Raw genomic sequence first — 57,671 nt, 5'->3', positions numbered from 1 at the left:
CGCGAAACCGGCACGCAGAACAGCGTCTATGCCATGTTCCGGCTGGAACTGCCCGAAGGCGGCGGCCTGCCTCGGGCCGACATTCTGTCGGTCGATCATCTGACAAAGCCCGCCGACCTGCCGCAATTCGGCCTGTCTGACACCGGCTCGCGTGTCCGTCGGATGCGTTATCTGAATGACACAATCATCGCGGTCGAGGAAATCTGGCTGGACGCATCCGCCGGAAAAATCGATCAAACCCAGCTTTCGGATTCGCTTTACCGCTATTACCAGCACCAGTTGGGGTTCTGGATCGCGCGGGCCGAAGACAGGGTCTCAATCGGGTCGCTGCCCGACTGGACGCCAAAATCTTTCACGAAACCTGCCGGGGAAACGGTGGGATATATCGAACGGTTCAGCTGGTCGGAAAAGGCCGAACCCGTCGAGTTTTCAAAAACATGGTTCGACCCGGATCGGGCCACCTATGTCCAACGTCTGAAGTAAAAGGAAACGCGCATGACCCGGACCATCCACTACGGGCTGATCGGATGCGGCATGATGGGGCAGGAGCACCTGCATAACATAGCTTTGTTGGACGGCACGCGAGTTTCTGCGATCTTTGAGCCTGACGCCGTTATGGCAAAAGAAGCACAGGCCATTGCGCCAGATGCAGTCATGGCAAGCTCGGTGCAAGAGCTGTTGGATGTCGAAGAACTGGATTGCATAGTTATCGCCAGCCCCAACCATCTGCATGTCGCCCAGCTCTGCGAGATCGCAGAGAAGCGGCCACTGCCGTTGCTGGTGGAAAAGCCTCTGTTTACGGATCCGAATGACGTTACCCGGCTAGAGCAGTTACAGCGCGATTACCCTCACCCAATCTGGGTTGCGATGGAATACCGCTATATGCCACCCATCGCGACCTTGATCGACAAGGTTGGCGACACGGGTGGGATCAAGATGCTGTCGATCCGGGAACACCGCTTCCCGTTTTTGGAGAAAGTCGGCAATTGGAACCGGTTCAACCGAAATACAGGTGGCACTTTTGTCGAGAAATGCTGTCACTTCTTCGATCTGATGCGACTTATCCTGCATTCTGATCCGGTGCGTATCACGGCCAGCGGTGGGCAGGCCCTGAACCATCTGGACGAACGCTATGATGGCGAAACCCCGGACATATTGGATCACGGTTACGTGCTGGTCGATTTCGCCAACGGCGCGCGGGCGATGCTGGAGCTGTGCATGTTTGCCGAAGGCGCGCGCTATCAGGAGGAAATCTCGGCCGTCGGTCCGAAGGCCAAGATCGAGGCGCTTGTGCCGGGGCCGGGGCGGTTCTGGCCAGCGCATCTGGGCGAGCCACCGGTGCCGCAAGTCATTGTCAGCCCGCGCAACCCCAAAGGACCAGTTTCGCAGGACATCCCTGTTGATCCGCGCCTGCTGGCTGCGGGCGATCACAACGGTTCGACCTACTATCAGCACCAGGGTTTTCTGGACCTGCTGCGGGGGAACAGGGCCGCACCGGATGTGTCACTGCAAGACGGCTTATGGGCTGTTCGAATGGGATTGGCTGCGCAACAGGCACTCGAAACCGGCGAAACTGTGCGCCTGTAGTCTTTTCCAGAGAAGCTCTATCAGGTTCAGGTTTAAGACTTATTGGCTTGCAGCAACAATTTTGTCGCTTGCAGGCCAACGTGTCGTAAAATCGCTAGCCGCTTTGCTCGCGGTAAATGAAAAAACCTTATGAACTGTCTGTGTATTCCCAATCGTCTCGACCGCCGTGCAACCGGCTGTGATCTGGTGCCGCCGCGCGGATAATCGCCCTGTAGGGCGTTCTGCCTGCCTGCATTCAGACGATAACGGAATACCAAATGACAACTGCTCTGCGCCTTGCCATCGATATCGGTGGCACATTTACCGATACAGTTCTGGTCTCGGGTGATGAGACGATACTGGCATCGACCAAAACCCTGACCACGCATCAGAACCCCGCCGAAGGTGCCATGGAAGGCGCGCAGCGCGTCATGGCGCAATCCGGGCGGACACTGAAAGAAGTGACCGGCTTTATCCACGGCACCACGCTGGCGACCAACGCGCTGATCGAACGGCGCGGGGCGGTTGTGACCACGATCTGTACCGAAGGGTTTCGGGACATCCTCGATATCGGGTATGAGCGGCGGTATTCCCAATACGACATCAACCTCGAAAAACCGGACCTGCTGGTGCCGCGCGAACGCTCTTTGACCATACGCGAGCGCATGTCGGCAGAAGGCGAGGTACTGATTGAACTGGACGAAACGCAGATCGACCGGCTGCTGGCCGAGATCGAGGCCAGCGGAGCCAAAGCGGTGGCGATCTGTCTGATGCATTCCTATGCCAACCCGGCCCACGAACGACGCTTGCGTGATCTTCTGGCTCAACGCCGTCCGGATCTGACCATCTCGATCTCGTCCGATGTCAGCCCCGAAGCGCGTGAGTTTGACCGGCTTTGCACTACAGTGGCCAACGCCTATATCCAGCCGTTGATGGAAAGCTATCTGGCCCGGTTCGTGGAGCAATTCGCAGCCGAGGGCGTCACCTGTCCGATCCTGATGATGACGGCGGGGGGTGGTATGTGCACGGTTGAAACCGCCTCGCGATTCCCCATTCGTCTGGTCGAATCCGGCCCGGCGGGCGGGGCCATTCTGGCCGCGCGCATTGCGGCGCGCGCCGGGTTGGATCAGGTCCTGTCCTTCGATGTGGGAGGAACGACCGCCAAGCTCTGCCTGATCGACAAGGCGCGTCCTCAGACGTCCCGCTCTTTCGAAATCGCCCGCGCGGCGCGGTTCATCAAAGGGTCTGGCATGCCGGTGCGTATCCCGGTGATCGAGATGATTGAGATCGGCGCAGGTGGCGGCTCAATTGCAGGCGTTGATCGTCTCGGGCGTCTGACCGTGGGCCCCAAATCCGCAGGATCGGAACCCGGGCCGGTTGCCTTCATGCGCGGCGGAACCGATCCCACGGTCACGGACAGCGACATCTCATTGGGCTATATCGTCCCGGACACCTTTGCCGAGGGGCATATCAAGCTTGATCCCGACGGGTCCAAGGCCGCCCTGACGCGCGTGATAGGTGAAAATCTGGGACTTGATGCGATAGGCGCGGCAGACGGCGTCAGCCGCATCGTGGATGAAAGCATGGCCAGCGCCGGGCGTATGCACGCGGTTGAAAGCGGCAAAGACCTTGGTCCTAGGACCATGATTGCCTTCGGCGGCAATGGCCCTCTGCACGCCAGCCGCGTCGCGCGGTCAGCAGGGGTGTCGCGTATCGTTATTCCACCCAACCCCGGCGTCGGCTCAGCGGTTGGGTTTCTGTTCGCGCCGGTCTCGTTCGAGATCGTCCGCTCGCGTTATTCCCTGCTCGACAGCATGGATATGGATGGGGTGAATGCCCTGTTTGACGCGATGATAGCCGAGGCAAAAGAGGTTGTCGCCCAAGGGGCAGGGGATGCCCCAACCGAAATCCTGCGTACCGCTTTCATGCGCTATAACGGGCAGGGGCATGAGATCGAAATTACCCTGCCGGATCGTGCTCTGACACGCGAAGATATCGCGCCACTCACAGCCGCTTTTGAAGAGGAATATCGCAAACAATTCTCACGCCCGGTTCCGGGGATGGAGATTGAGATTCTCAACTGGGCCGTTCGGGTCGCTACGCCGGACAGCGCTGTGCCTGCGGTGCCCCCGACTCCAGACCGAAAAACCTTCAATACTTCCGAGACGCGGCCGATCACCTGTGATGTGGATGGTACAACGAAAGAGGCCGCCTTCGTCGCCCGTGCGGACTTGACCCACGGCGACTATGTGCCGGGGCCTGCGCTAATCCATGAGCCGCAGACCACCACGCTCGTTTCTGCCGATTTCTCAGCCCAAATGGATGCCATCGGCAACCTCGTCTTGATCCAGGATCAGAAAGGAGGCGCAAAATGACTGCTGATCTGTCCCCCGCCCGCCTGCAAGTGATGTGGAACCGTCTGCTGGCCGTGGTTGAAGAACAGGGCCAGACCCTGATCCGTGCCGCCTTTTCGCCGATCGTGCGTGAGTGCGGCGACATTTCCGCCGGGATTTTCGATGTAAATGGCCGGATGCTGGCGCAGGCCGTGACCGGAACGCCGGGCCATATCAACACGATGGCCGAAGCCGTCCTGCACTTGCGCGGCCGTTTTGCGCTGCAGGACATGAAACCCGGTGACATCTACATGACCAATGACCCGTGGCTGGCATCGGGGCATTTGAACGACTTCCTGTTGATGATGCCCGCATTCAAGGATGGCAAGGTGGTGGGCTTTACCTCATGCACCTCGCATCTGGTGGATCTTGGGGGGCTTGGTATGGGCCCCGAGGGATCGGATATCTATGACGAAGGCTTGCTGATCCCGCCCTGCAAGCTGGTCGAGGCCGGTACACCCAACGCTCTGCTGATGGACATCATCCGCGCGAACTCGCGCGAGCCTGTGGCGAACGAAGGCGACATTTACGCCCTGATTGCCTGTTGCGAGGCAGGTGTGAACCGTCTTGTCGCAATGATGGACGAGTTCGGGATCGACGATCTGGACACGCTGGGCAGCTATATCATCGACACCTCGCGCAAAGGCGCGCTGGAGGCGATCGCAGACGTTCCCGAAGGCGTTTACAAAAACGTGCTGCGCATGGACGGGTATGAGAACGAGCTTGAGTTGCACGCCACGCTGACCGTCACCAAAGACGGCATGCATGTCGATTTCACCGGCACGTCGGGTTGTTCGAAAAAGGGCATCAACGTGCCGCTGAACTATGCCACGGCCTACACCGTGTTTGCTCTGCGCTGCATCGTTGGGCCGGACATCCCGAACAACGCAGGCTCGCTGGAACCCTTCACGGTGGACGGCCCAAAAGGCTGCATCCTGAACGCGCAGCATCCGGTTCCCGTGGCCATGCGGCATACGCTGGGGCAGGTGACACCTGATCTGGTGCTGGGCTGCCTGCATCTAGCCTTGCCTGATCAGGTGCCCGCCGAAGGGGCCTCCTGCATGTTTGACCTGCCAATGCGCCACGCGCCCGAAGTCGCAGCGAACGGCGGGCGCGAGTTCGCAATCGAACCGGTTCACAACGGTGGCACCGGCGCGCGACCTCATGCGGATGGCCTTTCGGCCACGGCATACCCTTCAGGCGTCTTCGGATCGCAGGTCGAGATCACCGAAAGCGTGGCCCCCGTGGTCATGTGGCGGCGCGAGTTGCTGCCGGATTCCGGCGGTGCAGGCAAGTATCGCGGTGGATTGGGGCAAAGGATCGAGATGACGTCCTCCAACGATGCGCCGTTCATCGTGTTCTTGTCGGTCGAGCGCCTCAAGTTTCCCGCCCTTGGCCGGATGGGCGGCCAACCCGGTGCGCCTGGACGCATCCGGTTCCGTGACGGCGACGGCGATATTCCGGGCAAAGGGGAGTTGCTTGTGGAAGGCGGTGATTACCTGATCTTCGACACACCTGGCGGCGGCGGCTTTGGTGATCCGGTCGAACGTGATCCGGAAGCGTTGAATTTGGACCTGAAGCGTGGCTTGATCACCGAAGAGGGCGCCAAAGCTTACAGAGGTGCATCATGATCCAAGCTATTGAACACGTCCACGCCATGGCCGCCTATGCGCTGGCCGATCTTGGTGGGTCGGATACAATTTCTCTGGCCCAGAATGAAAGTGCTTTTCCGGCCAGCCCTGCAGCCATCGCGGCAGGAAGGGCGGCATTGGATCAGATGCCGCTTTATCCCGATCCCGACTGGCCGGACCTGCGCGCGGCCATCGCGCAAACACACGGGGTGCCATCCGCGCAGATCCTGTGCGGTGCCGGTTCGATGGAACTGATCGGTTGTCTGATCCGAGCTTTTGCTGGGGCGGGCGACCGCGTATTGGGCACCGATTATGGCTATGCCTACGTGGCCTCGGCAGCGGCTCAGGTGCAGGCGGACTACGTAAAAGCGCACGAGGTCGATCTTACGGTCTCGGTGGATGATATTCTGGCTGCAGTTACCTTCGAAACCCGGATTGTCTTTGTTTGCAATCCGGGCAACCCGACCGGGACATTGATCCCGAATGCCGAGTTGATCCGTCTGCGGGATGCCTTGCCAGGCGGTGTGTTGCTGGTGATCGATCAGGCTTATGCGGAATTTGCGGATCAGGATAATGACCCGGCAGAGATCTTCGCGCTGGTAGAGCACGGCGACACCGTGATCATGCGGACCTTTTCCAAGGCCTACGGGCTGGCCGGTGCGCGCGTGGGCTGGGGCCTGTTCCCGCCCGAGATCGCTGCTGAGTTGCGCAAGCTGTTGAACCCCAACAATGTGTCGATCCCTTCGCAAGCCATGGCAACGGCCGCGATGCTGGATCAGGCACATATGCGCGACGCGGTGGCCAAAACCACTGCCATCCGGGATCGTTTTGCTGACGAGTGCCGGGCGTTGGGATTGCTGGTGCCGCCCAGCCATACCAACTTTGTCCTGATCCGTTTTTCTGACGCCGAAGCAGCCCAAAAAGCGGATGCCGCCCTGCGGTCGCAAGAGCTTCTGATGCGGGGTATGGGGGGCTATGGTCTGCACGATTGCCTGCGCGCCACGATCTGCTCGGAAGACATCATGAACCGCTGTCTGGCCGTTCTGAAAGAGGTGACGTCATGACCTTTGAAACCCGCACAAAGGCGAAGATCGGCGTCTTGGTGCCCTTCACCAACACCAACCTCGAAGCCGACATGATGTTGATGCGATGCCCCGATACGACGGTGCATTTTCAACGTATGGGCGGCTATGATGTGGATGAAGTTCCCGGTTCGGATCAGATGGCGGGACTGGGCGCCTCGGACATAAGTCATGATCTGAAGATGATCTCGGGTGTACGGCCTGACGTTGTGCTCTATGGCTGCACATCAGCCACGCTGACCCACGGTCCGTCATTCGATGAACAACTGGCGCAGGATATCAAGGCTGGATCCGGCGCGCTGTCCTTTACCGCGGCCGGGGCTCTTGTGGGCGCGATCAAAACACTGGGCGTGACCAAGGTCGGGTTTTCTTCGCCCTATCTGGGTGAGATCAACACGCAGGCGATGGAGTTTCTGGCTGAAAACCGGATCACAACCGTCAAATGCGCCGATATCGGGCGCGAACTGGGCAACTACGGACAAGGGGAACTGACCCCGGACGAGGTGTTTGACCTTGCCTGTCAGGCCGACCACCCTGAGGCCGAGGCCATCGTTCTCAGTTGCACCGACATGCGCGCGGTTGAGGCGGTGGAACGGATCGAAGCCGCGCTCGACAAACCGGTGGTCACATCCAATCAGGCGATGATGTTCGCCCTGATGCGCGCGCTTGGCCTTCCAAGGCACGGGGCCGTTCCGGGTCGTTTGTTCGATCTGTTGTAAGCAAAGGCCGGGTTGAGAACCCGGCCTTGTCTTCAAGGCTCGTCTGAACCGATCTCTTCCTTGCGTTTGTCGATATAGGCGTCCAGCTCTTCGCGGATCGCCGGGTCCATGACGGGTTCTTCGTATTCGCGCAGCGCCTGCTGCCAGATCTCGGTCGCGCGGTTCAACGCGGTCTTTGACCCCGCAGCCTCCCACGCACCGTGGTTTTGCCAATCGGACAGCATCGGCGCATAGAACGCGGTTTCATACCGCTCCATCGTGTGTTCGGTGCCAAAGAAATGCCCGCCGGTCGGGACGTCCTTGATGGCCTCGAACCCCAATTCGCTTTCGTCGAATTTCAGCGGCTTTAGGAACTCCATCATGTTCTGGAGGATTTCCACGTCCATAACCAGTTTCTCGTAAGACACGGTCAGCCCGCCTTCCAGCCATCCGGCGGCGTGATAGACCAGATTGGCCCCACCCAGCACTGCGCCCCAAGTGGCCATCATCGTCTCGTACGCCGCCTGCAAATCAACCACGTTCGAGGCGTTGGCGTTGGACGTACGATAGGGAATGCCATAGCGGCGGGTCAGCTGACCGCTGATCATATTGGCCTTGGTGTTTTCCGGAGTGCCAAAAGCCGGAGCGCCCGAGCGCATATCCACATTCGAGGTGAAGGCCCCGTACATCACCGGCGTGCCGGGATTGACCAGTTGGGTCAGGGTCACGCCAAACAGCGCCTCGGCATTTTGCTGCGCCAGAGCGGCAGGCAGCGTGACCGGGGTCATCGCCCCCATCAGGGTGAAAGGCGTGATCGTAACCGGCTGGCCATGCTCGGCCATGGCGATCAGCCCGTCCCCCATCGCGTCATCGAACAGGCGCGGCGAGTTCACGGAAATGATGGTGATCACCCCGGGATCCGCGCGCATCTGGTCCAGCGTCATGCCGCGCGCGATGGCCATCATGTTGATACCGTCCATGGCCCGGCCCCGGCCAATCGCGGTGGCGTGGAAACTGAGGTCGCTATAGGTCAGGTTGGCGTTGTAAGTGTCCAGATGCCGGTTGTTGGCGGGCATTTCCTGCGGTGCCGTCACCTGATTGCCGATCAGGTGGATCGCATTGAAATGATGGGCCAGTTTGATGAAGTTGCAATAGTCTTCATAGTTGCCCGGTCGTCGCCCGTTGACACAGTCATGCACATTTGGCGGTCCGGCAACGAGGCCGAAATTGACATGGTCACCACCCAGCGTGATCCGCTTTTCCGGGTTGCGCCCGGTCAGTGTGAATGTCTTCGGGACTGTCTTCAGGGCTTCATTGACGATGCTTTCGTCGATGCGGATTGTCTTGGTGTCGCGATCCACCAGCGCTCCGGCCTGTTCGAACAGGTCCATCACATTGTCGCCCATGACGCGAATGCCTGCCTCGGACAGGATACGCATCGAGGTTGCATGTAGCTGATCCAGTTGCGCGTCGTTCAGCAATTCGATCTTGGGCGACGCATTGACGATGGATTGCCAGGGCAGCTGCTGAATCTCTGCACTTGCCCGTGCGCTTTTCCCGCGTCGGCCACCGCTTCGGGATGTGCTGCGTCTGTCTCGTGGCATTTCAATATCCTCGTTCGGGATTGACGATGTTTGTCAGCGCTTCGCCCTTGCGGTAGCGCCAAAGGTTGTCCGCGAACATCTCGACCGATTTGAGATCCCATCCCTCATAAACGGACGAGCAATGCGGCGTGACGATCACGTTATCGAAGCCCCAGAGCACATGGTTCTCGGGCAGCGGTTCGATTGAAAAGACATCCAGTGCCGCGCCGCGCAACGCGCCGGAGTCCAACGCATGAACAAGCGGGGCTTCGTCGATCACGCCCCCTCGGGAAACATCGACGATCACCGCACCCGGTTTCATCGCCGCAAACGCCCGCGCGTTCACCAATCCCTTGGTGCTGTCCAGAAGCGGCACACAGACAACGATGAAATCCGCACGCGGCCAGAGGTCGGGCAGGGCGTCCATGCCGTGAACCTCATCCACATTCGGTGTGTCCTTGGGACGGGCCCGGACGCCGATGGTCGTCAGGCCCATTGCCTTTGACCGGGCCGCGACGGCCATACCGGTCTGTCCCAGACCGAGGATCAGCACCGTCTTGCCGTCAATCGGTTCAACCTTGCCGGAAACCCACTCCCGCCGTGTTTGCGCGGCCCTGAACCCGGGCAGATCCAGCGTGAAGTGAAACATCGCACCCAGCGCGTATTGCGCCATCATATCCGCAGCGACCCCGGCAGCATTTGTCACGGTAAACGTGCCCGAATCCCACGGGGTCATGTGATCCGTACCCGATCCGCCGACCGAGACCCATTTGACGCTGGGCGCATCGATCAGAGCCTGTCGCGGAAAACCGGGCGTGCCAGCGAAGCGAACCGAATAAACAACCTCGGCCTGCGTGTCTTCGATCATACCCGGCAGCGCATCATAGCTGTCGCAAGTGTGTATCTCGAGGTCAGGATGTCGCTGCGCGAGCACCTGTTTCGAGGCGTCGGGATTGTTGGTGTGCAAAATGGTGACGGGGGATTTCACGAAGTGACCTCTTTGTTGAATTCCTGGCCTGCGGTCATGATCGCATGGGCGAAAGTTGCGGTAGAGGACACTTCGCAGAATGCACGTAAGCAGGCCTAAATTTCAGCAGCTTAGATGGCATTCCTAAAGTCCTGCCTATACATTGCCCGGCGCGTCATAAAGCAGGGCTCCAAGGTCTGAAAATTTGGACCCCGGCTCGCAGAGCCCCAAAACCGCGTCGCGAATGGCCCCGGCCCGGGCGACGCCCAGAGACGGCGTGGCAAATTCCATGAACTTCTCTTCTACTTCTGCGTCATCCATCGGCGCTTCGGGCCCGCCCCGCGCATGAACATCACCTGATTCCAGAACCTGCCCGTCTTTCAGCGTCATGACGACATCCGCAAAGCGGCTTTCGGGGAACCGGCTGGAGTGCCGTTCGGTCTCGGAAACGGAAATGCGGTCCACAATCGACGCCACCAGAGGGTCCGACAGCCCCGACCCGGAAATGTGCTCAACCCCGATCCGCCCATATGCAGCCATCGTGGCGACTGCAAAGGGCAGGGAATACTGCGCCTTGGACGTGTCGTCGGGCATTCCCTGAAACAGGCAGGCGCTTTCACGGAAGGTGTTGACGTGTATCGCCGCGATCTCCTGATGCATCAGATCATGATCGCGCATCAAAGCCCGAGTGGCGTCGATGGCGGCATGGGCCCAACGGCAGATCGGATAGGGTTTCACATATTGATGCTCCATCTGCCAGAACTGACCCAGATCCTGCCAGTAGGGCGCGACCTCATCAGCCTCGATGGTAATAGCAGGGGCACCGGTAAAGCCTTTTTCGGCCAGCAGGGCCGAAGACATGCCCACCAGCGCGCCCCAGCCCGATCCGTCATGCAGCATTGTTGGATTGGCAATCTCGCGCATCATCTGGCTGCGGGGGCCGTGATATTCGGCAATGCCCATGGCCTGTCGCATCTGATCAGCTGTTAAGCCGCGCAACCGGGCAGCCACGGCAACAACGCCCAACGCGTTCCATGCGCCTGAGGTGTGATAGTCGCTGACCGTATTGTGCAGCGAAATACCTGCTCGCCCGGCAACCTCGTACCCGATGGTCACGGCCGCCAGCGCCTCGGGCCCCGAGAAATCGTCGACCGTTTCAGCCAATGCGGCAAGCGCAGGAACAACTGCCACGCCGATATGGCCCTTGGTCGGATTGTACCCGTCATGCCCATCCAGATTGTCGGTCTGGGTTGCTGCCGCATAGGCCGCGCCTGCTGCACTGACCCGGCGGCCGTCAAACAGCATACGCGCTGCAAAAGCCTCATCGCCCGCGCCATAAAGCGCCAGTGTACTTTCCCGCGCGATCAGCCCGGCGGCCATGGGGCCTGAACCGATCGTGATGCCCAGCGTATCCAGCAGCATCCGTGCCGCGGCCTTCAGCGTAGTTTCGGGAAAGTCCGCAGCCGTGCTGCCAAGGGTGAAATCCGCAACCTTTTGAAATGTTCCTGCCATGGCCTGCCTGCGCGTGATGAGAGTTCGAATACCGGTGTTTGCGGAAAAGGTAGGTGCTTTTACCGAAGGCGGCACGAAAACAATCCTTGGGCAATGGCACCGGATATTTTGTGGCTGTCTGGTTCCGGGTGTCGCAAACGTGACATTGTTGATGTCGCAAACGTACAAGAGGCCGGGGCTGGGGCACCATACTCGAAGTATAAGCCGCACCGGATAAACAAAAATGATGAACCTGCCGCACCTTTCCTTTCTTCGTTCTTTCGAGGCCGCGGCCCGCCACCTGAGCTTTACCAGCGCCGCGGAAGAGCTGAACTGCACGCAATCTGCGGTCAGCAACCATGTGCGCTCGCTGGAGGAATTCATCAAACGTCCGCTTTTTGTGCGGCACCCCCGTTCCCTGTCGCTGACGGATGTGGGCAAAGCCTATCTGCCGTCCGTGCGCCACGCGCTGCAGGAAATCGACGTGGCCACGCAATCAGTTGTTCTGCGACCGCATACCAAAACAGTGGCCGTGTCCTGCCCGTTCAGCCTGGCCGAGAACTGGCTCCCCGATGTCATTCAGGGTTTTTCCGAGGATCACCCCGGCATTTCCGTGACGGTTCACGGCACAATCTGGGAGGATGTCGAGCCGAACGTTTCGGACATTTCCATCACGATCAATCATGTTGACGACGTGGCCGAGGGCCTGACGCAATTGTGGGTCGACAAGCTGACAGTGGTCTGCGCCCCTGATTTCTCGGTCCACAATCATCTCCTGACCGATCCACAGCAATTGCACGACGCGCCACTGATCCACATCCTGGGTCGGCCCGCCTATTGGGAAAAGGTGACCGCGCATTTCGGGCTGGAGGACCTGAACCAGAAAGAGGGGCCGCGCACCAATGCCTCGAACCTCGCGCTTGAACTGGCGGCGAAATCTCTGGGGTGTTTGGCGCTGCCAAAGTCGTTGGCGCGCCCCTATTTGGATCAGGGCCTGTTGATCGAGCCATTCGATCTGAATCTGGACAGCCCCTGGGGCTACTACGCCAAATTACGGGACAATTCCGTAACACCGGCCGTCAGGCTGTTTCAGAACTGGCTCTTGAAAGCCGCCGCTGACACGGATGCCTGGTACCGGTGATGGGCAAGTCTGGCGAGATGGAGTGTATTCCGACGGCCATACCAATCCAAGCAACACGCGACTTGCGCAGAATTTTCGACCGCTTTGCCACGGTTTTTTTTGCATGTCTTGTGAAGGCAACCATCCTAGGTTCGGCAAAACAATCCTTCGCCGACACAACACAAAAGCGCCACCTGCCATGAGCCAAATCTCAGAAAGCCTGCTGGAACACATCCGAGGCCGTTTTGCCCAGATCGATCATTGCCCCGAACAAGGCGAACGGATCTTTTTCGAAAATGCCGGAGGGGCGCTGACCCTGAACTCGGTGCTGGATAGCTCGACCCGCTATGCGGCGATCCCCGACAATCAGGGGCGCGACAATCCGGGATCTCACGCGCTGGTTGCCACGATCAACACGGCCAAGGCGGATATGCGGGATTTCATGAACGCAACCGGCGGGCAGTTTTTTGTGGGCGAAAGCGGCACTGAGCTGTTGTTCCGACTGATCATGAACGCTTGTCTGGGAAGTGGTGCGGGCGTTGTGTTGGGATCCACATTGGAACATCCGGCCACGCGGTCGGCCTGTGATCGTTGGGCCCGCATCGCCGGTCAGACCCACGTGTTGATACCGCATGACGATGCCACCGGTACCGTCACCGCCGAAGGTTATGCCGCAGCCGTGACGCCAGATACCAAAGTGGCGACGATCCTGCACACCTCACCCGTGACAGGCATGGGCGTCGATGTGGCGGCCGTTTCACAAGCCATCCGCGCCGTTGCTCCGGACTGTTTCATCATCGTTGATGGCATCCAGCACGCAGCGCATGGCCGGATTGATCTGACAGCCTATGACGTCGATGGGTATGTCATCTCACCCTACAAAGTGTTTTCGCGCCATGGCTACGGCGTGGCGTGGATCTCCGACAGGTTGACCGCGTTGGAACACAATGCCCTTCTGGATGGTCCTGCGGACAACTGGGAAATGGGCACGCGCGACACCGGGGCTTACGCCACGATGTCCGACGTCGTGTCCTATTTCGAATGGCTGGGCAGCCAGGTCAGCGATGCCACCGACCGGCGCGGCAAGTTTCTGGCGGCGGGGGATGCGATCCATGCGCAGGAAAAGGCGCTGACCGATGCCATGATCCACGGCACCGGCAATCTGAGCGGTCTGGCCGAAATGGAGAACGTTACCGTTCTTGGCGGCATCGACAACCCGGCGCGCGAAGGTCTGGTTTCGCTGCGCGTCGAAGGCGTGGCCTCGTCCGACGTCGTCAAACGGCTGAACGAACAAGGTATCCGCACGCATCTTCGCAAGGCGGATCACTATTCGGGCAATATCCTGACACCGCTGGGCTATGACGCCTGTGTACGGGTCTCGATGTGCCACTACAACTCGATTGGCGAAGTCGCCAAATTCCTTGCCGTCATGAAAGAAATCGCCGCCTGAGCCGCGCCATATCGAAGGACACTCATTCATGAAAACCCACGCACAAGCTGTTGTCATCGGTGGCGGTCTTGCCGGTACGTCGATCCTGTATCACCTCGCCAAACTCGGCTGGACGGATTCGATCCTGTTGGAGCGCGACGAACTGACCAGCGGCTCGACCTGGCACGCGGCAGCCAATATCCACGGCCTGCATGACAACAACAACATCACCCGCATCCAGCACTATACAATGAACCTGTATAAGGAGCTGGAGAAGGAAACCGGCCAAAGTTGCGGCGTGTTCCAGCCCGGCTCGCTCTATCTCGCGCAAACCGAAGAGCGCGAACATCAGCTGCGCCTGCAAGAGGCGAAAGCGCGGTTCTACGGTCTGAACTTCCACGAGGTCAGCCGCGAAGAGGCCAAGGAACTGCACCCGCTGGCGCAGTTCTATGACATCCGCTGCATTATGTACGAACCCGATGGCGGCAATGTGGACCCGTCCGGCGTGCCTCATGCTTACGCCGCCGGTGCCCGTGCCATGGGTGCCACCATCGAACGGTTCTGCCCGGTCATCGGGACGGAACAACAGCCCGACGGCAGCTGGATCGTGCACACATCCAAGGGCGACATTCACACGCAATGGGTGGTCAATGCCGCCGGTCTCTGGGGCCGTGAGGTGGCGGCGCTGGCGGGTCTGACGCTGCCGCTGCAACCGACCGAACACCAGTATTTCGTGACCGAAACCATTGATGAAGTGGCAAATCTGGGCCGTCGACTGCCCTCGATCGCCGACCGCGATGGCGAGTATTATTTCCGGCAGGAAGGCAACGGTCTGCTGATCGGGGCTTATGAAAAAGACATGAAGTTCTGGGCGGAAGAGGGCACGCCCCTGGACTTTGCCCATGACCTGTTCCCCGATGATCTGGACCGGATCATGGAAAACGTGATCCGCGCCACCGAACGCGTTCCGGTCGCGGCCACCGCCGGGGTGAAACGGGTGATCAACGGGCCGATGATCTGGTCGCCCGACGCCAACATGCTGTGGGGGCCGGTGCCCGAGCTGAAGAACTACTTCCTCTGCGGCGGTCTGATCCCCGGCTTCTCGCAATCGGGCGGGCTGGGCCTGCTGGCGGCGCAATGGATGATCGAAGGTGAGCCGCAATATGACATGTTCGCCTGGGATCTCGCCCGCTTTGGCGATTGGGCCGACAAGAAGTTCACCAAAGCGCGGGTCGAGGATGCCTATACCCATCGCTTCAAGATTCACTTCCCCAATGAAGAACGCAGCGCAGGCCGTCCGGCCCGTGTGCGCCCCGCCTACGAGATGCAGAAACAGATGGGCTGCGTCTTTGGCCTCAACTGTGGCTGGGAACATCCGCTGTGGTTTGCTGATGAGTCCGGAACCGAAGAGACCATCGGCTATACCCGCCTGAACTGGTTTGACCCGGTCGGGCGCGAGGTGCAGATGCTGCGCGACAGTGTGGGTGTGATCGATATATCGAACTTCGCCAATTACGTGATCAAGGGGCCGGGCGCGTATGACTGGCTGGATCGTCTGGTTGCAAATCGTGTTCCCACCGAGGTGGGGCGCAGCTGCCTGACGCCGCTGATCTCGGTCCGTGGTGGTGTGGCCGGGGATTTCACCATCACCAAGCTGGCCGAAGAGGAATACATGATGATCGGTTCGGGCATGGCCGAGCGCTATCATCAACGTTTCTTCAACATGGTCGAGATGCCCGAGGGCACAACGCTTGAGGTCGCCACCGATCGTATCGCCGGGTACAACATTGCAGGCCCCAAAGCGCGCGAGGCGCTGGCGCGCCTGACCAATGCCGATCTGTCAAACGAAGCGTTCCGCTTCATGCGGTCGCAGAAAATCACCGTTGCGGGCGTAGATTGCGTGGCCATCCGTGTCAGCTTTACCGGTGATCTGGGTTGGGAATTGCACTGCGCCGAGGGGGATCAGGTTGCGCTTTACACCGCGCTGCTCGAGGCCGCCAAAGAGTGCGGCGGTGGCCCCGTCGGTGGGCGCGCGCTGGGATCGTTGCGCATCGAAAAGGGGTATGGTTCCTGGGGACGGGAGTATTCTCAGGAATACTGGCCGCAAGAGGTTGGATTGACCGGCCTTATCAAGCTGGACAAGGATTTCCTGCACAAAGACGCCTATCTGGCCGTCAAGGACAATGCCCCGCGCGAGGTGCTTTCAATCTTTGAGCTGGACGTGACCGAAGATGCTGACGCCACCGGCAGTGAGCCGATCTTTACCCCCGACGGCACGCCCGTGGGCCGGGTCACATCGGGGGCTTTTGGCTATTCGGTCGGAAAATCTCTGGCACTGGGTTTCCGCAACCCCGAGGTGGCGCAGCCCGGAGACGAGGTCGTGATCCAGGTGATCGGCAAGCCGCACAAAGCGCGGGTGCTGGCAGAGGCACCGTTCGATCCTCAGGGCAGCAGGCTGCGTTGCTGAATGATGGTCGCAAACTGACTGCGCCTGATGACGGATAAAACCCATAGCCGCAGATCCCCATCCGGGATTTGTGGCTATGTGATGTGAAATCCGCTGTCCGGCAGTTCACACCATTCCGATAGCAATTGTGCAATCTGAAAGATCGGGTCACCGTCCTCTACATCCTCGGTTCTGAGAACGGCGTGCCAGGGGACCGAAATACCGTCTTTGGTCACACCCGCGCCAACGATCCGGCCCTCCTTCAGCGCAGAGCGAACGGCCCAGTTCGACAAAACACTGGTGCCAAGGTCCGAGGCGACCAGTTCCACGATCGCTTCAGGCAGTTCGACTGTGGCGGCCCATTTCGGATAGCTGTCGGTGGGGCGGAACAGCAGCGCGAATTCGCGATCCGGCTCAGGTATCTTGGTGTAGGTGATGAACGGCTCGCCAACGATATCGCTGCCTTCAACATATTCACGCCCCGCCAACCTGTGCGACGGCGGCATGATGTAAAGCAACGGGTCTTCGAACAGTTTCATGCTGCTCAGCCCGGCTTGCGATACGTTGCCCGAGGTGATCGCGATATCCAGATGCCGGTTCAGCAGCCCGGTCAAGGGATCACTGCGCGCACCGGCCATGATCTGAATGTCGATCCCGTCGGTGCGCGACTTCATGAACTTGATGAAAGACGGCAACCAACGATAGTTGCTGTAGGCTTCAACCGACAGGCGCACGACATGTTGCACATTGGCGTTCATGCGGCGCACATCCTCTTCGGCGCGGTGAAGATCGGTCAGGATACGCTCAGCCACAACCGCCATGTAATCCGCCGCTGGTGTCTTGCGCAGCTTCTTGTGCATGCGGGTGAACAGGGGCACATCCAGCCTGCGCTCCGCCTCGCGCAGGCGGTGGGACAAGGCCGAAGGCGTTACCCCGAGCTTCTTGGCCGCGTCGGTGATCCGACCGGTTTCGTTGATCGCCTGAATCAGTTGCAGGTGGCGCAGGTCCAGCAGAGGTTTCATGGGTTTTTAGCCTGAAAGAAATTCACGAAATCGAAAAAACTTCGAAATTGAAATTCAGTCAATATAAATGTGAAATCGCCCCAACCTTTCAGTTGGAGCACCCTTTATGAACGTTGACGCCAAACGCGCCACCGAGCAGGACAAGGCACATCACGTGCATCCTCAGTCGAATTTACGCCAGCATTCCGAGAGTGGTCCAACCATGATCACCCACGGCAACGGGGTGTTTATCTATGACAGTGAAGGGCGCGAGATTATTGACGGGTTTTCCGGTCTGGGCTGTGTCTCGCTGGGCTATCACAACGAACGTCTGTCGAATGCAGCGAAGCGCCAGATGGACGTGCTGCCTTTTGCGCCCACCTTCTACAACCGCTCGCATCCGCGCGTGGCGGAACTGGGCGAGCGGCTGATCGGGATGGCACCCGAAGAGATGAACCGGGTGATGTTCCAGTGTTCGGGGTCCGAGGCCAACGACACTGCGATCAAGCTGCTGTGGTACACCAACACCGCGCGGGGTGAGCCGAACCGGCGCAAGATCATCGGCCGGGTGCGCGGCTATCACGGCAATACGGTTGCGACGGTGTCGTTGTCAGGTCAGCCTCATATGCATGCCAAGTTCGGCCTACCGCTGCCCGAGTTCAAACACACCGAACTGCCGAACTATTATCGCTTTCACATTGATGGAGAAAGCGAGGAGGAGTTCTCGGCCCGAATGGCGGCGAAGTTCGAAGAACTGATCCTCGCCGAAGGCCCCGAGACGGTGGCCGCATTCTTTGCCGAACCCGCGATCTCGGGTGGCGGCGCGCTGATGCCGCCGGAAGGCTACTGGCGCGAGATGCAGGCTGTCCTGCGCAAGTATGACATCAAGTTCCTGGCCGATGAGGTCGTCTGCGGCTTTGGCCGCACCGGCAATATGTGGGGATCGCAGACATGGGGTCTGGAGCCCGATATGATCTCGTGCGCCAAGGCGCTGTCGGCGGCGTTCTTCCCGATCTCGGCGCTGATGTTCAAGGATGAGATGTATGCCGACATGATGAAGAACTCGGACGAGGTCGGTACCTTTGGCCACGGCTATACCTATGCAGGCCACCCGGTCGGGGCCGCCGTGGGGCTGGAAGCGCTGGACATCTATGACGAGATCGATCTGGTTGGTCATGTCCGCAAGGTCTCGGCCCGGTTCCTCGAGAAATGCCATTCCATGGCCGATCATCCGCTGGTGGCCGAGGTGCGCGGTGTCGGCCTGTTCTGCGGGTTCGAGCTGATGCAAGACGCCAAGGGCCGCGAACCGTTTGATCCCTCTTGGAAAGTGGGCGAACTTGTGCAGAACTTTGCCCATGACCGAGGTCTGTACCTGCGGGCAATCGGCGACCGGATGAGTTTCATGCCACCGCTGATTATCAATGAGGATGAGATCGACATCGCCACGGAACGGTTCAAAGGCGCGCTGGATGACGCCTGGGCCGTTGTCCGCGACAAGATCTGATTACCTTTCCGGGGTCGGGCAAGCTTTGCTCCGATCCCAGCGCCGCCGACTGTCCCCCTCGGACGGCGCGGCATATTTCTGGGATGCCCTCAGCCTGCCAAGGAGAACAGGGATGACGACACATCTGGAACCAAAACTGCCCCAAGAGGGCCTGGCCGGAAGTTATATCGACGGCGCCTGGCACTGGCCCGAAGGGCGTCTGGTGGTCGAGAACCCCTCGCGCCGCACTCCGATCTGCGAGGTCGGTCGCGGCACGTCGACCGAAGTTGATTTGGCAGTCGACGCCGCCCGTGCCGCGCTGCCGACGTGGCGCGCTTTGGCAGCAGCCGAGCGTGGCAAGCTGCTGACAGAACTTGGGCGTCGGCTTGAAGACGACGCCGAAGAGGTCGCCCGCGTGCTGGCCGCCGAAAGTGGCAATGCCATCAAGACCCAGTCGCGGGGCGAGGCGATGGGCGCCGCCGGGGTGCTGAAGTATTACGGCGGCGTGGCGGTCGAGCAGAAAGGCGAAACCCTGCCGCTGGGCCCCGGTCTGTTCAGCTATTCCACCCGAGAGCCGCATGGCGTTGTGGGGTCGATCATCCCCTGGAATTCCCCGCTTCAGCTGGGCGCGGTCAAGATTTCCATGGCACTGGCAACCGGCAATTGTCTGGTGCTGAAACCGGCCGAGGACGCGCCACTGGCGATCCTGAAACTGGCGGAACTGGCCGATGGATTGTTCCCGCCAGGTGTGTTCAACGTCGTCACTGGGCTCGGCGAAGAGGCGGGCGCGGCGCTGGCATCGCATCCCGGCATCGACAAGGTGTCCTTCACCGGGTCAAGCGAGGTGGGCAAGCTGATCGGCAAGGCCACTGCGGATCGCATTGCCAAACTGACGCTGGAACTGGGCGGTAAATCCCCCACCATTGTCTTCCCCGACGCCATCGCGGATGGCCGGTTGGACAGCACGGCGCAACAGGTGGCCAACGCCATGCGTTTTGCGCGTCAGGGTCAAAGCTGCACCGCCGGATCGCGCTTGTTTGTACATAAGGATATTTGGGATGAACTGATGCCCAAGGTGGCCGAGAAATCGGCGGCGCTGAAGGTGGGCGACGCGCTGGATCCGGATGTGGATATGGGCGCGGTGGTCAACGCCGAGCGTTATGGCGAAATCCGTGCCTATGTGGCCGAGGCCGAAGCCAAGGGCGCGCAGTTCCTGATCGGGGAAACCCCGGCCGAAGACCCGGCGGGCTTCTGCCCCAACCCGACCATCATCACCGGCGTCGACAACAACTGGCGCATCGCCCGCGAAGAGGTGTTCGGCCCGGTCATGGTCGCCATCCCCTTCGAGACCGAGGAAGAGGTCATCGCTATGGCCAACGACACCCATTACGGGCTGGCGGCCTTCCTGTTCACCCACGATATCAGCCGGATAACCCGTCTCACCCGCGCCATTGATGCAGGCTGGATTCAGGTCAACCAGGGCGGTGGGCAGATACCGGGCATGTCCTATGGCGGCACCAAGCAATCCGGCATGGGCAGCGAGTATTCCATCGAAGGCGCGCTCGAGGCGTATACCTACCGCAAATGCGTCACCATCAACATAGAGGGCGGCGCGTGAGCACAGACCGCTTCGGCAACGCCATTGATCCGGGCGTGGGTTACGCCCGGGGTAAGCTACTAAAAGGATCGGCGGATGAGGTGCGCAGACTGGCTGAGGCGGGCCGGGTTGCCGCTGATTTCGTGGCCCGTGAAGGCATCGACAAAATCGCCATCTGCACGGGCAACCTGCGGTTCTACCCGGCCACACCGGACGATCTGGACCTGCTGTGCGAGGAGTGGATCGGCCCGGGCCTGTTTGGCGAGGAGCTGCGTCAGGCGGCCATAGCGCATCTCGGTGGGCAGGGGCACGAGGCCGCTGCGGTGGTCAATCGCACCAGCGCCGGGATCGTGGCGACCGTTTTGGCCCACTCTGCGGGCAAGCCGGTGTTGTCTCTGGTGGCTGAAAGCGACCGCAGCCATGCCTCGGTTCTGCGCGGGGCGCGGTTGGCTGGTGTGCCGGTGCACGAGGTGCATGGTCTGGATGCTGTGAGCCAAGCATTGGCCGAGGATAAACCGGCATTGTTTGTGATCACCCCAGTGACGTCGGAACTGTCGATGCTCAGCGATGCACTGATCCGCGACGCCGTTGCGATGGGGAAAGAGGCGGGTTGCGTGACCTTCCTCGACGATGCCTACGGCGCGCGGTTCCGGCCGGTATTGCACGGCGGCGGCGCATCGCTGTCTTTCGGGGCCGATCTGGTTGTTACCAATGCGGACAAGGCTGGTCTCTCCGGTCCGCGTGCCGGCGTGCTCTGTGGCGACCCGGCGGCGCTGATTCCGGTGCAGGCCCGTGCCAGCGAACTAGGGATTGAAGCCCGCGCGCCCGTGGCCGTCGGCGCGATGCGCAGCCTGCAGGGTTTTACGCCCGATCTGCTGTTGCAAGAGGCGCAGGACGGTCAGGATCTGGCCGACGCGCTGGAGGCCGCGCTGGGGGCAGGGCGCGTGACCCGTTCGGCACTGGGGCCGAAGATCGACGAACAGGACGCGATGGAGATTGTTCTGGATATGGCGGGCACCGACAAAATCGATCTGGTCCCCGCCGAAGTGACCGCCGCCATCGGCATACTGATGTTGCGGGACAAGGGGATCGTGACGGTGAATACCCATGGGCAGCCCGGCGGGCGCGTTTCGATCCGCCTGAAACCGACCTCGGGCGCGGTCGCCCGAGCGGGTGGTGCAATGGCGGTGGCTGACTGTCTGATGTCGGCGATGCATGAGACAGCCGCCCACCTGGGCGACCAGTCTTGGTTTGCCGTAACGCTGTTTGGAGACGATTGAATGACCGATACGGCTCTGATCACCCGATTGGATAACCGGTTGGATCAACTGGTGAATATCGACATGGGCGAACGCGGGGTCGAACCTCTGTTCGAGGCCGCCCGTGTCTTGCAGGGCGGATCGCTGGTCGGTGCCGCTGCGGATGCTCTGATGGCGGTGCCCGAGGGCGGTACGGTGGCGCTGACCACCGGCTCGGTCTCGCGCGCGTGGATCACCCCGGAACTGGGCGAAAACGACGGCCCTTCGGGCGCGGCAGCGATTGCGTGGGCGCTGGTTCTGGCGCGCAATATCACCTGCGTGATGCTGTGCGAGGAGACATTGCTGCCCGCGATCCGCAACACCTGTCAGGCTGCCGGGCTGTTTCCGGTTTCGTTGGAACAGGCGGCGATTGCGAAGGCCGACAAAAGCCTCGCCACGATTGTCATGCTGCCCTACGCCACGGACGACGCAGGCGGGCAGGCGCAGGCCGAACAGCTTCTGGCCGACCTGGCCCCCGACCTGCTGTTTTCGACCGAGCGGGTCGGGCGCAACGAGTTTGGCGTCTATCACTCGATGCGCGGCATTGACTATGGCATGGGTCGCGCGCGGGTCGATTTCCTGTTCGACCTGGCGCTGGAACGCGGCATTCCGGTTGTGGCCGTCGGTGACGGCGGCAATGAAATCGGAATGGGCAAGGTCGCGGATCATGTGAAAGCGCATGTGCCCTATGGCGACACGTGCCAATGCGGTTGCGGTAGTGGGATTGGTGCTGTCACGGGCTGCGATGTGCTGGTGACAGCGGCCTGTTCCAACTGGGGCTGCACCGCAATTGCCGCCGCCATGGCCGCCCGCGCGGGCAACGCCAAACTGCTGCATACACCGGACCGCGAGGCCCTGTTGCTGGACACGATGGTGGCCAACGGTCTGATCAATTCCACGCACGGAATCGTCGATGACAGCGTTGACGGTTTCCCCCGCCAAAGCCATATCGCAGTGGCCGAGCTGTGCCGCACGATTGTGAGCCGCGCACTCTGACAACCTACAGGACGTTTCCATGATCCAAGACAATCCCGCCCTCATCAACGCTATCCGCGACCGGTTCGCCCATGTCGACAGCTGCCCGTTTCAGGGCGAGCGCATCTTTTTCGAAAACGCCGGTGGCGCGCTGTCGTTGAAGTCGGTGGCCGAAACCTCGGCCTTTTATGCCGCGATCCCGGATAACCCGGGGCGGATCAACCCGGCGGGGCAGGGCACGCAGAACGTCATCAACAAGGCCAAGAGCGATCTGGCGGTGTTCATGAACGCCTCATCCGGGCAGTTCTTTGCCGGGGAAAGCGGCACCGAGTTGCTGTTCCGGATGATCCGCACCGCCTGTCTGGCCGCGCCCAAAGGCGGCAAGGTAATCGGGTCGTCCATCGAGCATCCCGCCACCCGCAGCGCCGCGCGCCGCTGGGCCGGGATCGCCGGGCTGGACTATGTGAACGTGCCCCATGACAACGAGATCGGACTGGTGACGGCCGAGGATTATGCCGCGCTGATAACACCGGATGTGGCGGTGGCAACGATCTTGCACGCCTCGCCGGTGACGGGGATGGGCATGGATGTGGCGGCGATCTCTGCCGCGATCCGGGCTGTGGCGGCGGATTGCATGATCATCGTCGACGGAATTCAGCACGCGGCCCACGGTCAGATGGACCTGGACGCCTACAATATTGATGGCTATGCGATCTCGCCCTACAAGGTGTTTTCGCGCCACGGCTATGGCATCGCCTGGATCTCTGACCGGCTGAGCGCCACGCCACATGACATGCTGATCGATGCCCCCGCAACCGGCTGGGAATTCGGCACCCGTGACACCGGGTCCTACGCGACCGTCTCTGATGTTGTGTCCTATTTCGACTGGCTGGGCAGTGAAGTGTCGGACGAGACCGACCCGCGCAAAAGGATCGAGGCTGCGGGACGTGCCATCCACGCCTATGAGACCCACCTGACCAATACCGCGATCAACGGAACGGGCAACCTGCCGGGTCTGCGCGACATGGATCACGTCACCATTCTGGCCGGGGCTGACAACCCGGCGCGCGAAGGGCTTGTGTCCATCGTGGTTGACGGCAAAGCCTCGGAAGATGTGGTAGAGATCCTGAACCAACAGGGCATCCGTACCCACACCCGCAAGGCCGATCATTATTCCGGTAACGTGCTCACGCCGCTGGGCTTGTCCGACTGCATCCGCATCTCGTTCTGCCACTACAACACCGAACAGGAAATCGCCCGTCTGTTGGGGGCGATCAAGGTTCTGGGTGACGGCTGATCTTAGCGGACGAAAGCATAGGACGCGCGGCGCTCAGCCGCGCATCCGGGAATTGTCAGGATTATATAGCGGGCGCAGGCTGGCCTGCGCTTCGACAGGCTGACCAGCCACCATCACCTGATAAGTCCGATCCGCCAGAGCTTTCATCGCCATACCCTCGGGGAGGGTGACATAGCCCATGCCAATGGCCCCGCCCACAGTCCAGCCATAGCTGGCCGAGGTCAGGCGGCCGACGATCTGGCCTTCACATAGAATGGGTTCCTTTCCGAAAACCAACGCATCCGGATCATCGAGCCGGAAAGACAACAAACGGCTTGTTGCGCCTGCGGACTTGCGAGTTTCGATTGCAGATTTTCCCGTGAAGTTCGTTGAGAAATCGCAAGCGAAGGTCAGGCCGCTCTCCACCGGGCTGTCGAAGGGGCCAATATCATGGCCCCAATGCCGAAACCCTTTCTCGATCCGGCAGGACTCCACCGCCATACCACCGCACAGGCGTGGCGCATTCGGTGCCGCCACGATCGTCTCGAACACCTGCTGGGCGAACTCGGAAGGGACGTGCAGTTCCCATCCTAACTCGCCAACATAGGTGATCCGCTGGGCCCGCACCGGTGCGTGGCCAACATGCAATGCCTGCCACGAGCCGAACGGGAAGGCTTCGTTCGACAGATCGGCATCTGTGAGGCCGGTAAGGAAATCCCGCGCGCGCGGCCCCATCAGCGCCAGAGTGGCCTCGGACGAGGTGACATTGATCACCGACACGCCCGCGCCCGCCAGCAGCGTCTTCAACCAGAACTCGGTCTGTGGCTCCGCCCCGGCGGAGGCCATGATCATGTAGCGCGTGCCGCTCAAACGGGCCACGGTCACATCCGCCTCGATCCCGCCTTGCGGGTTGAACATATGAGTATAGACCAACGCACCGGGCGCGACTGCCATATTGGCCCCGCAGAGCCGCTGCATCTGCGTCTCGGCCTCCTGCCCGTCAACAATGAAACGGCCAAAGGTCAGATCGATCAGGCCCAGATCGCCGCGTAGCGCCAGATGCTCGGCCTTCCAGTCGTCGAACCACGGTTCGCGCCCGAACCCGTCGGTCATCTCGCGCCCGTAATACAGTGGCCGTTCCCAACCATTGGCGCTGCCGAATTGTGCCTGCGCGTCGCGCAGATGGGTGTAATAGGGGGTTCGCCGCAGACCGCGTGCTTCGGTTTTGCGCAGATAGGGCCAGTGCATCGCATAGGCATGCCCAAGTGTTTCGGCGGCCTTGGTGGCCGTATAACTGCGCGCGTTCAGGCCGGGCACGATGCGGCGGCTGTCCACATCGGTTAGGTCCATGGTCATATGGCCGTCCATGATCCACTCGGCCAGCGCCTTGCCCGCGCCGGGGCCGTTCTGGATACCGGTCGAGTTGAACCCGGCCACAACCCAATAGCCCGTCACATCCGGGACAGGGCCCAGATAGTGCTTGGCATCCGGGGTAAAGCATTCCGGCCCGTTGAAGAACTTGCGGATGCCCGAATTGGCCAGCGCCGGAACCCGCGCCATTGCTGCCTCGAGGATGGGATAAAGGTGCTCTTCGTCACAGGGCAGTTCGTCGAATTCAAAGATCTCGGGCAGGCCCTCCTCGGGCAGCCAAGGGGTGGCGTTGGGCTCGGAACAACCGATCAGAAGCTTGCCCGCGTCTTCCTTGTAATAGGCGTATTCATCCATCACCCGCAGGACGGGCAGGTCGCCCGTCACGCCTGCGATTGGGTCGGTCACCACGTAGTAGTGGTTGGTGTAATGCAGCGGAATCTGCACCCCATGGGTCAGGCCGAACTCGCGCGCCCACATGCCGGTGGCGTTGACCACATGTTCGGCACGCACCAGCCCTTCGGCCGTTTCCGCGCCGATGGCTCGGCCACCCTCGATCACAACGCGGGTGATTTTGGTGTCCTCGAAAATCTGCGCGCCGTGCATCCGCGCACCCTTGGTCAGCGCCATCGTGGTATCGATCGGGTTTGTGTAACCGTCACCCGGAAACCAGAACGCCCCCTTGGCACCTTCGGTCGACAGCAGCGGCCATCGGTCCAGCGCCTCGGTCAGGCTGATTTCTTCGGCGCGCAAACCGCAGCCATGGGCATAGTCGACCTTGCGGCGCAGCTCCTCCATACGGGCATCAGACAGCGCCACGGTCATCGAGCCGTTGCGCTTTAACCCGGTGTTCTGGCCGGTCTCGTCCTCAAGGCTCTCCATCAGGTCCAGCCCGTATTTCGCCAGCGCCGACATGACCGGTACGCCTTGCGTTTCGCTAACCAACCCGGCAGCGTGCCATGTTGTTCCGCTTGTCAGTTTCTTGCGTTCGAACAATGCGACCGACCAGCCCGCCTTGGCGAGGTGATAGGCGGTTGCGCAGCCGACAATGCCGCCGCCGATGATGGCGACCTGCACGTCGGTCGGAAGAGGTTTTACCATGGTTCTTATCCCCGCAACCGGTCGTTTTCGGGGTCATAAAACGGCACCGTGAACACGGTCGCATTGACCGGAACACCCAGCACTTCGATCTGATAGACGTCGCCGGGCTGCGCCGCCTCGGTCAGATACCCCAGAGCAATCCGCTTGCCGATACGAAACCCGGTGCCGCCCGAGCTGACATAACCCACCGGTTTGCCGTCGCGGCAGATCGGATCGGAAGACAGCGCATCCGCGCCGTGACCTTCCAACACGAAAGCGGTAAAGTGATAATCCTTCGGCTGCTCGGCCTGCGCCAGAAACGCATCGCGCCCGACAAAGCTGTCTTTCTTCTTGCTGACGAAGCGATCCAGACCGGTGTCAAAAGCGGTGTACTCGATGCCGAAATCCGCGCCCCATCCGTGATAACCTTTTTCAAGGCGCATGGCGTTCAACCCGTAAGAGCCGAATTCGACGATGCCGTGATCCGCACCTTGTTCCATGATCGCGTTGTAAACACGGACCAGATCGGCGCTGCGCAGATGCAGTTCCCACCCCAACTCGCCAACATAGGACACGCGCAGCGCAATCACCGAGGCTCCGGCGATGGTGATCTCGCGTACCGACATCCAAGGCGCTGCCTCTTTGGACAGATCATCCTCGGTCAGTGGGTGCAGCACCTCGCGGGATTTCGGCCCCATGACCATCAGAGCCGCGTCAAGCTCGGACCCCCGGGTCAGGGTCACGCCTTCGTCGGGCAGGAACCGGGACATCCAGTCATGGTCGCGCTGATCGGCCAGCGTAGGACCGCAGAGCAGGTACTTGTTCTCTTCCAGCCGCGCGATCGTGGCCTCGGACCAGATCTTGCCCTTGGGCGTCAGCATGTAGGACAGCTTGACCCGACCGACTGATGGCATCGCGCCGCAGAACACTTCGTTCAGGAATTCGGTCGCCTTCGGCCCTTCCACCTCGTACCGGGTGAAGCCGCCGTGATCCATCACGCCGACATTGTCACGCACGCCCTCGCATTCGGCCCTGACCGCGTCGTGCCAGACCTCGTGGTGAAAGCTGAGTTGGCCGTCATCCCTGATCTCATCCGTCTGGAACCAGAAGGCGCGTTCCCAGCCGGCGACCTGCCCAAACACCGCGCCTTTGCCCTTGAGCGTGTCGTAAAGCGGCGTGGTCTGCACCGGACGACCCGATTTCCAAAGGCGGTGCGGGTAGGGGATCGCGTATTGGTGCTCATAGAGTTCACTGGAGCGTTTGACGGTGTAGTCGAACGTTGCCCATTCCTCGCCAAAGCGGCGCGGGTCCCAAAAGGACATGTCCCATTCGGTTTCGCCTTCGGTGATCCATTCGGTCAGGGTCTTCGCCGCCGCCGCCGAATGGGTGATGCCAACCGGAAAACAGCAGGCGTGGTAGAAGTTCGGCAGGCCGAAAGCCGGACCGCAAAGCGGCGCGCCATCGGGGCTGTAGGGGATAGGGCCATTCACAAACCGGCTGACCCCGGCCTCACCCAGCAGGGGAACATGCTCCAGCGCGGCTTCGAGGATTTCGGCAATGTCATCAACGCTGTCTGGGTAGAGCTGATTGGCAAAGCAATCGGGCATCCCGTCCAGCCACGCCGGGCGGCCTTCGTGGCCGTATGAGCCTAGCAGCAGCCCGTTCCGCTCGCGCCGCAGATAGTACATGATGTCCGGGTCGCGGACGAGCGGGAAGTTCTCGGGGTTGGCTTCAAGCTCAGGCAGGCTTTCCGTGACCAGATACTGGTGCTCCAACGTGACAACGGGCAGTTTTTGCCCAACCATTTCGCCAACCTGACGACCATAGTAGCCGCCTGCGTTGATCACGATGTCACAGACAACATTGCCCTTGTCTGTCTGCACCTCCCATTCGCCGGAAGCGCGGCGGCTGATGCCGGTGACCGTGGTAAACCGCGCAATCGCCGCGCCCTGATTCCGCGCGCCCTTGGCCAGCGCCTGAGTCAGCTGCGAGGGGTCCACATCACCCTCATAGGGGTCATAGATTCCGCCGATGATGCTGTCGCCCGAACTGAAATACGGATGCATCTCGTCCATCTCGGACGGGGTGAGCATCGCCATGTCATAGCCCAGCCCCTTCGATATCCCGACAAGGTGGCGGAACAGGTCCATCCGTTCCGGCGTATGGGCAGGCCAGAACGCGCCGGTGTGGCGGTAGGTGATCGGGTAATCAACCTCCTCGGCCAAGTCCTTGTACAGCCGCCACGCATAGTTGCCCGCGCGCATCCCGCCCCAGCTATTGGCATAGGTCGGGATGTTACCCGCAGCATGCCAGGTCGAGCCACTGGTCAATTCGTTCTTTTCGATCAGCAGCGTGTCGGTCACGCCTGCTTTGGCAAGGTGATAGAGGGTCGAGACACCAACCGCACCACCCCCGATGATCACTACTTTGGCTTGGTCTTTCATGAACTCAGTCTTTCAGATGGATCGGCAGACGCGCGCGCAGGGCAGCTTCGACATCTGCAGGAAGATGGGACGGCGCAGGCTGCGCCTCAATCTCGGCAACGCGGGCAATGGCGCGGTCCCAGACCGTTTGCGCGCCGCTTTCCAGCCAGTCATTGACGCTCTGACGGTCACCCAGCGATGGGTAGACATATTCCTTGGTCATCAGGTCCAACGTCTGCGCGGTGCCGAGGAAATGCCCTTCGCCTGTCACGACATCCTCGATCATGTCGAGGTCGATGGAATCCTCGAACATCTCCACCCCGCGCACAGTGCGCAGGATCGCGCCGCACATGTCGTTGTCGATCACCAACGCTTCTTTGCTGGCAGCCATGATCGACCCGAGCATGCCAACGGACAAGTTGATCATGTCGGCACCACCCTGCGCGGCCAGCGCGATGGTGTAACCCTTTTCATAACCTGACTGCGCATCAACCGTCTTGGCATCGGTCATTCCCGCCGAAACGGTCGAGGGCAGGCCGAGGTTCAGCAGCAATTGCGCAGCGGCGGCGTTGGCCACTGCAGCCTCACCTGAGCCGCCGGTCATGGCCCCGGTGCGCAGGTCCGAGATGAAGGGCAGGAAAGCCAGAATACAGGGAAAGCCCGGCTGCATCATGTTGACCAGGATCAGACCGGCCAGCGATTCCGCCAGCCCTTGTGCCAAAGCCCCCGCCAGCGAGGCCGGGCTGGTCGCACCCGCCTGTGCCGCCGAGCATATTTGCAGCGGCATTCCCAGACGCACACATTCCTGCATCACGCCACAGGCTTCCTCGGCCAGTGTCAAAGGCGGCACCACATGGCAGACCGACGCGAAACAGAAGGGCTGCGCCTGAAACGCGCCTTCGCCGCCAAGAGCTTCGTCGAACATCCCGACGACAGGGGCCACGTTGGCGGGTTCGAAGAAACTGGTGCCGATCGGTTTCGAGGTCGCTTTCATCGCCGCAAAGGCGGTATTGATATCCAGCATCAGCGGGTCTTCGAGATCCCGCGCCACCACGGGGCGCAGTGAATAATGGATGCTGTCGCAGGCATCGACGATGCGCATCAGACCGTACAAATCCTGCAAGGTGCTGTCACGGAAGGTGTTGGTGGCGGCGTCCAGCACCTGCACGGCGGCCCCGCCGGTGCCGATATGCACCCGACCGCCGCCGATCTCGATCCCGCGATCCCGATCGAACCCGGGTAATTCCACCCGTTTACAAGCTTTTGCAAGTACATCTTCAACCAGATCGCGCGAAAAGATGATACGGCCATCCGAACGTACCGTCGCCCCGTTTGCCAGAGCAAGCTCCCGGATATCACCGGGCGCACCGGATACGCCGATACGTTCCAGAATGTCGAAAGCCGTATCCGTGATATGCTTCAGCTTGCCGTCATCCAACGGTTTGAATCGCCCACCAACAGGCGGGTCTGTTATCTTTGGTGTCGTGGGGTCGGCACCCCTTTTACTTCTTGTTCGCCGCATGAACATGCCCGTGCAGAGGAATTTTTCACGGCATCTTAGGAAGGGTGCAAATTTAGCTCAATTCCATTATTTGTAGATTTTGGTGAATGATTTTCATGCAATTCAAATTTGGAATCGCTCCCGAATTTAAGATCAAGATTCCGGCACAGCTGCGCAGTCTATCCACCGCATGTAGGGAATACCCGTGCTTCACCACCGGTTCTCGAGGCCGCGTCTGAATCGGCCTTTCCAGCCAAGCCGGGTTCGGATGAGGCGGACTCCGGAAAGTCCAACGCGTTTTCTGATCCGGCTTTACCGTGCCAAATGAAGAAACGCACGCAATGCATTGTTATGGCAGACTTCGGTCATCGTGAAGCTCAAAGACAACCCGCGCTAACTCTTCAATCTCCTTGGCCAGCGGGCGATCAACGTCCAAAGGCGGCGAAGCGTCCCTTACACGTGTTTTGATGTCTCGCAGAAACGGCCCGAGTTGACCGCTGGTCGCGCGCAGCTCGACCGCCTGACTGGCGATCATGACCTCAATCGCTGCCAGCGTCGACAAATGCCCGCTGATCATATCCAGGGCGGCCACGATGGCCGCAGAATGGGTCAGGCAATCCTCAACCCCATTTGCGTTCACGCTGGGCCAGACCGGTACCGGCTGGGCGGCCTGTGCAATTTCTGCGACCAAAGCCTCCGCGACTTTCATGATCGGCGCGAACCCGTTCGAGGAACTGTTGGGCTGCGCCAGAAAACTGGGCAGACCGCTGAATTCAGGGATCAGCAGCTTGGAAAACCGTGCCAACTGCGCCATTGCCAAAGCCACGAAGGACCGGTTCAAATTCTCTGCCACGCTGGCGATTTCCGATGAAAAATACGCGCCGCAGGACATGATTTTTCCAGCGTCAGCCAAGGCCACAGGATTGTCGCTGGGGCTGTTCATTTCAGCCTCGACGCAGTTCAGCGCCCGATCCAGAGCGGAGCGTGTTGTGCCATGAATCTGGACCACATTGCGAAAACTCAGCGGGTCCTGCAGACGTCGTGCCTGACCAGGCTTGGTAAGGTCGCTGCCTGCCAAACGCCTGCGCAGCCCTTCTCCGGCTGCGACATGCGCCTTATGCGGGTTGAGCGCAAGAATCTCACCGTCCAGAGGTCCGGTATTGGCCCGGAACCCCTCCATCGACATTGCTGTGGCGGTCTGAGAGGCCTCAAAAACCTGCTCGGCTTTTGAGATCGCAAGCGCCGCCAGAGCGATAACGGGGCAGGAATGATTGGCCAACGCCAGACCGTCGCGAGGCGCCAATTGCAAAGGCTCCAAGCCGTGCGCGCGCATGACATCCGCGCTTTGCCCGACCGAGCCGTCGGACGCGTACAATTCGCCCTCACCAATCAGGGCCAGTCCGATAGTGGCATTCAAAACAAGATCTGCCGCGCCAATTGACCCCAAAGAGCCCACGACCGGAACAAGCCCCGCATTCAGGCAGCCAGCGATGTGGCGCGCCACTTCGGCTCGAGCGGCGCTGTGCCCTTTCAACATTGTGTTCAACCGTATGATCAGACCGGCCCGGACGGCTTCACGCGGCAAGGGTGGGCCTATGGCGTGCGCTCGCCCTCTCAGGGTCTGGACGGAAAACTCTGCAAGCGCTTCTGCATCCAACACTTCGGTTGCCCGGGCCCCAAGCCCTGTGGTCACACCATAAACGGGGGTTTTATCAGCGATGGCGCGCGCAACCAGCGCATGGGTCCGGGTCATCCTGCGCAACCCGTCAGGATCAAGGGCGATGTGCCAACCTTCCCGCGATGCCCTTTGAAGCATCTCAACCGTCAGCCCCGTGCCGTCAAGTGTCAGGCTCTCCACGTCAGGCATCCCGGTACAGCAGGTTCTGCACGATCCCCAACTCCCGAGCTCGGTCGAGGATTTTGGCCCCCAGCGCGATATCACTTGTGGACATGCCCCGGTGCCAGAACAGGATGGTCTCATCTTCGCATTCGCGGCCGGGTTTCAGACCGGCAGCGATCTCGCCGATTTCTGCGTAGAAAGACGCCTCATTGACAAGCCCCGCGTCGATCTGAGGTCTCAGCGCGCCCAGATGACCGGCGCGCATCTGACCGAGGTCATCCATAACCAGCTTGTCGAACCCTTCGGTGAAATCGAGCGGCAGCGTACTCATGGTTCCATAGGGGACGACATAGGCCCCCTTCCTGACCCATGACCGGTCGAACATGGGCGTTGGCGCGTTCAGGCGGGTCGCTTCGACCAGAATGTCGGCACCGTCCAGACAGGTTTGCCAGTCGCCGGTGACGATCACGTCCTTACCCAGGTCCTCGCGCAAGCGCGCAGCAAACGCCTCTCGGCTTTCGGGTCGGCGGGAATGTACGCGGATTTCATCGAAATCAAACAAGTGATCCAGCAACCGTACATTCCAGTAGGACGTGCCCCGAGCGCCCACATGGCCCAGAATTTTCGGATTCTTTGGCCCCAGCCACTTGGCACCCAGCGCAGTCAGCGCCCCGGTCCGCATGTCGGTGATACCCGCGGCATCGATGACCGCGCGCGGTGCCCCGGTGCGGGGGCAAAACAGGTTCAGCAGCGCCAGTTCTGACGGCAAACCCTGTTTGTAATTGTCGACGTAATCCCCGACGATCTTGACGCCTGCATACCCCAAAGGTTCAACATATCCGCGCAGCACGTTGAAATGGCCGTTAAAAGCCGGATCCGGGGTGAGGTGCATCCGAGGCTCGATAACTGTCTTGCTTTGACCGGCGGCGATCAGTGTCTGCTCGACCGCATCCAGAATGTCATCATTGGTCAGCGCCACCCGGTCAACTTCCGGCTGACCCAGATATTCGATCTCAATTCGCGCCATATCTGCCACTCCCATTTTTGCCCATGATGGCAGTTCCAGGGTGTCATTACAGATCGAAAAATGTGAGGCTTGCATAAGAATTTCTGATTCAAGGCAGGACCATGCAATGCGTCTTCCACCAATGAACGCGCTTAAAGCCTTTGAAGTCACGGTGCGCATGGGTGGCTTCACACAGGCGTCGGCTGAGCTTGGAGTGTCACCCGCAGCGGTCAGCATGCAAGTTAAGAACGCCGAAGAATATCTTGGAAAGAAATTGTTTCGCAGATTGAACAACCGCCTTCTTCTGACCGACGCAGGCCGGATGTACTACTCGGTGATCTCAGAGGCGTTGACCGCAATCTCCAGTGCAACAGAAAACCTGATGGAGATTGAGGCGCGGTCTCACATCACCGTCAGCACATTGCAGTCCCTGGCGGAAAACCGGGTTGCGCCGGCCATGGCACGGCTTCGGGCGCGTTTTCCCGAAACCGGAATAGACCTGCGTATCGAGGCGGATCCCGTCAATCTTCAGAACACCCGCACCGATCTGCGCATAACCTACGAAAACCACCTTTACCCACACCATGAACACGTTCCGTTGTTCAAGGACACCGCCTATCCATTTTGAACCAAACAATTTTTTGAAAACCACGTTGCGAGTGGCGGGATCGAAAACATCCCCGATCATCTGCTGATCCATACGGATTGGGGTGAGCAATTTGCCTCTCACCCGACCTGGGCAAACTGGTTTCGTAACGCTCGGATCGCCCGCAGGCCCAGCGTTCGGAGCGGATTGCGGGTGGGCGGGGCTGCAATTGCCTGTGCGTTGGCAGAACAGGGTGCGGGCGTTGCGCTGGTTCCAAGGACGCTTTTAGATGCTCGGATTGTCGATGCGGGTCGTTTCTACATCGGTGCTTCCGGGCTTCCGATGCCGTATTCCTATTTCGCGGTGTTGGCCGAACCTGCCGCGAAGCAGGGCGCGGAAACAGGGCGGCGCGCAATCTTACGGGCGCTCATTGATGAATTGATGGCGTCCGGCGATGGGTAACTTCGACGCTACATTGAGCCGAGGCAAATTCCCTTAAGAAGGGTCTGCGTTTGCCTTGGTCTCTTCTTCCTGAACCCATGTCTCGGCCTGCAGAACCCCGGGCTGCCCGGTGCCGATAATCCCCATGACCTGCACATCGCCTGTGTCGGTGGGGGCGGCGACCTGAAAACGCCGGATCAACGCAAACACGGCGGCCGCAACACCAATACCTGCCAGCAGAAACTGAAGCCCCCGCCCACCGAACAATGAGATTGAGTTCGGCCCCAACATGGTTCCCACAAGCAGGCCGATATTCAGCAGCAACACCATCGTGCCGCTGGCGGGTACGATCTGGGACAGCTTGAGCTGGTCGTTCGCATGTGCCGTCAGGATCGAATAGGCAGGATACAGCCCAATTGCGATCAGTACAAAACCATAGACGATATGCGAAGGTGAGGTATCAATCGCCATCCAAAGGCTGGAAAGGGCCGTTACAATGCCCAGTCCAATGATCACATAGCGCCGGTCCATATGGTCGGATAGCCATCCGATCGGGTATTGCACCACTGCACCCGCGATCAATGCAGCAACAAGCGCCCCCGACGCCTGTGCTGCGGTGAACCCCTGTTGCAGGGCGTAAAGCGGCAACGAGATGTATGAGGCCGCGACGCCGACACTCATCAGCACGATCCCGATGACGGCTATTGGAGAAACTCTGTAAAGCACAGGAACCGACATGCGTTCGGGCGCGGCGTAATCGGGCGCTTTGTTGCCCGACAGCAGAAGCGGCACAATCGACAGCGAAATCAGAATGGAAACCAGACCGAACAGCAGGTTTCCAGTCGGGTCGGGAAAACCGACAATCGCAGTGCCAAGGGCCGGGCCTGCAAGCTGGATAATGAAATACAGCGACAGGACCTGAGCGCGCATGTTGTTTTCGGATTTCGCGTTCAGCCAGCTTTCGGTGATGACATAAAGCCCCGGGTAACAGAACCCGCCCAGCAGGCGCATCACACTCCAACTGATCGCATCACTGGTCAGCAGATGCACAATGGCGGTAATCGAGACCAGAGAGGCAAGCGCTGAAAAGGCCCGAATGTGCCCGACATTTTCGACTAATCGCGGAGCCAGCGCCGTCCCGGCAAGCGCGCCTAAAGGATAGCTCGCCTGCATGACGGAAATCGTGAAATCGCTGAAGCCCAGACTGGCCCCCCGGATCGTCAGCAAGGTCGCCAACAGGCCATTGGCGACCATCAGCATGAGCATTCCCAGGAACAACGCCCAGTTTTCATTTAATGCGCGTATCATAGCCAACGGCTACTGTGGCGGGTCAGACCTGTATACAACTCCAACGACATTGAAATGTCGTTTGAAGGAGTACAGCCAGAGCAATCCTTAACTTGAGATCCGCCTGATAAGCAGGCGTTTCAATTAGCTTTTTTGCTGTTGTGACTGCCATCGACCCCGGCTGAGATCCGACCGGATCACTCGGTACCTTGCATAATCCGGACGAAAATTTCAGGGTCGGTCACGCCCTCGGAACCGATCGTCAGAACGCGCGACTGCGCTGACAAACCAAGCATCCGCATAAGCTCCGGGCTACCTGCGGCCTCGATCAAGGCCGCCAGTCCGGCAACGCCGCTCTCGCCAGCCTCGATCACCGGATCTTCGCCATGAGGACGCGCCAATCGACGGACGGTCGGCGGGATCAGCGCATCGCTGATCGTCAGGAAATCCGACGCTTCGCTGTGCAATATCTCCCACGCCATCGGGGAAGGCACTCCGCAGGACAGGCCCGCCATAATCGTCTCTTCATCAATCTCAACAGATGCGGCTTGCCCTTGCTTTGCGCTTTCGAACAAACACGCGGCCAGTTGCGGTTCCACAATTACCACGCGCGGGGATGCATCGCCCCAGGCTTGACGCAAGGCCGCCGCCACAGCCCCGGCAAGCCCGCCCACGCCACCTTGCAGAAATACATGCGTCGGTGCGGTGTCCAATGCCTCCACGATCTCTTTCACCATGACGCCGTAGCCGGACATCACATCTCGCGGCGGGTCCGTGTAGCCGGGCCAGGACGTGTCCGAGACCACAAACCAGCCATTCTCGTCGGCCTCCTGCCGGCACTGCTCAACCGACGCGTCATAATCACCAGCGATACGCACGACGTCGGCCCCCAGATCTCGCATGGCCTGCGCGCGGCCTTCACTGACCTCTGCGTGAATGTAAATCCGGCAGGGCGCACCGAACCGTTGACATCCCCAGGCCAGAGACCGGCCATGGTTGCCATCGGTTGCCGAAACAAGCGTGATCCCGGCAACGTCCTCCGCACAGCCGCCGGTGCGGATATCTTCCAACGATACCTCTTTGCCTGTCCGCCGCGAGATTTCTCGTTGCAGAACACGCAAAGCAGCAAAGGCACCACCAAGCGCCTTGAAGCTGCCAAGACCAAACCGAGGGCCTTCGTCCTTATAGTAGATTTCTGCGACGCCAATTTCGGCGGCCAAAGAGGGCAGGGAATGCAAGGGCGTGGGCGCATACCCCTCCCACCGGATGATTTCATTCGTAGCGCGCGTGAAATCCTGTTGCGTCAGAACAGTTTCAGCAGCGGGGCCGAAATCCGGTTGACCCGCCTGATGGGTAATGCTTTTTGTCATGGTCCTATGTCCTGTCAGGGTTTCAGCGGCAGGCGCTGCCGCACCAGTTCCGCCCAGAGATTTGCACCCAGAGGGAGCAACTCGTCGTTGAAATCGTAATCCGCCGAATGCAGCGGACGGCCATTCGACCCCTCGGTGCCATTGCCGATCAGCAGGAAACAGCCGGGTACTGCAGCGGCAAATTCTGCGAAATCTTCGGAAAAAGACATGGCAGGGCGGTCGCCATCCACGTCCAGTCCCAAGGCCGCGGCTACTGATACGACGTGGGAAGCGGCATCAGAGTCATTGATTGCTTCGATGAATTCGGTACGGAAATCCACCTTCACCTCGACGCCATGGCTTTCGGCCACACCCGTCGCGATCTGGCGCATGTTGCGGTCGATCAGCTTGCGGTCTTCCGGTGACATCGCCCGCGCATCGCCTTTCAAAACCGTGTGCCCCGGAAGAACATTGCGCTGCCCGTCGGTGACGAACTCGGTCACCGAGACTACCGCACCGGATGAAGGCGCAAGCTTTCGTGAGACGATGGTTTGCAAGGCCAGAACCAGCTCCGCTGCGGGCGTGATCGTTTCGCGCCCCACATGGGGCATCGAAGCATGGCCGCCCTGACCGGTGATCGTGATTTCGAACAGGCTTTCGCTGCAACAGATCACTCCGGCACGGGTTGTTACCCGCCCGACAGGCTCACCCGGCAGATTGTGGGCGCCGTAAACCTCATCAATCGGGAAGTTTTGCAAAACGCCTTCATCGATCATGGCCTTGGCACCCAACCCGTGCTCTTCGTTGGGCTGGAACAGGAAGACAACCGTGCCATCAAAACTCGGGTCCTTGGCCAGCAGCTCGGCTGCGCCAAGCAGCATCGTCGTATGGCCGTCATGCCCACAAGCATGCATAACGCCTTCGTTCTGCGACTTGTGGGCAAACGAGTTGATCTCGGTGATGGGCAGCGCGTCGAAATCCGCGCGCAGCCCGATGGCCCGATTGCCGTTGCCCGATTTTAAAACACCAACAACACCAACACCTTCATGCACCTCGATGCCAAGGCTTCGCAGATGTTCGGCGATCCGCGCCTTAGTCCAGTCTTCCTGAAACCCAAGCTCGGGATTGCGATGAAATTCATGGCGCAATGCGCGCAGGCTTTTGGCCAAAGCGGTCATGGCAACTTTCCCTCTTCGACTTGTCGCCTTTAGTTACTGGAACAAGTTTATTGCAACCAACCTGAAAAATGGGCTCTAGTTTGTGGCAAATCATGCAAGTTTCTTTCACATGACTCAGTTAGATGACTTCGACCGCGCGATCCTGCGCATCCTGCAGAAAGACAACAGAACCACGCAGCACAAGATTGGCGAGGCCGTGAACCTGTCTGCACCCTCGGTGCAGCGTCGCATCCGCCGGATGGAGGCGGAAGGCGTGATCAGCGCCAATGTGGCCATTGTTGACCCGGCGGCCGTGGGCCTTCAGCTCACCATATTCGTTGAACTGGAACTGGTCAGCGAAACCCCGGACGAGATTGATGCAGTCAAGAAAACTCTGCTGAACGCCCCGGAAGTCCAACAGTGCTTTTACGTGACCGGAGAGGTGGATTTTATGGTGGTCGTGGTCGTCGAAAGCATGGCGGTCTACGAGGATTTCACCCGGCGGATGTTCTTTGAAAACAGCAATATTCGAAAGTTCAAAACCTTCGTGTCGATGGATACTATCAAATCCGGAAGCGCTTTGGGTTTCTGATCGAAACAAGAGACGGAAATAGATTTGAGGGGTACGTATCCCAGCTACTAATTTGAACGGTACCGCTGCTTGCGTCGAACCCCGTTATCCCAATCCGGACACACCCGGGAAAAGGTCCATCAGCCATTTGATCCTGTCACAGAAGCAAATGTTTTCGACGACGCGGCAGGTTGGAGCGCATTACGTGCCGCTCAGTTCATGCCTTGGGAAACCAGCCACTCGGTCACTTTCTGAATCTCGCGCCTGTTTCGGCCACCTTCCTGCGCCTCGACGAAATATCCGTGGGTTGGCGTGATGTCTTCGTCGAACAGGCGCACAACCCGGCCTTCTCTGAGGTCCTGATCAATCAGGGGCAGCCAGCCGACCACAGCCCCTTGCCCTTCTGCGGCACCGCGCAGCAAAACGTTGGCGTCCTCGAACACAACACCCATCAGCGGTGAAACGGGCTGCACGTTCAGAGCGGCAAACCAATCCAGCCAGCCCCAGTGATTCCGCTGATGCAAAATGGGCTTGGCCAGCAGATCCTTGGGCGCATTGATGGGGCCGTGCAGGTTGATGTATTTTTCGCTGGCAATCGCGACCGGGCGCAGCTCCAGCAGTTTGGTTGCGCTGTGGGGCATGTCGGCAAGGCGCTGCCAGCTTATGACGATGTCCGCCTTTGTCTGGTCATCCATGCGCGGGCGGTAGGATGGCACCACCTCCAGCTCGACCCCCGGGAATCTCTGCCACAAATCGCTGATCCGTGGCATCAGCCAGCGGGCCGTGAAAATGGGGCCAGCAGCTAGGCGCACAACCTTGCGGGATGTTCTGCGAAGGGCCCCAACAGTTTCTTCCAACATGCCAAAAGCCTGCGACGTTGTTTCTGCAAGTCGCGCCCCGTCTTCCGTCAGCCGGACTTCACGCCCGGCGCGTTCAAACAGCAGTGTTCCAAGCTGATCCTCAAGGCCTCTGATATGGTGGCTGATTGCGGTGGGCGTCACCGCAAGACGCTCGGCCGCCGCGCGAAAACTACCGGTCTTTGCAGCGGCATCGAAGGCACGCAAGGCGGAGAGGGACGGAAACATGATGGCCTGAATGATGAGTTGAACTCACTAATCGCTGAGGAAAGACCATTTGTAAACAGCGTATGATGCCTGCAAATATCAAAGGTACGCAAGTTGGACTCATGTAAAATGCCCTCAACAGCCCGCAGGCGTGGCCGCAAGCAGCGCCTGAACGAAACATCGGAACCCATTTCGAACCCGCCCGTGTGGCCGGGTATTTCCGGTGGACGTATGAAACCTCTTTCCCCGGAAGAGGTCGCGCTGGTCGAAGAAACCGCGCTGTCCCTGCTGGAAACACTGGGGCTGAGCCAGGCCATTCCTTCGATGATCGACAAGGTGGTTGCCGCCGGCGGTTCGGTGACCAAAGACAATCGGCTGCTTTTTCCGCGACAGCTCGTGCGCAAATCAATCACTGAAGCCACACGTGACTTTACACTGTGCGGGCAAACGTCGGAGCATGACCTGCACATCAGTCAAAAGCGCGTTCACATGTCGACCGGCGGCGCGGCTCCCGGAGTGTTTGACCTCGACACGGGCGACTATCGGGACTCAACGCTGCTCGATCTCTATGACGCGGCGCGGATCGTCGACCAGATGGACAATATCCATCACTTCAGCCGATCGGTCGTGGCCCGAGATATCGAAGACAACGCGGTGATGGACCTCAACACCGCCTATGCCTGCCTGACCGGCACGGCCAAACATGTGTCGATCTCGATCAGCGAACCGGGCAACGTCTCTGACATTGCCGAGCTGTGCTATGCCATCGCAGGGGGTGAGGCCGCCTTTCGCACCCGCCCGTTCCTGACCGTGATGGTCTGCCATGTCGTGCCACCCATGCGTTTTGCCGAAGAAGCGTGCGAGGTTCTCGAAGCCGCAATTCTGGCAGGTTTTCCGGTTCAGTTGATCAGCGCGGGGCAGGCCGGTGCAACCAGCCCCGCGACTATCGCTGGCTCTTTGGTTCAGGCCGTTGCCGAAACACTGGCCGGGCTGGTGTTCGCCCGCCTTGTCGACCCGCAGGTCAAAGCGATCTTTGCCCCCAAACCGCTGGTTGCAGACCTGCGTACGGGTTCAATGTGTGGCGGAGGTGGCGAACAGGCGATCCTGATGGCCGGGGCCGCGCAGATGGGGCGGCATTTCGACCTGCCGACCTCGTCCATCGCGGGCATTACCGACGCCAAATGTCTGGATGCACAATACGGGGCCGAGAAATCGCTGGCCGTGACCATGGCCGCCCATGCGGGCTCGAACATCGTCACCCAGGCCGCGGGGATGCAGGCCAGCCTGCTGGGCGTCAGCCACGCCGCTTATGTCAGTGACAATGACATGCTGGGCAACATCCTGCGCACCCTGCGCGGGATCGAAGCCACGCCCGAGAATATTGCCGCAGATGTAATTGCCGACGTCTGCCGGGGCGAAGGGCATTATCTGGGCGAGCAGCACACGTTCAACCGCATGAAATCGGACTATTTCTATCCCGAAATCGGGGATCGCAGAACGCCGCGGGAATGGCAGGAAGACGGCAGCCATCCGGTTGGCGACATCGCCCGGCAAAAAGCGCGCGACATTCTGGCCAGCCATTTTCCCCGGCACATTCCAGACGAAATCGACCAGACGCTGCGCGCCCGTTTCGACATCCGCCTTGCACGACACCAGATCGGCAGACCCTCATGAAAAGCCACTCTCTCAGCAACCGCGCCCATGCGGTGATGCCCGGCGGCGTCAGCCACGAGCTGCGCTATAAAACCCCGCATCCGATCTATTTCGAACGCGCCCAAGGGGCCGAGAAATGGGATGTGGACGGCAAACGCTATATCGATTTCAAACTGGGGGCCGCCAGTCAGATTCTGGGCCACGCCCACCCCGAAATAGCCGAGGCCGTGGCCCGGCAGATGACGCAGATGCCTTACACTGCCGACTGTCACCCGCTCGAGATTGAATGGGCCGAATGGCTCAACCGGCTGTTCCCTTCCGCCGAGAGGGTGCGTTTTACCGGGTCCGGTACGGAATCGACGATGCTGGCGCTGCGGCTGGGCCGCGCGCATTCGGGACGGGACAAGGTGTTGCGCATTGATGGCCATTTCCACGGCTGGCATGACATGCTGATCAAGGGGGCCAAACCCGGCACCAACACCGCCCCGTCGATGGGCGTACCGCAGGCCGTGTCCGATCTGACTGTGGTGGCCCCACCGAACCTGGATGCGATTACCGATCTGTTGGACCGCGACCCCCAGATCGGAACCGTGTTTGTTGAGGCATCCGGCGCGAATTACGGCTCAGTGCCGCTGCCTGACGGGTTCTTGCAAGGGGTGCGGGCGCTGACGGAAAAAACTGGCCATGTGCTGATCTTTGACGAGGTGATCACCGGCCTGCGCTGGTCTCCGGGCGGGCGACAGGCGCGTGACGGGGTGACGCCGGACCTGACAACTCTGGCCAAGGTCGTCACCGGCGGTTTGCCCGGCGGGGCCGTTGTGGGCCGGGCCGAGATCATGAAACTGCTTAGCCCCGGTGAAACCCGTGACGGCCTGTCGCCTCCGGTCAGCCACAAAGGCACTTTCAACGCGGCCCCCTTGGTCGCTGCGGGGGCAATCAAGGCAATGGAAATCCTCTCGACCGGCGACGTTCAGACCCACGCCGACGCAATGGCCGCGCGCCTGCGCGATGGCTTCAACGCGGTGTTTCAGGCACTGGACGTGCAGGCGCTGGCCTATGGCGACAGTTCGACCTGCCACCTCTATTTCGGCGGTCGGTCCATTGACGGGCTGGACGCCGCTGCGATCCGCAAAACCCCGCCCGCGGTTGTCAAAGGCCTGCGTGACGGGCTGTTGGAACGAGGCGTGGATTTCATGTCCTTCACCTCCTGCGTCACCGGCCTGCCGCACACACCCGATCTGATCGACGAGGCCGTCGCACATTTCCGCGACACCATTTCCGACCTCATCCGCGACGGAGTGCTGACATGAGCCTGCCCACCCACGCCCGCACCGTCATCATTGGGGGCGGCGTTATCGGCTGCTCGATCGCTTACCATCTGGCGCGCGAGGGCCGGAAGGACATTGTTGTCCTCGAACGCTCGAAACTGACCAGCGGCACCACATGGCACGCGGCAGGACTGGTGCGGCGCTTGCGCCCTTCGGCGACGCTGACCAGGCTGATCAACTATTCCATTGACCTTTATGGCGAGCTGGAACAAGAAACAGGCCAAGCCACCGGCTGGACCCAGACCGGCTCGCTGACGCTTGCCACCAACCCGGACCGGCTGACCAACATCAAACGCCAGGTCTCGCTGGGCCGGGCCTTCGGGCTTGAGGCCGAGGTGGTGGATGCGACCCGCGCCAAGGATCTGTGGCCGCTGACCGAGGTTGACGATGTGATCGGCGCGGTCTGGTCGCCTTCGGATGGTCGGGTCAACCCCTCCGACGTGGCCCTGGCGCTGTCCAAGGGCGCGCGGGCGCGTGGTGTTCAGATCTTTGAAGACACGCGCGTGACCGGTCTGCAAAAGAAAGGCGGGCGGATTTCGGGTGTTGAGGTCGGTGACCACGTTATCGAAGCCGACGAAGTGGTGATCGCCTGCGGTCTCTGGTCGCGCGAGGTGGCGGCCATGGCCGGGGCGCATATGCCGCTTTATGCCTGCGAACATTTCTACATCCTGACCAAACCGCTGCCCGAGGTTCAGGCGCTGGGAAAGGGCGCGCATCTGCCCACGCTGAACGATCAGGATGCGTTCCTCTATGCCCGGGACGATGTCGAGGGGCTGCTGGTCGGCAGCTTCGAACCTCATGCCAAAGGGCTGCCGCTGGATCGGTTGCCTGCCGATTTCTCGTTCGATCTGCTGGACGAGGATTGGGACCATTTCATGCCGATGATGGAGAATGCCCTGCGCCGTATTCCCGCGCTGGAACGGGCCGAAGTACGGATGTTGCTGAACGGGCCGGAAAGCTTCACGCTCGACAGCCAGTTCATGCTGGGCGAAAGCCCAGAGGTGCCGGGGCTGTTTCTGATGGGCGGAATGAACTCTACCGGCATCGCGCTGGCAGGCGGCGCGGGCAAGGCCATGGCCGAATGGATCATCGCCGGCGAACCGACGATGGAGTTGAATGAGGCCGATATTCGCCGCTTCAGCCCCGAGATGAACGTTCTGGGCGCGTTGGAGGCCCGCATCCCCGAGGTTCTGGGCCGCCACTACGACAACCCTTACCCCGGACGCTCGATGGAAACCGCAAGGGGTCAGCGCCGCTCGCCCATCCACGCGGGCCTTGTCGCCGCCGGGGCGCGGTTCGAAGCGCGCGGCGGCTGGGAGCGCGCCGTGCATTTCGGAGGCGAGGCCGCCCATCTGCCGCTGACCTTTGGCGTTCCAGTGTGGCGCGAACAGGTCGGGCGCGAGGTTGAAACCTGCCGGTCAGGCGCAGCCATTCTGGATCAAAGCGCCTTTGGCAAGATCATGGTGCAGGGGCCGGATGCCTGCGCCTTTCTGAATCGGCTCTGCGCCGCGCAGATGGATGTGCCTGTGGGCCGCATCGCTTACACCCAGATTCTGAACACGAAAGGCGGGGTGGAAAGCGATCTGACGGTGCAGCGCCACGGGCCCGACGCTTATCTGCTGATTGTCGGGGCCGCTGAAACCGTGCGCGTGATGCAGCGGATGCGCGAAACTCGGGGTGACTGTCGGGCCGAATTCACCGATGTGACCAGCGGCTATGCCATATTGGGCCTGGCCGGTGCGCAGGCGCGCGAGGTGCTGCAAGCCACGACAAATACACCGGTTCCCGATCTCAAACGGTTCAGTTTCGCCCCGGTCGAGATTGGTTTGGCCCGGGGCTGGGCGGGGCGGCTGAGTTTCACCGGCGAAGAAGGCTATGAACTCTATATCCCGGCAGATATGGCCATGGCCGCGCACGAAGCGCTGGTCGCGGCTGGGGCAAGCCATGCGGGGCTTTATGCCAGCGGGTCGCTGCGCATAGAAAGCGGCTTCCGCGCCTTTGGCCACGAACTCACTCCGGGCACCACGCCGCTTGAGGCCGGGTTGGGCGCGTTCTGTGCCATGGGCTCTGGGTTTGTCGGTGAAAACGCCCTGCGGGATCACCAACCCAACCGGCGGATCGTTTCGATCCTGTTCGACGATCCCGCTGCGATCCCGCTGCATGATGAACCCATTTACTTTGATGGCAAAGTCGTGGGGCAGATCACCTCAGCCGCGTGGAGCTACCGGTTTGGCCGTTCCGTGGCGCTTGGACTGATCAACGCGCCGCTGGACCTCTTGGAAACCCAAGACGTCCTGACCGGGTTCGAAGTCGAAATCGCCTGCGCCCGCTTTGCAGGCAAAGTCTCTCTCAAACCCGCAAAGGTAGCCTTCGCATGAGCGACACGATCCAAACCACCCGCGTGGCCATCATCGGTGGCGGCATCATGGGCGTGGCAGCGCAGTTCCAGCTGGCCGAGAATGGCTGGACCGACACGATCCTGTTCGAAAAGGCGGAACTGACCAGCGGGTCCACATGGCACGCCGCCGGGCAGATCGCCCATGCCGTCGGCAGCCGCCTGATGGGGTGGATCAACAAGACCTCGATCGAGACCTACAAACGCGTCCAGGCCGAGACCGGGCAAAGCATCGGCTGGCACGAGGTCGGAGGCATCCGCATTGCTACCACCGATGATGAGGTCGACTGGATGAAGTCGATCATGGGCGTGGGCAAGCTGCTGAACCTGCCAATGGACCTGATCGGCCCCGAGGAGGTGGCGCAGGTCAATCCTTTCTACAAGGTCGATGATGTGAAAGCCGCGGTGCGCACTTATGAGGATGGGCATATCGACCCCTCTAGCGTGACCATGGCACTGGCCGCCGCAACCCGGTCGCGCGGTGCGCGGATCGAACGGCACAACCGGGTGATCGGGGCGTCCCGCAAAGGCGACATGTGGCTGCTGCGCACCGAAAAAGGCGATGTGCTGGTCGAACATGTGGTGATCGCCGCCGGGTCTTACGCCAATCAGGTGGGGGAGTGGTTCGGGCTGAAAATCCCTTCGGTGTCGTGCTTGCACCATTACCTTGTGACCGACACGGTGCCCCAGTTTGCGGACCGCCCGGAACTGCCGGTGATGCGCGACAACGCCTATGGCGGCTACATTCGGCAGGAACAGAAATCCGGCCTGATCGGCATCTATGAAGGCCATGTCTGTCCCACTGTCTGGGAAATGCCCGAAGGCGCGCCATGGGCGGCAGAGAATGAGCTGTTTCAGGCCGATTACGACTCGATTGGCGATTTCCTGACGGTGGCCTTCGACAAGATGCCGATCCTGGCCGAGCTTGGCATCAAACGGGTCGTGCGTGGGGCCATCACGCACACCCCCGATGGCGGCATGCTGGTCGGTCCTTCGGGCGCGCCGAATGTCTGGCTGTCCTGTGGCTCGTCCATCGGTCTGGCCTGGGGTGGCGGCGCGGGCAAGGTGCTGGCCGACTGGATGGTGCATGGCGAGGCCGAGATCAACACGCGTGGTTTTGATCCCCGCCGCTATGGGGATTTCGCCTCGGACAATTTCATTGTCGAGCGCACCAAGGACGAGTTCATGCGCCGCCACGATACACCGTGTCCGGGCAAGCAGTTCCACAGCCTCCGACCACTGAAAAAGCACCCGCTTTACGACCGACTTGCCGCCAAGGGTGCTGTTTTCGGTGAAATCGCCGGGTGGGAGCGCCCGCGATACTTCGGCGAAGCGGGTGAGGTCGAAAGCATTGGCTGGGGCCATCAGCCCTGGCATGCAAATGCGATGGCCGAGGCCAAAGCTACGCGCCGTGCCGCCGGTGTCATCGACCTCTGCGCCTTTGCCCAGTTCGAGATCTCGGGCAAAGATGCTGGCGCTCTGCTGGACAGGCTTTCCGCCAACCGTATCCCGTCAAAGGACGGGAGGATGAGCCTCAACTACCTGCTCACCTCACAGGGCCGGTTCGAGACGGAAATCACCATATGGCGGATTGCCGAAGATCGGTTTTTCACCGGTTCCCCCATCGCGCGCGCCACGCCGGATTTCGATTGGATCAAATCGCATATCCGCCCCGGTGAAGATGTAACGATGATCAACCGCTCGGCAGACTGGGGGATGCTGGGCCTGTCTGGCCCGGCCACCCGCCGCATCCTGTCCGAGCTCACCGATGCCGACCTGTCCAACCGCACTTTCCCGTGGCTGTCGGGGCAGGAAATCCGCGTTGCGGGCATCCCTTGCTACGCCTTGCGCGTCTCATTTGTGGGCGAGTTGGGGTGGGAGCTTCACGCGCCGTTGGACCAGATCGGCGATCTGTATGACGCCTTGTTCGATGCGGGTGCCAAGCACGGGCTGATCGATCTGGGTTCCTACGCATTCAACGGGATGCGCATGGAAAAAGCCTATCGGGCCAGCGGCGAATTGACCACGGATGTCGGCCCGCTTGACGTTGGGCTCGAGCGTTTTATTGTTGGCGAGGGCCGTGACTTTCTGGGCCGTGACGCGCTGCTAAGCCGCGATCCTTCGTGGCAGCTCTTCTATGCAGAGCTGCATTCCGACGACATCGACATTCACGGAGGTGAGCCGGTACTGCTGAACGGGCAAGCCGTGGGCCTGACCACTTCCGGCGGCTACGGGTATACCATTGGTAAATCACTGGGTTGGTTGTTCGTCCGCACAGGCACGCCGCAAATCGGCCTCAGCGTCCGAATTCTGAACCGTGACATCCCGGCAACCATCCATCAGGATGCGCTTCTCGACCCGCAGAATCTGCGACCCCGATCCGAGGAGTGACCCGTGCTGCAATCACACGCCATCATTCAGAAATCGGCCACCGAGCTTGCGGACGATCTGCACGCCCGAACCCTGAGCAGCGCCGAAGTTCTGGCAGCCCACCGCGCGCGGATCGAAGACGACACAGTCGGGGTGAACGCCTTTGTCACGCTGGATTGGGACGCCGCCAGCGCCCGTGCCGATGAGCTGGACCAGATGGCCGCCCGAGGGGAGTTCGCGGGGCCGCTGCACGGGTTGCCCATCGCGATCAAAGACTGCTTTGACACCGTAGGCTTGCGCACCACGCACGGATCAAACAGCTTTTCCGAGCATGCCCCGTCCAAGGACGCGCTCCACGTCGCACGTCTGCGCGCCGCCGGGGCAGTGATCGTCGGCAAAACGAACACGCCCGAGTTCACCTTTTCCGGCCAGACCACAAACCTTGTGTCCGGCACAACGCGCAATCCGTTGAACCCGGAGAAGACGGTTGCTGGAAGTTCAGGCGGGGCCGCCGCGGCGCTGGCCGCCAACATGGTCGCGCTTGCCGATGGCTCGGATCTGGGCGGCAGCGCCCGCACGCCCGCCGCGTGGTGTGGCGTTGTGGGGATGCGGCCAACTTCGGGATTGGTGCCCATGGACCCGAACCCGGCCCCGTTCGACGGGCTGTCCGTCCCATGCCCGATGGCGCGCACCGTCACGGACCTCGCCCTGATGCTCGGCGTGATGCAGGGCGCGACGTCCAATCAACCATTGGGTTACACCGGCAGCTACGTGAACCCGGCCAAGCTCGACATTCCGCTCTCGCCCGGGACTGTTGCGCTGTGCCTTGCCCCATTCGGCGCCGCCGTGGATCCATCCGTTCAGGCGGCCTTGGCCCCGGTTGCCGATCTGTACCGCGATCTGGGTTGGCAGGTCGATGAAGACACGGCCCCGGACCTTGCCCCGCTGCTTGCGCATGGCGATATCATCCGCGGTCAATGCGCCCTGCAAATTCGCGCGACCCTGAACCCCGATATGGCACTGGCAGGGGAAAGCTTTCGCACCGCCTGCGCTCAGGGTGAAGGGCAAAGCCTGGCTGACCTGATCGCCTATCAGACCACCCGCCGTCAGATTTGGAACTCGGTGGCCGCCTTCTTCACCCGCTACGATTTCGCCCTTTGGCCCACCGCTACCGGGCTACCGTTCAGCGCTGACTTACGCGATGGCGAAATCACCGAGGACTGGCGCACCGTCACTCTGACACCGCCGATGGAGCTGCCATCGATTTCCATCCCCATGGGCCGGTCCTCGGACGGTATGCCCGTGGGCCTTCACATCACCGGTCCCAAAGGATCGGACGCGCGGCTGCTGCGCTTTGCCCGCCAGATTGAACGCCAAATTTCCGGAGAATGATCATGACCACCATCAATGGCGGCGAAGCCGTCTACCGCGTTCTGAAGGCCAATGGCATCGACACTGTATTTGGCCTCTTGGGCGGTTCGATGCTCGAACTCTATGACGCCATGTATCAGGGCGGTCAGATCGCCTATGTCGGGGCGCGTGACGAACGGGCGGCGGGCCACATGGCGGATGCCTGGGCGCGGATGACGGGCAAACCTGGCGTGGTTCTGGGCGCACAGGCCGGACCCGGCGTGGTCAACATCGTGACAGCGGTCGCCGAGGCACAGCTTGCCTATTCTCCGTTGGTGGTGATTGCCGGTGCGATCACCCGCGCCGATCAATGTAAGGATACGTTTCAGGAAATCGATCAGGTGGCGCTGTTTGCGCCCATTTCCAAACGCTCTGTCATGGTGACAGACCCCGCGCGGCTGGCACCGATGCTGGAAGACGCGATCCGGCTGGCCAACACGGGGCGGCGCGGACCGGTTGTTCTGCATGTCCCGCGCGATCTGTTTGCCGCCGAGATACCGGATTTCGATCCTGCTCCGGTGAATATTGCGCGCCCGGGCCCAGCCGCGCCCTCTGACATCGCCGCAATTGCCGAGCTGCTGTCGGGAGCCGAAAGGCCGGTGATCTTCGCTGGCGGAGGCTTCAAATGGGGGGCAGGGCGCGACGCCCTGACAGCGCTGGCCGAAAAGCTCGAGGTGCCGGTGGTGGCCTCGACCGGACATGCCGACGTGATGCGCCACGGCCATCCGTGGTTTGCAGGGCAGGCAGGCCCGCGCGGAAACACGGTCGCCAGCCAATTGACGCGTGAGGCGGACGTCATGGTGGTGCTGGGCGCGCGGTTGGGATTCAACTCGACCTTTCATTCCAACGACTATGTCGGGGCCGGCACCCGCATCGCCCATGTCGACATCGAAGGCGCAGCGGTGGGCCGCTATTTCCCCGCCGAAATCGCAGCCCAAGGCGACGCCCGCCTGACAGCCGGGGCCCTGACTGCTGTCGCGACACGTCCCGATTGCGATCCATGGCGCGAGGCGTTTCGCGCTGACATGGCCGACCTCGCAGCCGAGCGCGCGGCTGAAGCAGAACTGGATAGCCTACCCATGCACCCGCGCCGCGCGCTGGCCGAAATCCGCGCCACCCTGCCGGAAGACGCCATCGTGACACTGGACACCGGCAATACCTGCCTTCAGGCTGCGGACCGGCTGGCGCATTACGCGCCGATGTCCCTGATCACACCTTTGGATTTCGGCCTTGTCGGCTTTGGCCTCGCTGCCGCAATCGGGGCCAAGGCCGCCGCACCGGATCGCCCGGTGGTGGCCCTTATGGGTGACGGCGCGGTCGGTTACACGATGATCGAGATACAAACGGCCATTCAAAACAACCTGCCGATCACCATTGTCGTTCTGGACAATGAAGCCTGGGGGGCGGAAAAGGCGTATCAGCAGGAATTCTACGGCGGCCGGTTGCTGGGGGCCGAAATCCGTTCGCCCCGTTACGACAAATTTGCGGAATTGTGCGGCGGCAAGGGCATCTGGGTCGATGGACCCGGCGGTATGGGCCCGGCGCTGCAACAGGCCATCGCGTCCAACGAAGCCACTGTTATTCAGGCGAAAATTGACCCCAAAGCTTTGATGACCTTGCGCAAGGACCTGTTCAAGTCACCGCAAAAGGGCTGATCACGATACATCCGCGCGATGCCGGTCCGATCAGGCCGATCCCATGGGTTGGAAGTGTTCGCCCAGAACATCGGGCTGGCAGTCCGCGCCAATTCACTCTATCGCCGACGGGAACAACCCTTCCGTGACAGGAGAACTCAGCCGTGACCATCACTCGCATCGAAACCGGCCAGCGCATGAGCCGCATCGTCAAACATAACGGAACTGCTTACCTGTGCGGTCAGGTCTCGGATGCTGCGACCGTTGCGGATCAGACGCGCGACATCCTCGCCAAGATCGAGGACCTGCTGGAAAAGGCCGGCAGCGACAAGACGCGCATCCTGCAATGTGTGATCTGGTTGTCGGACATGGCGGATTTTGCCGAAATGAACGCGGTCTGGGATGCCTGGGTGCCCGAAGGCCACGCCCCGGCCCGCGCCTGCGGAGAGGCTAAGCTGGCGCGTGATATCCTGAAGGTCGAGATGATCGTCACCGCAGCCTGCGATTGATCTGCCCTCCAAACCCGTCGCGCGCTGATTTCAGACGCGGGACGGGTGCTTGCCGGATACCCCGAAGACCCTGAACGCGCGCGCTATACCTGAGAATGTACCTTCACCAATGTCTCGAGAAACAGCTTGGCCACGCGCGTCGGCGCGGGTTGTTTCCGGGCCACTGCAGCAAAGCGGGTTCGGTATTTGATTTCCTGCGGCAAAATCTGCTTCATAAGCCCCTGATCGACAAATTCCTGTGCCAGATGCTCCGGAAGAAAGCCAAGATAACGGCCTGAAAGTATCAGGATCACCAAAGCTTGTTCGTTCTGCACTTTGGCGGCCCGTCGAAAGCCAAGTTGCTGTCCGACGATAAGATTGGGAGAGTTTACGTTCAGGCCCGCGTAGTTGAGTTTGCGAAGATCACTCAACTTCAACTCCGCCTCCGACCGATTAAACAGGGGATGTTCCTGCCCGCAATACAGGTACATGTCTTCGCCGTATAACGGCGTGTATTGCAGGCTTGCCGAAGGCCTGTGCAATGCGATGACACCAACATCCAGATGCCCGCTGATCACCATTGTCTCAATCACGTTCGGAGGCTCCAGCGACAGCTCGATATGAACTGCTGGTGCGGCTTCGTTGAACTTGTGAATAGTGCGTGCCAGCCGGGCTTCGGGGTTGGTTGCACACTGGTCGAACAAGGCCACTCGAATACTGCCCGCCAACTGCTGTTTGATCTCGTTGACTTCGGTTCGGAACTGCGAAACGGAAATCAGCAGGTCATCCGCAGCCGCCAGCACTTTTTCGCCGTCTTCCGTGAGTGAAAACCCCGCCGGGCCGCGGTTGCACAGCTTCAGGTTCAACCGCACTTCGAGATCTGACAAATGTTTGGAGATCGTGGATTTCCCGACATTGAGCTCAACCTCCGCCGCGGTCAGCCCGCCGCTTTCCGCTACAGTCTTGAAAACCCGCAAAAGACGAATGTCCGTATCCCCGATCCGGGTCGCAAGTGAATTGTGTCGCATTCTGATAGTTCGATAAATATGAAACCTTTCACGCAAATATTAACAACGTCGAAACCAATATGGCAAGATAGCCTCATGGCGCCGAGGCAGAATCGGACTGACCTACTTCTCCCCAGGTCAGCGCGCACCTCGAAACACGACATATGGGAGGGAATCCATGTCATTTATCAAAAAGCTTGGCGGCTTTACGGCTGCTGTTTCCGTCGCGGCTCTGATGGCTGCGGGTGCGGCTGACGCGAAGAACTTTAAGATCGCGGTTGGCGACAGCGGCGGTTCTAGCCAAGAGGCAACGGGACTCGGCTTCATAGCCGCCCTCGAAGAGCTATCGGGTGGCAAACATACGGCAACTCTTTTCCTTAACGGCCAGCTCGGATCCGAGCAGGATACCGTCAACGACGCAGCCATTGGCACACTCGATATGTCACTGCTGGCGATCAACAACATCACCCCGTTCTCGCCGACAGTCGGCGTGTTCACCCTGCCTTACGTTATCCTTAGCCTTGAAGACGCCGAGAAACTGACCCAGGGCCCAATTGGTCAGGAACTGACTGAAAACACCATCAATGACGCCGGTGTTCGCATCATCGCCTGGACCTACACAGGCTTCCGCGTCCTCACCAACTCGAAAAAGCCAGTCAAATCGGTTGCCGATCTGGAAGGCCTCGTAATTCGCGTTCCCAAGAACGAGATCATGATCGACACCTACAAGGCCTGGGGCATCAGCCCGACGCCGATGGCATGGTCGGAAACTTTTGCCGGTCTGCAGACCAAAGTTGTCGACGGTCAGGACAACCCTTACACCACCATCAACGCGATGAAGTTCTACGAAGTTCAGAAATATGTGACCAACATTCGTTACATTTTCTCGATCGAACCGCTCATCATTTCCGAGCAGGTGTTCCAGGAACTGTCCGCCGAGGATCAAGCAATTGTCCTCGAAGCTGGCAAGGCAGCAACGCAGGCCTCGGCTGACTTCCTGCGGGCAAAAGAAGCCGAAATCAAAGAGCTCCTGATCGAAAAAGGCATGGAAATCGTTGACCCTGAGAACGACGAAGCTGAGTTCATCGAATTGGCAACCACCGCTGTGTGGCCAAAGTTCTATGAAAGCATTGGCGGTGTTGAAAAACTCAACGCTGTGCTGGCCGAAATCGGTCGCGAACCGGTTTCGCAATAATCAAAGACCAATAGGTTAATGAAAATGGGGGCACTTAACGGTGCCCCCAACAAGTAAGGGAGGGTCAGATGTCGAAATTTTGGGGATTTGTAGACAACATCGAAAGCTATATCTGTCGCACATTGTTGGCGATATTCGTTTGTCTGTTGTTTCTTCAGGTTGTCGTGAGAACGCTTTTTGCATTCTCGTTTTCCTGGGTCGAAGAACTGTCGATCTACATGTTCGTCTGGTTTGTCTTCTTTGGCGCCAGTTATGCCGCAAAGATGGGCGCTCACAACAGGGTGACATTTCAGTTCAAGTTCTTATCGCCCCGCGCGATCAAATACATCGAGGCGTTCGCGGATCTTTTCTGGATCTTTTTCAACGTCGTCTTTGTCTATCTGGCGATTGATTTCATCTTCAACAAGATGAACCGTTTCCAGTCTTCGCAGACCCTCGGGTTCCACCTTAGCTGGGTCTATATCGTCCTTCCCATCGCGTTCACCCTTATGACCATCCGCGTGATCCAGGTGAACTACCGAAAACTCGTGCTGGATGAAGAGATGGTTGATCCGGATGCGATTGATCTCGACGCCGTCAAAGCCGAAGTCGAAAGCCATAGCCATGGCATTTCCAGCTCTGAGGGAGAAAAGTAATGGGCGCTGAAATTATCCCACTGTTGTTTGGCGGATTTCTGTTTCTGCTGTTCATCGGTGCTCCGATCACTGTGGCGCTTGGCGTCTCGACTCTGATCACCTTCCTCTACCTGGGTGAAAATCCTATCAAATTCGTTCAGATCGCCTTTACCTCGGTCGGATCCTTCCCCCTGATGGCGTTGCCCGCTTTCATTCTGGCTGGCGCGCTGATGGAGGCGTCGGGGCTGTCGCGAAGGCTTATAAACGTCGCTGAAAGTTTCGCTGGTCCGTTCACGGGCGGCATGTCAGCTGCAACCGTCATGGCGTGTCTGTTCTTCGGCGCAATCTCGGGCTCTGGTCCGGCGACGACCGCCGCTGTCGGCATGCTGATGATCCCGGCCATGATTGATCGTGGCTATTCAAAGGGCTTCTCGTCGGCCATTACCGCGTCATCAGGTGGTCTGGGTATCGTTATCCCGCCATCCATCCCGCTGATCATTTTTGGCATTGCAGCATTGGGCATGCCGCCCCCACCCGAAGCGGTTGAAGAATTTGGCCAGTTCCAGACTGTTTCGATCCCGAAACTCTTCATCGCCGGATTTATGCCCGCCTTCCTGATCGCAGGCAGTTTGCTGCTGATGAACTACATACTTGCCAAAAAGAACAACTACACTGGCAGTACCGATGGCTGGTCAGCGCGCCATATGTGGTGCGAGATGTATCGTGGCTTCTGGGCGCTTATGGCACCTGTAGTGATCCTGGGTGGCATCTATTCGGGATATTTCACGCCTACAGAAGCGGCCATTGTTGCGATCTTCTATACGCTAATCGTGGGCGCGTTTATCTATCGTGAGCTGTCGTGGAGCAGCCTGTTCGGTGCATTGGAAACCACAACTTGGCTGACTGGCCGGGTTTTGCTGATAATGTTCACCGCAACAGTGTTCGGGCGACTTCTGGTTGAAAACCAGGTACCGGCTGTCATCGCGCAAGGTATGCTGTCCTTCACCGACAACATCTATGTGATCTGGACACTTGTGATCCTGTTCCTTTTGTTTGTGGGCATGTTCATGGAAACACTGGCCACGATCCTGATCCTGGTTCCGGTGATGCTGCCTGTAGCGTATAGCGTCGGCATCGATCCGATCCACTTTGGGGTGGTAATGGTTTGTACGCTTGGCATCGGGTTCCAGACACCACCGCTGGGTGAAAACCTGTTCATTGCGTCGGGGATATCGAAAATCTCTATCGAAGAGATTTCGTTACGCGCCCTGCCGTTTGCCTTCATCAACACAGTTGCGATCTTCATCATCGCGTTCTTCCCCGAGATATCGCTCTGGTTGCCACGCGTGTTCGGCTACTAGGCGCGAATGAACGGAAAAGGGAACTGAAACCATGAAACAAACGATTACGCAGATCCTTTTCGCGACTGATTTGTCGCGAAACTCCACCTATGCCTTAAAGCACGCGGCCAGTCTGGCCGCGTCAACAGGGGCAAAGCTGCATGTTTTGCACGTCTCCGAACCCCTAAGTGACGACGCGTTGATTACTCTACGCATGTTCATGCAGGATACAGGGTCGCGTGCCGAAGCCTTAAAAGCACGCCATGACCACGTTAAGGCGGTGCTGACCGAGCGGCAAAAGGCGTTCTGGGCTGCCTTGCCCGAAGCTGACCGCGGAATCCAGGATCAGATCGAAACCATCGAGATCATTGACGGATACCCCGCTGAAGTGATCCTGCGACGCGCGCACCAATTGAATTGTGACTTGATCGTTTTGGGAGCTCACGACCACGGGTTTTCGCACACGTTCCTTGGCACAGTCGCCAAGCGTGTGTTGCGTCGTGCGGATATCCCCACACTCATCGTTCCATACCGGGACGAAACGTAACAACCCCTCTGAAAAGGAAGTACAAAATGAGCAAAACCCTGACTGCGCAGGATCTGGCGGATACGTTTGACGCGTTCAACCGCCACGACATCGACGGCGTGATGACTCACTTCGCCGATGACTGCGTGTTCTACACCGTCGCCGGTGACGAGAAATACGGCAACAAGGTCGAAGGCGCCGAAGCCATCGCCGCCGCGTTCTCGGGCGTCTGGGCGGGCATGAAGGACGCCCATTGGGATCACCACAGCCACTTTGTCCATGGTGACCGCGCGGTGTCGGAATGGACCTTCTCGGGTACCGATGCAAACGGCATGCGGATCGAAGCGGAAGGAGCAGACCTGTTCACAGTACGTGACGGTAAAATCGTTGTAAAACAAGCGCTTCGCAAGACGCGCCCGATGTTCAAAGCCTGATCTGCCGCCAAGCGCACCAGCCAGGAGAAAAACAAGAATGGTGGACAACAGCATCCCGCGTCACTGGCCCAAGGCCAGCTACGATCCCAAATACGACCCCATCATCGATGCGGGTCCGGGTCATAATCGCGACCACGCGCCCACATACTGGATAGGAACGGCCGGAACGCCACCGACCGATGATGGACCCGTGTCCAGCGATATGGACGCGGATGTTGTGGTGATCGGGTCGGGCTATACCGGCCTGTCCACGGCCATCCACCTTGCGAAAGAGCATGGCATCCAAGCCATTGTTCTTGAAGCAAATACTGTGGCCTGGGGCTGCTCGACCCGCAATGGCGGGCAGGCCCAGATCTCATCCGGGCGACTGAAGCGGTCGCAGTGGATTCAGCGCTGGGGGACGGATGTGGCCAAAGGCATGCACGCCGAGGTCACCGAAGCTTTCGAGCTGTTCAATGATCTGATCGCATCGGACGACATCGATTGTGATCCACAGCCGGGTGGGCATTACTACATCGCGCACCGCGAAAAGGTCATGCCGTCGCTCAAGAAAGAGAGCAAGCTTCTGAACGACGTGTTCGGCTACGGCTCGCGTATCATTTCCCGCGATGAGCTGCATGAAAGCCATGTGCGCGACATGGAGGCCGCTGGCGCGATGTGGGAACCCGACGGAACTTGCATTCATGCCGGCAAACTCGCCTTCGGCTATGTGAATATGGCGCGTAAGCTGGGCGTGAAAATCCACACCGGCAGCCCTGTCATGGGGTGGGAAACCAAGAACGGTGTGCATCACTTGCGTACGCCGGGTGGAATTGTGCGTGCGAAAACAGTGGCTTTGGCGACCGCTGGCTACACTCCTCCGGGTTTGAACAATCGCACAAAGCACCGCCTGATGCCGATCCTCTCGAACTCGATGGTGACACGGCCGCTGACCCAGGCCGAGCTGGACGAATGCGGCATTCAGGTGAAATCACCGCTGACGGACACCCGAACCTTGCGCCACTACTACCGCTTGCTGCCTGACAACCGGATGCAGATCGGCAGCCGCAGTGCCGTGACCGGGCGTGATGCCGAAAACGACAAGCATCTGGAGCTTTTGAAAAAGGGTCTCACTCGAAAGTTTCCGGCGCTTGAGGATATCAACCTCGACTATTCCTGGTGGGGGTGGGTAGATGTCAGCCACGACATGATGCCGCGCATTTTCCAACCCGATCCGGATCAAAGCGTGTTCTATGCCATGGGATATGGCGGCAACGGAGTCATGTACTCTGCCCAGGCCGGACGCCGCATGGCGCAGCTCGTCGCCGGAGCGAAGGACAAGGCATTCCAGTTGCCGATTTTCACCTCGCCCTTGCCCAGCCATGGCATCCTGACCCCGTTCCGGCGACTTGGTCAGCGCATGGCCTATGTCGGCTACTACTTAAGAGACGAAATACTGTAATTTTATCAGGTCTTCAGTGACCTTGGAAGGAAATGAACCGATGAAGATGACGACAGAAGAGGCCTTTGTTAAGACGCTGCAGATGCATGGTATCAAGCATGCGTTTGGCATTATTGGGTCTGCGATG

Annotated in this window: 44 protein-coding genes (1 of these 44 running past the window's edge); 30 read left to right on the top strand and 14 right to left on the bottom strand. The window is 60.1% G+C overall.

Annotation, left to right across the window (positions count from 1 at the left end; all coding sequences use genetic code 11):
• The 6 genes from ACR0LF_RS20995 to ACR0LF_RS20970 form a co-directional block, all read left to right on the top strand.
• On the top strand, positions 1-483 hold the 3' portion of the coding sequence (locus ACR0LF_RS20995) for a GntR family transcriptional regulator (RefSeq protein ID WP_480583049.1). The gene continues 228 nt to the left of window position 1, outside the view; only the last 483 of its 711 coding nucleotides appear in the window; its start codon lies off the left edge, out of view; it ends in the stop codon at positions 481-483.
• Between the two features lie 12 nt (positions 484-495).
• Complete coding sequence (locus tag ACR0LF_RS20990; RefSeq protein ID WP_480583052.1) at positions 496-1,587, top strand: Gfo/Idh/MocA family protein; 1,092 nt, start codon at positions 496-498, stop codon at positions 1,585-1,587.
• A gap of 257 nt (positions 1,588-1,844) precedes the next feature.
• The gene (locus ACR0LF_RS20985) at positions 1,845-3,941 is read left to right on the top strand and encodes a hydantoinase/oxoprolinase family protein (RefSeq protein WP_480583055.1); all 2,097 of its coding nucleotides are present in this window, start codon (positions 1,845-1,847) and stop codon (positions 3,939-3,941) included.
• Positions 3,938-5,590: a hydantoinase B/oxoprolinase family protein gene (locus ACR0LF_RS20980; protein WP_480583058.1), complete on the top strand. Its 1,653-nt coding sequence runs from the start codon at positions 3,938-3,940 to the stop codon at positions 5,588-5,590. The genes ACR0LF_RS20985 and ACR0LF_RS20980 overlap by 4 nt, the downstream gene beginning before the upstream one ends.
• Positions 5,587-6,654 carry a pyridoxal phosphate-dependent aminotransferase gene (locus ACR0LF_RS20975; RefSeq protein WP_480583061.1) on the top strand — a complete coding sequence of 356 codons (1,068 nt, stop codon included), beginning with the start codon at positions 5,587-5,589 and terminating at the stop codon, positions 6,652-6,654. Before ACR0LF_RS20980 ends, ACR0LF_RS20975 begins: the two co-directional genes overlap by 4 nt.
• Entirely contained in the window at positions 6,651-7,391 is a 741-nt protein-coding gene (locus ACR0LF_RS20970) for a maleate cis-trans isomerase family protein (protein ID WP_480583064.1), read from the top strand. Before ACR0LF_RS20975 ends, ACR0LF_RS20970 begins: the two co-directional genes overlap by 4 nt.
• 32 nt (positions 7,392-7,423) lie before the next feature.
• Here the strand turns inward: ACR0LF_RS20970 and ACR0LF_RS20965 are convergent, their stop codons facing one another.
• From ACR0LF_RS20965 to ACR0LF_RS20955, 3 genes are all read right to left on the bottom strand, one after another.
• Positions 7,424-8,974 carry a trimethylamine methyltransferase family protein gene (locus tag ACR0LF_RS20965; protein WP_480583066.1) on the bottom strand — a complete coding sequence of 517 codons (1,551 nt, stop codon included), beginning with the start codon at positions 8,972-8,974 and terminating at the stop codon, positions 7,424-7,426.
• Position 8,975: 1 nt separating this feature from the next.
• Positions 8,976-9,941 (bottom strand): D-2-hydroxyacid dehydrogenase, encoded by a 966-nt coding sequence (locus ACR0LF_RS20960; RefSeq protein ID WP_480583069.1) that lies wholly within the window; start codon positions 9,939-9,941, stop codon positions 8,976-8,978.
• Between the two features lie 135 nt (positions 9,942-10,076).
• Positions 10,077-11,432, bottom strand: a complete 1,356-nt coding sequence (locus ACR0LF_RS20955) for an MmgE/PrpD family protein (RefSeq protein ID WP_480583072.1) — start codon at positions 11,430-11,432, stop codon at positions 10,077-10,079.
• Positions 11,433-11,655: 223 nt separating this feature from the next.
• Here ACR0LF_RS20955 and ACR0LF_RS20950 point away from each other — a divergent pair, with 223 nt between their 5' ends.
• From ACR0LF_RS20950 to ACR0LF_RS20940, 3 genes are all read left to right on the top strand, one after another.
• Complete coding sequence (locus ACR0LF_RS20950) at positions 11,656-12,552, top strand: LysR substrate-binding domain-containing protein (protein ID WP_480856463.1); 897 nt, start codon at positions 11,656-11,658, stop codon at positions 12,550-12,552.
• 178 nt (positions 12,553-12,730) lie between these two features.
• Positions 12,731-13,981, top strand: a complete 1,251-nt coding sequence (locus ACR0LF_RS20945) for an aminotransferase class V-fold PLP-dependent enzyme (RefSeq protein WP_480583078.1) — start codon at positions 12,731-12,733, stop codon at positions 13,979-13,981.
• 28 nt (positions 13,982-14,009) lie between these two features.
• Positions 14,010-16,427, top strand: coding sequence for a GcvT family protein (locus tag ACR0LF_RS20940; protein ID WP_480583081.1), 2,418 nt, complete (start codon positions 14,010-14,012; stop codon positions 16,425-16,427).
• A 74-nt stretch (positions 16,428-16,501) separates the two neighbouring features.
• On the opposite strand, the gene ACR0LF_RS20935 is transcribed toward ACR0LF_RS20940, so the two are convergent.
• On the bottom strand, positions 16,502-17,428 hold the full coding sequence (locus ACR0LF_RS20935) for a LysR family transcriptional regulator (RefSeq protein ID WP_480583084.1): 927 nt from the start codon (positions 17,426-17,428) through the stop codon (positions 16,502-16,504).
• Between the two features lie 106 nt (positions 17,429-17,534).
• Here ACR0LF_RS20935 and ACR0LF_RS20930 point away from each other — a divergent pair, with 106 nt between their 5' ends.
• From ACR0LF_RS20930 to ACR0LF_RS20910, 5 genes are all read left to right on the top strand, one after another.
• Positions 17,535-18,911: an aminotransferase gene (locus tag ACR0LF_RS20930; protein ID WP_480583088.1), complete on the top strand. Its 1,377-nt coding sequence runs from the start codon at positions 17,535-17,537 to the stop codon at positions 18,909-18,911.
• Between the two features lie 112 nt (positions 18,912-19,023).
• On the top strand, positions 19,024-20,508 hold the full coding sequence (locus ACR0LF_RS20925; protein ID WP_480583091.1) for an aldehyde dehydrogenase family protein: 1,485 nt from the start codon (positions 19,024-19,026) through the stop codon (positions 20,506-20,508).
• Positions 20,505-21,767 carry a PLP-dependent aminotransferase family protein gene (locus ACR0LF_RS20920; protein WP_480583094.1) on the top strand — a complete coding sequence of 421 codons (1,263 nt, stop codon included), beginning with the start codon at positions 20,505-20,507 and terminating at the stop codon, positions 21,765-21,767. The genes ACR0LF_RS20925 and ACR0LF_RS20920 overlap by 4 nt, the downstream gene beginning before the upstream one ends.
• Positions 21,768-22,781, top strand: a complete 1,014-nt coding sequence (locus ACR0LF_RS20915) for a glutamate cyclase domain-containing protein (protein WP_480583097.1) — start codon at positions 21,768-21,770, stop codon at positions 22,779-22,781.
• A gap of 19 nt (positions 22,782-22,800) precedes the next feature.
• Entirely contained in the window at positions 22,801-24,057 is a 1,257-nt protein-coding gene (locus ACR0LF_RS20910) for an aminotransferase class V-fold PLP-dependent enzyme (RefSeq protein ID WP_480583100.1), read from the top strand.
• 33 nt (positions 24,058-24,090) lie between these two features.
• On the opposite strand, the gene ACR0LF_RS20905 is transcribed toward ACR0LF_RS20910, so the two are convergent.
• The 5 genes from ACR0LF_RS20905 to ACR0LF_RS20885 form a co-directional block, all read right to left on the bottom strand.
• Entirely contained in the window at positions 24,091-26,505 is a 2,415-nt protein-coding gene (locus ACR0LF_RS20905; RefSeq protein ID WP_480583103.1) for a GcvT family protein, read from the bottom strand.
• Between the two features lie 5 nt (positions 26,506-26,510).
• A complete protein-coding gene (locus tag ACR0LF_RS20900) occupies positions 26,511-28,928 on the bottom strand; it encodes a GcvT family protein (RefSeq protein ID WP_480583105.1) in 2,418 nt (805 codons plus the stop codon).
• Positions 28,929-28,932: 4 nt separating this feature from the next.
• Complete coding sequence (locus tag ACR0LF_RS20895) at positions 28,933-30,429, bottom strand: trimethylamine methyltransferase family protein (protein WP_480583108.1); 1,497 nt, start codon at positions 30,427-30,429, stop codon at positions 28,933-28,935.
• 328 nt (positions 30,430-30,757) lie between these two features.
• On the bottom strand, positions 30,758-32,266 hold the full coding sequence (locus ACR0LF_RS20890) for an aromatic amino acid lyase (protein WP_480856462.1): 1,509 nt from the start codon (positions 32,264-32,266) through the stop codon (positions 30,758-30,760).
• 1 nt (position 32,267) lies between these two features.
• Entirely contained in the window at positions 32,268-33,275 is a 1,008-nt protein-coding gene (locus ACR0LF_RS20885) for an ornithine cyclodeaminase family protein (protein ID WP_480583113.1), read from the bottom strand.
• A gap of 106 nt (positions 33,276-33,381) precedes the next feature.
• Here ACR0LF_RS20885 and ACR0LF_RS20880 point away from each other — a divergent pair, with 106 nt between their 5' ends.
• Positions 33,382-33,882, top strand: coding sequence for a LysR family transcriptional regulator (locus tag ACR0LF_RS20880; protein ID WP_480583116.1), 501 nt, complete (start codon positions 33,382-33,384; stop codon positions 33,880-33,882).
• 171 nt (positions 33,883-34,053) lie between these two features.
• Positions 34,054-34,302 carry a hypothetical protein gene (locus ACR0LF_RS20875; protein WP_480583119.1) on the top strand — a complete coding sequence of 83 codons (249 nt, stop codon included), beginning with the start codon at positions 34,054-34,056 and terminating at the stop codon, positions 34,300-34,302.
• A 33-nt stretch (positions 34,303-34,335) separates the two neighbouring features.
• Here ACR0LF_RS20875 and ACR0LF_RS20870 read toward each other — a convergent pair whose 3' ends face one another.
• From ACR0LF_RS20870 to ACR0LF_RS20860, 3 genes are all read right to left on the bottom strand, one after another.
• Positions 34,336-35,589: an MFS transporter gene (locus ACR0LF_RS20870; RefSeq protein ID WP_480583121.1), complete on the bottom strand. Its 1,254-nt coding sequence runs from the start codon at positions 35,587-35,589 to the stop codon at positions 34,336-34,338.
• Between the two features lie 176 nt (positions 35,590-35,765).
• A complete protein-coding gene (locus ACR0LF_RS20865) occupies positions 35,766-36,938 on the bottom strand; it encodes a diaminopropionate ammonia-lyase (RefSeq protein WP_480583124.1) in 1,173 nt (390 codons plus the stop codon).
• A gap of 14 nt (positions 36,939-36,952) precedes the next feature.
• Complete coding sequence (locus ACR0LF_RS20860) at positions 36,953-38,095, bottom strand: amidohydrolase (RefSeq protein ID WP_480583126.1); 1,143 nt, start codon at positions 38,093-38,095, stop codon at positions 36,953-36,955.
• Positions 38,096-38,204: 109 nt separating this feature from the next.
• Here ACR0LF_RS20860 and ACR0LF_RS20855 point away from each other — a divergent pair, with 109 nt between their 5' ends.
• Positions 38,205-38,666: an Lrp/AsnC family transcriptional regulator gene (locus tag ACR0LF_RS20855; protein WP_480583128.1), complete on the top strand. Its 462-nt coding sequence runs from the start codon at positions 38,205-38,207 to the stop codon at positions 38,664-38,666.
• 191 nt (positions 38,667-38,857) lie between these two features.
• Here the strand turns inward: ACR0LF_RS20855 and ACR0LF_RS20850 are convergent, their stop codons facing one another.
• Positions 38,858-39,730 carry a LysR family transcriptional regulator gene (locus tag ACR0LF_RS20850; RefSeq protein WP_480583131.1) on the bottom strand — a complete coding sequence of 291 codons (873 nt, stop codon included), beginning with the start codon at positions 39,728-39,730 and terminating at the stop codon, positions 38,858-38,860.
• A 108-nt stretch (positions 39,731-39,838) separates the two neighbouring features.
• Between ACR0LF_RS20850 and ACR0LF_RS20845 the strand changes: the two genes are divergently transcribed.
• The 7 genes from ACR0LF_RS20845 (at position 39,839) to ACR0LF_RS20815 (ending at position 51,008) form a co-directional block, all read left to right on the top strand.
• The gene (locus tag ACR0LF_RS20845) at positions 39,839-41,383 is read left to right on the top strand and encodes a trimethylamine methyltransferase family protein (RefSeq protein WP_480583134.1); all 1,545 of its coding nucleotides are present in this window, start codon (positions 39,839-39,841) and stop codon (positions 41,381-41,383) included.
• Positions 41,380-42,672, top strand: a complete 1,293-nt coding sequence (locus ACR0LF_RS20840; RefSeq protein ID WP_480583137.1) for an aspartate aminotransferase family protein — start codon at positions 41,380-41,382, stop codon at positions 42,670-42,672. Before ACR0LF_RS20845 ends, ACR0LF_RS20840 begins: the two co-directional genes overlap by 4 nt.
• Positions 42,669-45,068, top strand: coding sequence for a GcvT family protein (locus ACR0LF_RS20835; protein WP_480583140.1), 2,400 nt, complete (start codon positions 42,669-42,671; stop codon positions 45,066-45,068). Before ACR0LF_RS20840 ends, ACR0LF_RS20835 begins: the two co-directional genes overlap by 4 nt.
• A complete protein-coding gene (locus ACR0LF_RS20830) occupies positions 45,065-47,476 on the top strand; it encodes a GcvT family protein (RefSeq protein ID WP_480583143.1) in 2,412 nt (803 codons plus the stop codon). The genes ACR0LF_RS20835 and ACR0LF_RS20830 overlap by 4 nt, the downstream gene beginning before the upstream one ends.
• A 3-nt stretch (positions 47,477-47,479) precedes the next feature.
• Entirely contained in the window at positions 47,480-48,847 is a 1,368-nt protein-coding gene (locus tag ACR0LF_RS20825) for an amidase (RefSeq protein ID WP_480583146.1), read from the top strand.
• Between the two features lie 2 nt (positions 48,848-48,849).
• Positions 48,850-50,520, top strand: a complete 1,671-nt coding sequence (locus tag ACR0LF_RS20820; RefSeq protein ID WP_480583149.1) for a thiamine pyrophosphate-binding protein — start codon at positions 48,850-48,852, stop codon at positions 50,518-50,520.
• A gap of 143 nt (positions 50,521-50,663) precedes the next feature.
• On the top strand, positions 50,664-51,008 hold the full coding sequence (locus tag ACR0LF_RS20815) for a RidA family protein (protein ID WP_480583152.1): 345 nt from the start codon (positions 50,664-50,666) through the stop codon (positions 51,006-51,008).
• Between the two features lie 83 nt (positions 51,009-51,091).
• On the opposite strand, the gene ACR0LF_RS20810 is transcribed toward ACR0LF_RS20815, so the two are convergent.
• Positions 51,092-52,015: a LysR family transcriptional regulator gene (locus tag ACR0LF_RS20810; RefSeq protein WP_480583155.1), complete on the bottom strand. Its 924-nt coding sequence runs from the start codon at positions 52,013-52,015 to the stop codon at positions 51,092-51,094.
• Positions 52,016-52,172: 157 nt separating this feature from the next.
• Between ACR0LF_RS20810 and ACR0LF_RS20805 the strand changes: the two genes are divergently transcribed.
• The 6 genes from ACR0LF_RS20805 to ACR0LF_RS20780 all read left to right on the top strand — a co-directional run bounded on the left by ACR0LF_RS20805 (position 52,173) and on the right by ACR0LF_RS20780 (position 57,544).
• The gene (locus tag ACR0LF_RS20805; RefSeq protein WP_480583158.1) at positions 52,173-53,189 is read left to right on the top strand and encodes a TRAP transporter substrate-binding protein; all 1,017 of its coding nucleotides are present in this window, start codon (positions 52,173-52,175) and stop codon (positions 53,187-53,189) included.
• A 68-nt stretch (positions 53,190-53,257) separates the two neighbouring features.
• On the top strand, positions 53,258-53,824 hold the full coding sequence (locus tag ACR0LF_RS20800; RefSeq protein WP_480583161.1) for a TRAP transporter small permease: 567 nt from the start codon (positions 53,258-53,260) through the stop codon (positions 53,822-53,824).
• Positions 53,824-55,164, top strand: a complete 1,341-nt coding sequence (locus ACR0LF_RS20795; RefSeq protein WP_480583164.1) for a TRAP transporter large permease — start codon at positions 53,824-53,826, stop codon at positions 55,162-55,164. The genes ACR0LF_RS20800 and ACR0LF_RS20795 overlap by 1 nt, the downstream gene beginning before the upstream one ends.
• Before the next feature lie 31 nt (positions 55,165-55,195).
• Positions 55,196-55,690, top strand: coding sequence for a universal stress protein (locus ACR0LF_RS20790; protein WP_480583167.1), 495 nt, complete (start codon positions 55,196-55,198; stop codon positions 55,688-55,690).
• 26 nt (positions 55,691-55,716) lie between these two features.
• Positions 55,717-56,103 carry a nuclear transport factor 2 family protein gene (locus ACR0LF_RS20785; RefSeq protein ID WP_209835032.1) on the top strand — a complete coding sequence of 129 codons (387 nt, stop codon included), beginning with the start codon at positions 55,717-55,719 and terminating at the stop codon, positions 56,101-56,103.
• A gap of 37 nt (positions 56,104-56,140) precedes the next feature.
• Positions 56,141-57,544 (top strand): NAD(P)/FAD-dependent oxidoreductase, encoded by a 1,404-nt coding sequence (locus ACR0LF_RS20780; protein WP_480583169.1) that lies wholly within the window; start codon positions 56,141-56,143, stop codon positions 57,542-57,544.
• Positions 57,545-57,671 lie beyond the last annotated feature (127 nt).

The sequence above is a fragment of the Ruegeria sp. E8 genome (assembly GCF_056533985.1).
The sequence above is the reverse complement of the archived record's forward strand: the minus strand, read 5'-3'. Positions and strand labels throughout refer to the sequence as shown.

Coding starts and splice junctions, on each gene's coding strand:
- ACR0LF_RS20955 (WP_480583072.1), bottom strand. CDS start 11,432: ATGGCAGGAACATTTCAAAAGGTTGCGGATTTCACCCTTGGCAGCACG.
- ACR0LF_RS20870 (WP_480583121.1), bottom strand. CDS start 35,589: ATGATACGCGCATTAAATGAAAACTGGGCGTTGTTCCTGGGAATGCTC.
- ACR0LF_RS20785 (WP_209835032.1), top strand. CDS start 55,717: ATGAGCAAAACCCTGACTGCGCAGGATCTGGCGGATACGTTTGACGCG.
- ACR0LF_RS20850 (WP_480583131.1), bottom strand. CDS start 39,730: ATGTTTCCGTCCCTCTCCGCCTTGCGTGCCTTCGATGCCGCTGCAAAG.
- ACR0LF_RS20935 (WP_480583084.1), bottom strand. CDS start 17,428: ATGAAACCTCTGCTGGACCTGCGCCACCTGCAACTGATTCAGGCGATC.
- ACR0LF_RS20820 (WP_480583149.1), top strand. CDS start 48,850: ATGACCACCATCAATGGCGGCGAAGCCGTCTACCGCGTTCTGAAGGCC.
- ACR0LF_RS20930 (WP_480583088.1), top strand. CDS start 17,535: ATGAACGTTGACGCCAAACGCGCCACCGAGCAGGACAAGGCACATCAC.
- ACR0LF_RS20790 (WP_480583167.1), top strand. CDS start 55,196: ATGAAACAAACGATTACGCAGATCCTTTTCGCGACTGATTTGTCGCGA.
- ACR0LF_RS20980 (WP_480583058.1), top strand. CDS start 3,938: ATGACTGCTGATCTGTCCCCCGCCCGCCTGCAAGTGATGTGGAACCGT.
- ACR0LF_RS20940 (WP_480583081.1), top strand. CDS start 14,010: ATGAAAACCCACGCACAAGCTGTTGTCATCGGTGGCGGTCTTGCCGGT.
- ACR0LF_RS20855 (WP_480583128.1), top strand. CDS start 38,205: ATGACTCAGTTAGATGACTTCGACCGCGCGATCCTGCGCATCCTGCAG.
- ACR0LF_RS20905 (WP_480583103.1), bottom strand. CDS start 26,505: ATGGTAAAACCTCTTCCGACCGACGTGCAGGTCGCCATCATCGGCGGC.
- ACR0LF_RS20885 (WP_480583113.1), bottom strand. CDS start 33,275: ATGGCGCGAATTGAGATCGAATATCTGGGTCAGCCGGAAGTTGACCGG.
- ACR0LF_RS20880 (WP_480583116.1), top strand. CDS start 33,382: ATGCGTCTTCCACCAATGAACGCGCTTAAAGCCTTTGAAGTCACGGTG.
- ACR0LF_RS20945 (WP_480583078.1), top strand. CDS start 12,731: ATGAGCCAAATCTCAGAAAGCCTGCTGGAACACATCCGAGGCCGTTTT.
- ACR0LF_RS20975 (WP_480583061.1), top strand. CDS start 5,587: ATGATCCAAGCTATTGAACACGTCCACGCCATGGCCGCCTATGCGCTG.
- ACR0LF_RS20915 (WP_480583097.1), top strand. CDS start 21,768: ATGACCGATACGGCTCTGATCACCCGATTGGATAACCGGTTGGATCAA.
- ACR0LF_RS20835 (WP_480583140.1), top strand. CDS start 42,669: ATGAGCCTGCCCACCCACGCCCGCACCGTCATCATTGGGGGCGGCGTT.
- ACR0LF_RS20985 (WP_480583055.1), top strand. CDS start 1,845: ATGACAACTGCTCTGCGCCTTGCCATCGATATCGGTGGCACATTTACC.
- ACR0LF_RS20805 (WP_480583158.1), top strand. CDS start 52,173: ATGTCATTTATCAAAAAGCTTGGCGGCTTTACGGCTGCTGTTTCCGTC.
- ACR0LF_RS20795 (WP_480583164.1), top strand. CDS start 53,824: ATGGGCGCTGAAATTATCCCACTGTTGTTTGGCGGATTTCTGTTTCTG.
- ACR0LF_RS20830 (WP_480583143.1), top strand. CDS start 45,065: ATGAGCGACACGATCCAAACCACCCGCGTGGCCATCATCGGTGGCGGC.
- ACR0LF_RS20845 (WP_480583134.1), top strand. CDS start 39,839: ATGCCCTCAACAGCCCGCAGGCGTGGCCGCAAGCAGCGCCTGAACGAA.
- ACR0LF_RS20910 (WP_480583100.1), top strand. CDS start 22,801: ATGATCCAAGACAATCCCGCCCTCATCAACGCTATCCGCGACCGGTTC.
- ACR0LF_RS20990 (WP_480583052.1), top strand. CDS start 496: ATGACCCGGACCATCCACTACGGGCTGATCGGATGCGGCATGATGGGG.
- ACR0LF_RS20895 (WP_480583108.1), bottom strand. CDS start 30,429: ATGCGGCGAACAAGAAGTAAAAGGGGTGCCGACCCCACGACACCAAAG.
- ACR0LF_RS20965 (WP_480583066.1), bottom strand. CDS start 8,974: ATGCCACGAGACAGACGCAGCACATCCCGAAGCGGTGGCCGACGCGGG.
- ACR0LF_RS20900 (WP_480583105.1), bottom strand. CDS start 28,928: ATGAAAGACCAAGCCAAAGTAGTGATCATCGGGGGTGGTGCGGTTGGT.
- ACR0LF_RS20840 (WP_480583137.1), top strand. CDS start 41,380: ATGAAAAGCCACTCTCTCAGCAACCGCGCCCATGCGGTGATGCCCGGC.
- ACR0LF_RS20865 (WP_480583124.1), bottom strand. CDS start 36,938: ATGACAAAAAGCATTACCCATCAGGCGGGTCAACCGGATTTCGGCCCC.
- ACR0LF_RS20810 (WP_480583155.1), bottom strand. CDS start 52,015: ATGCGACACAATTCACTTGCGACCCGGATCGGGGATACGGACATTCGT.
- ACR0LF_RS20950 (WP_480856463.1), top strand. CDS start 11,656: ATGATGAACCTGCCGCACCTTTCCTTTCTTCGTTCTTTCGAGGCCGCG.
- ACR0LF_RS20780 (WP_480583169.1), top strand. CDS start 56,141: ATGGTGGACAACAGCATCCCGCGTCACTGGCCCAAGGCCAGCTACGAT.
- ACR0LF_RS20860 (WP_480583126.1), bottom strand. CDS start 38,095: ATGACCGCTTTGGCCAAAAGCCTGCGCGCATTGCGCCATGAATTTCAT.
- ACR0LF_RS20800 (WP_480583161.1), top strand. CDS start 53,258: ATGTCGAAATTTTGGGGATTTGTAGACAACATCGAAAGCTATATCTGT.
- ACR0LF_RS20925 (WP_480583091.1), top strand. CDS start 19,024: ATGACGACACATCTGGAACCAAAACTGCCCCAAGAGGGCCTGGCCGGA.
- ACR0LF_RS20970 (WP_480583064.1), top strand. CDS start 6,651: ATGACCTTTGAAACCCGCACAAAGGCGAAGATCGGCGTCTTGGTGCCC.